The organism is Comamonas sp. MYb69 (genome assembly GCF_037479315.1).
GTDB lineage: Bacteria > Pseudomonadota > Gammaproteobacteria > Burkholderiales > Burkholderiaceae_C > Comamonas.
Genome location: NZ_JBBGZG010000003.1, coordinates 370,541 through 425,482, shown reverse-complemented (window position 1 = coordinate 425,482; position 54,942 = coordinate 370,541). Strand labels below are relative to the sequence as shown.

Genomic DNA, 54,942 nt, shown 5'->3' with positions numbered 1-54,942 from the left:
AGAGCATGATTTGACCGCCGCCCGACTCCAGGAAGCCGCCCTGGCCCGCTTTGCCCAACAAGGCTTCGATGGCAGCTCGCTGGCCGAGATCGCTGGCGATGTCGGCATCAAAAAGCCCTCTATCTATGCGCACTTTCGCAACAAGGACGAGCTCTACCTGAGCCTGATCCCGTTGATGGTCGAGGCCGAGCTGGACTTTGCGCGCAGCGTCTTTGGCAGCAGCAAGCCGGTCAAAAAGCGCATCTACAGCTACCTGCAAAGCATCCATACGCGCTACGAAGCCTCCTTCCGTGTCCAGTTCTGGATGCGCGCGCTCTACACGCCGCCGGGCCACTTGCACGACCAGGTCATGGCGCAGATGCATGTCTTCATGGACGAGCTCGAAGCCATCATCCATTCAGCGATTGCGCCCTCCGATCTCCTGCCCAATGCGCAAGGCTTGAGCAGCGCCGTGCTGGTCAAGACCTGCATGGCACTGATCGACAGCCTGCAGGTCGAGCTGACCTATGGCGGTGCCAAGAAGTTCAAGCAGCGGCTGCAAGCCCTGTGGGCGGTGTTTGAAGCGGCCACTGGCAAGCGCTAGCCCCGCGCCGCGGCAGTACGGCCGGCATTGAAAGGCCGCACTGCCCAGCCGCAGCACAGCAGCCCCAGCACCCCGCAGAGCACCAAGGTCAGCGGCAAGGGCAGCAGGCCCGGGGTCACCAGGCTCAGCGCCAGACCCACACAGGCGCTCAGCAAGTACTGCAGGCTTCCCATCAAGGCAGAGGCCACGCCCGCCTGACCGCCCGCCTGCGCCATGGTCAGCGCCGTGAGGTTGCCAAATACCAGCCCCAGCGACCAGATGGCCAGCGCCAACAACGCGGCATACAGCCACAGCGGCGCGGCCCCCGACAGGCTGCATGCCACCAGTACCAGGCCCATGGCGGTATGCCAGGCCAAGCCCAGCACCAAAATCCGCTGCTCGGACCAGCGCCGCTGCAGCCACATGCCCAGCTGCCCGGCCAGCATGAGGCCCACCGCATTCGATGCAAAGAAGTAGCTGAAGTAGGTGGGCGTCCAGCCAAAGTGCTCTATCAGCACAAAGGGCGATGCGCTGATATAGACAAACAAGGAGCCCAGCACAAACCCACCGGCCAGCGCATAGGCCAGAAAAGGCCGGTTGCAGCACTGGCGCCAGTAAGCCCGAAAGATGGCGCTCAGCTGCAGCGGCGCGCGCCGCTCCGGCGCCAGTGTTTCAGCGATTGCACGCCAGCCCCATGCGGTGCCCAGCGCCGCAATCAGCGCCAGCACCCAGAAGATCGAGCGCCAGCCAGCATGGGCCAGCAAAAAGCTGCCGATCACCGGCGCCAGAATTGGCGCAACCATCATCACCTGCATCAGCACCGAAAACACCCGGGCCGACTCCTGCACCGTATAGACATCGGAGACGATGGCGCGCGGCGCCACCAGGCCGGCTGCCGCCCCCAGAGCCTGCAAAAACCGCGCAAACAACAGCCACTCCAGGCTGCCCGCCATCGCGGCCATGGCCGAGCCCGCCACAAACACCAGCAAGCCGATGAGCAGCGGCATGCGCCTGCCAAAGCGATCGAGCAAAGGGCCATAGAGTGCCTGGCCCAAGGCCAGCCCGACCAGAAACACCGACAGCGTCTGCTGCACCTGCCCGGGCGATACCGCCAACTGCTGGGCGACCACCGGGAACGCGGGCAGATACATGTCGATGGCCATCGCATCCAGGGCGGTGATCATCGCCAGCAGAAAAATAAATGACCCGCCAAAGGACCGTTTGTCCGCAGCAACCCCCATACACACCTCTTCAACAACCTAACGATAGGTAGGCAATTTTAGTGGTGCTGAAAGGCCGTACAGAATATGCTGACAAATGCCCCTGCTGCGGCCCTTGCTGCGCCCATTTCCTCAACCCATTCCTCCCCAGGCGATGCAAGGGCTCCGGCGCGTACTGCAGCAGCCTGCCAGGCCGCTTGGTAGGATGGGCCGAGAACCCCTGTGGCATCCAGCCGCAGTGCAACCCCACCCGAGAGGAGATTCCCCCCAATGGCAACAGCAGCAGTAGAACGTGGCGATATCGGCCAGTACCGTGGTGTGCGCCTCGAACTGGTCACCGTCGATGCCACCGGCGCGCAGGTCGATCTCTCCTGCGCCTGCATGTTTACGCATGAAGTGGACCACCAGCCCTTGGCCGGTGGCCTGGCCAACCTCGATGCCGCCCTGGGCGGCCAGCTGGCCCAGGCCCGGCGTGATGGCGCCTTCCGCGCCCAGCCGCTCGAGACGCTGCTCATCACCCCGCCTGCGGGCGCCGCGCAAGCCGCTGCCATCCTGGTCATCGGCATGGGCCACCCCGAGGACTGGAGCCCGGCCACCAGCGCGGCCGCCGTGGCCTGCGCACTGCGCGTTGGCCAGTTGCGCGGCGCGCGCAGCGTCGCGATCGCGCCCAGCATTCTGGACACCGGCATCCACTCCGATGAAGACGTCAACGGCCCCATGCTGCATGGCTTCAAGACCCAGCTCGATGCCCTGCACCAGCTGCACAGCCTGGGGCTGGCGCCCGCGCCTGCGATAGGGCACTGGGTGTTTGACACCGGTGCAGCCCACTACCCGCACAAGCTGCAGCAGTACCAGCAAGCGTTTGCATCCATGATGGGCTGAGGGTCTGCCGGCCGCAGCCTTGACCGCTGCGGCATGCGGCCTACAATGGGCCGCTTCTTTACCTGTGCGAGGTCTTCTACCCATGCGCCATTGATGCTGCCGTCTTGCTGACGGCCCCACGTCCCGCCCCTTGATCGCAGCGGCTGCCCCGTCTAAGGGGTGCCCAGGCTGCAGGCTCACCAGCCATGGCGCGGGGATGTTCGGCATCAATGACATCGCACAGGTATGACAGACACACATTTGGCGCTGCATGGCGTCTCCTATTCGCTGCCGCAAGGCCGGCCACTTTTCTCCGATCTCCACGCCCGCTTTGACCGCCAGCACACCGCGCTGGTCGGCCGCAATGGCGTGGGCAAAACGGTGCTCGCACGGCTGCTGGCAGGCGAGCTCGAGCCGACGCGCGGCCGTATCAGCCGCGCTGGCCGCATCCACTACCTGGCGCAGAACCTGCTGGTGCAGCACCCAGAGCAAAGCATTGCCGCGCTGGCCGGCCTGGCGCCTGCGCTGGCGGCCTTGCAGCGCATCGAGCAAGGCAGCAGCGACCCGCAGGACTTTGCCCTGCTGGCCGAGCGCTGGGATCTGCGCCAGCAGTTCCAAACGCTGCTGCAAGACAGCGGCTTGCCCGCGCTGCCTGCAGAGACCCCGGCCAGCGCATTGAGCGGCGGCCAGGCGATGCGCGTGGCGCTCTTGGGCGCGCAACGGGCCCAGCCCGATTTTCTGATTCTGGACGAGCCCAGCAACCACCTCGATGCCGCTGGCCGCGCCGCACTGGCGCAGCGCCTGCAGCACTGGCCCGGCGGCCTGCTGCTCATCAGCCATGACCGGCGCCTGCTTGCGCAGATGGAGACGATCGCCGAGCTGAGCAACCAGGGGCTGCAGCTGTACAGCGGCTCCTTTGGCGGCTACCAGCAGGCCCAGCAGCAGCGCACGCAACTGGCGGCGGATGCACTGGCCCGCAGCAAACAGGAGCGCAAACGCAGCGAGCAAGCGCTGCGCGCACAGCAAGAGCGGCAGGAGCGCAGGCAGGCCAGAGGCGCAAAAGAGGGCAAGCAAGCCAACCAGGCCAAGATCTTGCTGGGCGGCGCCAAGCAGCGCGCAGAGGCCACGTCAGGCAAACTGCTGACCCAGCATGCCGCTGCGCGTGAGGCTTTGCATGCCCGCGTCAGCGAAGCGGCCCAGGCCATAGCCTGGCAGGCCGGCCCCCTCCACTGGCAGCTGCCGCCCGAGGCCTTTGGCCGGTGCCGCAACAGCGATGCCATCGTTGCCGAGCTGCAGGCGCTGCAGTCACCACGCCTGCCTGGCGCGCAGCCACTGAACCTGCAGCTGCGCGCGGGCCAGCGCCTGGCCATTACAGGGCCCAATGGCAGCGGCAAAAGCAGCCTGCTGCAGATCCTGGCCGGCCAGTTGGCCCCCAGCGCCGGACAGCGGCAAGTGCATGTGCCCTGGGCCATGCTGGACCAGCAGCAAAGCGGGCTGGACCCGGCGCGCAGCCTGCTGGCCCAGCTGCAGCAAAGCAACTGCCAGACACCGGAGGGCGTGCTGCGCATGCGCCTGGCGCAGCTGGGGCTCGATGCGCGCTGCATTCTGCAGCCCAGCGGCCAGCTGAGTGGTGGCGAACGGCTCAAAGCGGCGATGGCCTGCGCGCTGTACCGCGATGCCCCCGCGCAGCTCTTGCTGCTGGACGAGCCCGACAACCACCTGGACCTGCCCGCGCTGCAAGCGCTGGAGGACATGCTGCGCAGCTACCCGGGCTGCCTGGTAGTTGTCTCGCACGATGAGGCGCTGCTTGATGCGCTGGCGCTGACGCACCGGCTGGCGCTCGATGGCGACCGCTGGCAGATGGCGCCATGGAGAAGCGATGCGCCCATTTAGCCACCGCCTGGCGGCACCCGGAAGTTCTCGCTGATGTGGCGCTCGGCGCGCTGGCACAGGTCCAGCCAGCCATGCCAGCGCTGGGCCAGCCAGCTGCGCGGCAGCTTGGCCACCGGTGGTGGCGGATGGGGCAAGGAGTCAGGGAGTGGTCGAGGGTTTTGCATGGACACCGATGCTCGGCGCCGGCCAGACTTCTGTAAAGTTGAATTTCCTATGCATTCACTTCAGAAAAACTGATGCGAAACCTGAACCTCGACCAGGTGCAAACCTTGGTCGCCATTGCCGATCTGGGCACCTTTGCCGCGGCGGCACAGGCGCTGCACCTGTCGCCACCCGCCATCAGCCTGCATATCAAGGAGCTGGAGGCGCGCATGGACACGGCCCTGCTGCTGCGCGGCCGGCGCCAGGCGGTGCTCACGGCAGCGGGCGAAGTGCTGGTGGCCCACGGCCGCAAGCTGCTCGATGCCAGCGATGAGCTGATCGACCTGGTGCAGCGCCGCGCCAGTGGCCGCGAAGGTCTGGTCAAGGTGGGGGTGTCGGCAGGGGTCAGCACACGCCTCTTGCCGATGATGCTCGAGCAACTCAGCCAGCGCAGCCCGGGCGTGGAGGTCAAGCTCGAAGCGGTGGGCTCGGCCGATGCGATGCAGCGCCTGCGCGCGGGCTCGCTGGATGTGGCGATTGTGGCCAGCCCCCAGCCCAGCAGCGCCGAGATTGTGCTCACGCCCTGGCGCAATGACCCGATGGTGGTGCTGCTGCCCGCCGCCTGGAAGGCGCCCAAGCGGGTGACGCCGGACTGGTTGGCGGACAAGCGCTGGGCCTCGTTCGCGCCGGCCACGCAAATGCATGGGCTGATTGCCGGCTGGTTCGGTCAGGCAGGCCACCATCCCCGGCCATTTCTCACGCTCAGCTACCCCGGCGCCCTCAAAAGCCTGGCGGCGGCCAGCCAAAGCGCCGTGATCCTGCCGCTCGAAGAGGTCGAAGACCAATTGCATCTGCCTGGCGTGCAGGTGCGCCAGCTCTGGCCCCGGCTGATGCGCCCCATGGCCGTGGCCCACCGCCGCGATGGCAGCCACAACCCGGCAGCCGCTGCAGTGCTGGAGGTGCTGGCCGCCTTTGCGCTGCCCCGCTGATGTCCTGTGGTTGACAGGGGCCAGCACCCCACGCCTGCCATCATGGCTGCATACCAACAAGGAGACATGCATGGCAGACAAGATCGGTTTTATCGGCCTGGGCCGCATGGGCAAGCCCATGGCCGCCAACCTCGTCAAAAAGGGTTTTGCACTGGTTGTGCATGACCTGAACCCGACAGCGGTCAAGGACCTGGTCGCGATGGGCGCGCACAGCGCCGGGGTGGCCGAGCTGGCCCGCGACTGCAGCATCATCGTCACCATGCTGCCCTCGTCGGTCGAGGTGGAGCAGACGGCGCTGGGCGAGGGCGGCATCTTTGCGCATGCGCAGCCCGGCAGCATTCTGATGGACATGAGCACCATCGACCCGCTGGCCACCGACCGGCTGGCCCAGCAGGCCGCTGCCAAGGGCCTGACGATGGTGGATGCGCCCGTGGGCCGCCTGGCCGAGCATGCCGACCGGGGCGAATCGCTCTTCATGGTGGGCGCGAGCGATGCCGATCTGGCCCGCGTGCAACCCTTGCTCGACGCGATGGGCACCACCACGCACCACTGCGGCCCGGTGGGCACGGGCGGGCGCACCAAGCTGGTCAACAACTACCTGGCTGTCACCCTGACCCAGGTGAATGCCGAGGCGCTGGCGCTGTCGCAGCGCTTTGGCCTCGATATCACCAAGACCTTGCAGGTGCTGCTGGGCACCTCGGCCACCAATGGCCAGCTGCGCATGAACTTTGCCAACAAGGTGCTGCAGGGTGACACCACGCCGGGCTTCACGATCGACCTTGCCCACAAGGACATGTCGCTGGTCGTCGCTGCCGCCCATGCCAGCAAGGTGCCCATGCCGGTGGCCGCTGCCGTGCATGAGTCCTACAGCCTGGCCCGCGCCAGCCAGCACGGCGGTCTGGATTTCTCCGGCATGGCCGATGTGCTCTGCGGCCTGGCCGGCATTGACAAGCCGCGCGTACCCAAGGGATGGACACCCGGCTAAGGCGCTGATCCGGGAGGCTGTAATGTCAGCCTCCGTCCTATAAGCACAGCCGCGCAAACGGGGTACAAAGGCTGCTGCTCCACCATCCGCAGCCTTGCCCATGTCCGCTCCCATTCCCGCCCATATCGCGTCGCTTTGGCGCAATAACGACAAGATTGCCGCCATCAAGCGCCTGCGCGAAGAAACCGGCATGGGCCTGGCAGAAGCCAAGCATGCGCTGGAATCACAGCTGGATGGCGGCGACGGCCATGAGCCACCCCGCGAGGGTGCCGCGCTGCGCGCGGCCATCGAAGCAGCCTTGGCCCGGGGCGACAAGATCGTCGCCATCAAGCTACTCCGGGATGCAACCGGCATCGGCTTGAAGGACGCCAAGGACCGGATTGAATCGGGCGACCCGCAGCAATGGCTGGTCGAGGCCCATTTGCCCAACACCCCCAGCCACCCAGCGCCCGCAGATACCGCAGCCTGGATGGCCCCCGGCCATGAACCGGGCCGGGTGCAAAGTTCGGGCGCCTGGACGGCGGTGTTCGTGGTGGTGCTGGTCCTGGTGCTGGCGGGCTGGTACTTCTGGCGCGCCTGATCCTAGCAGCGCACGCCAGCTTCTGAATCAGCGCAGAAAGTCCGCTGCGCTGTGCCGCTCAGGCATCGGCGAGCTACCGCGTACCTTGTTGACCCGCTGGCCGCGTTGCACCGCAGGGCGCTGCGCGATCTCATCGGTCCAGCGGCGCACATGCTGGTAGGACTCGACATCGAGGAACTCGGCCGCGTTGTAGACCTCATTGTTCAGCAGCGCGCCATACCAGGGCCAGGCGGCCATGTCGGCAATGCTGTAATCCTGCCCAGCAATAAAGCGCTGCTCGGCCAGTTGGCGGTTGAGCACATCGAGCTGGCGCTTGACCTCCATCGCATAGCGGTTGATCGGGTAGGCTATCTTCTCTGGCGCATAGGCATAGAAGTGGCCAAAGCCGCCGCCCAGAAAGGCCGCACTGCCCACCTGCCAGAACAGCCAGTTCAGCACCTCGGTGCGGGCAGCGCCCTCCTTGGGCAGGAACTGGCCAAACTTCTCGGCCAGGTGCAGCAGGATGGAGCCCGACTCGAACACGCGCACAGGCGTGCTGCCACTGCGGTCAAGCAGCGCGGGGATCTTGGAGTTGGGGTTGACCTCGACAAAGCCGCTGCCAAATTGGTCGCCTTCGCCGATATTGATCAGCCAGGCGTCGTACTCTGCCTCGGCAATGCCCAGCTCCAGCAGCTCTTCGAGCATGATCGTCACTTTGACGCCATTGGGCGTGCCCAGCGAATACAGCTGCAAGGGGTGCTCGCCCACGGGCAGCTGCTTGTCATGCGTGGCGCCCGCTTCGGGGCGGTTGATATGGGCAAAAGCGCCCCCATTGCCTTTGTCCCAGGTCCAGACCTTGGGCGGTTGGTAGGCTTGATCCGACATGCTTTACCTCAGCTTTCTGTGTAGGGCTGGGGCCCACCGCTGCGGCCCGGCGGGGTGCGGGCGCAACTGCGGTAAGGCCACCTGCTGCCGATCATAGAGAGGAGCCCGGCGCGCTGCAGCGGTGCCTAAAAAGACCACAACGCAGGTTGCCGCCCCTTGACGCCATCTTGATGCCAGCCCGCGCAGTCTAGATATGCGCTCAATGCCGGGCTTTCTACAGTGGAGGCCTCATCACCCAAGGCTTGACCTGCAAGCCAGCCTCCATGAAACCTGTCGCCATCCTCCAGCATGAAACCTCGCAGGGCCCGGGCGTGCTGCTTGCGCATTTGCAGCAGCAGGGCATCCCCTGTGCATTGATCAGGCCCTGCAACGAGGGCATCGCAGCGATGCGCGCGCGTGACTACCGGGGCATCGTTGTGCTCGGCAGCAACCATTGCGCCAATGAGCAGCTGCGCTGGATCGAGCAGGAGCGCTGCCTGCTGCAAAGCGCCCTGGCGGTGGACGTGCCCGTGCTCGGCCACTGCTTTGGCGCGCAGATGCTGGCCCGTGCGATGGGCGCGCGCGTCTGGCGCAACCCCTGCGCCAACATCGGCTGGAGCCGCGTCTGGGTCACGCCCCAAGCCCAAGAACAGATGGACTTGCCCGCCGAGGCCACCCTCTTCAACTGGCACTACGACAGCTTTGAGATTCCACCAGGCGCCACCCGCAGCATGTACGGCCGCCGCTGCCTGAACAAGGGCTTTGTGCATGGGCGGCACTGGGCCTTCCAAGGCCATCTGGAGGTCACCGCCCAGAGCGTGCGCGACTGGTGCGATGAAGGCGCGGCCGAGCTGCGCAGCGCCGCTGGCCCCGCCGTGCAAAGCCGGGCACAGATCCTGGCGCAATTGCCCCAGCACATCCGCCAGCTGCACCAGATCGCCGCGCGCAGCTACAGCGCCTGGATGGCACAGCTGCCGCGCCCGCGCCTGTTTTACATGCCGGTGTGGGGAGAGGCGCGCCTGGCGCTGGCATAAGTCAGCGCCCACAAAAAAGCCGGTGCATCGCTGCACCGGCTTTGGACGAGGGAGAGCCTAAAAAACTTAGACCTTCAGCACGGCCACGCCGCCCAGGTAGGGCTGCAGCGCTTCGGGCACGGTCACCGAGCCGTCGGCATTCTGGTAGTTCTCCAGCACGGCCACCAGGGTGCGGCCCACGGCCAGGCCCGAGCCGTTCAAGGTGTGGACCAGCTCGTTCTTGCCTTGCGCGTTCTTGAAGCGGGCCTGCATGCGGCGGGCCTGGAAGGCTTCGCAGTTGCTCACCGAGCTGATTTCGCGGTAGGTGTTCTGCGCGGGCAGCCAGACTTCCAGGTCATAGGTCTTGGCAGCGCCAAAGCCCATGTCACCGGTGGACAGCGCCAGCACGCGGTACGGCAGGCCCAGGCGCTGCAGCACGTCTTCGGCGTGGCGCGTCATCTCTTCGAGCGCCTCGTAGCTCTTGTCCGGGTGCACCACCTGCACCATCTCGACCTTGTCGAACTGGTGCTGGCGGATCAGACCACGCGTGTCGCGGCCGGCCGAGCCCGCTTCCGAGCGGAAACAGGGGCTGTGCGCCGTCAGCTTGATCGGCAGCTGGTCTTCGCTCAGCACTTCGTCGCGCACCAGGTTGGTCAGCGGCACTTCCGAGGTCGGGATCAGGTAGAGCGCGGCGGTATCGGGCACCGGCTCGGCGTCTTGGCCGCCCTTGTTGGCAGCAAACAGGTCCTGCTCGAACTTGGGCAGCTGGCCCGTGCCCTTGAGCGAGTCGCTGTTGACGATGTAGGGCACATAGCACTCGGTGTAGCCGTGCTGCTCGGTCTGCAGGTCAATCATGAACTGCGCCAGCGCGCGGTGCAGGCGGGCGATCGGGCCCTTCATCACCGTAAAGCGCGAGCCGGTCAGCTTGACGCCGGCCTCAAAGTCCAGGCCCAGCGGCGTGCCGACATCGACATGGTCCTTGATCTCGAAATCAAAGCTGCGCGGCGTGCCCCAGCGGCGCACTTCGACGTTGGCCGATTCGTCCTCGCCCACCGGCACGCTTTCGTGCGGCAGGTTGGGCACGGCCACCAGCATGGCCTGCAGCTCGGCCTGCAGTTCATCGAGGCGCGTGGCCGACTGCTCCAGCTCGGTCTTCATCGCGGCCACATCGGCCTTGGCCGCTTCGGCCGCGTCCTTTTCGCCCTTGCCCATCAGCATGCCAATTTGCTTGGACAGCTGGTTGCGCTTGGCCTGCAGCTCTTCGGTGCGGGTCTGGATGGTCTTGCGCTCTGCCTCCAGCGCCTTGAAGGCCTCGACATTCAAAAACGCCTGGGGGCTCTTGCGGGTCTGCAAACGGGCGATGACCGAGTCCAGGTCTTTGCGAAGCAACAAAATATCAAGCATGAATTACCTCTTGGGGTGGGGCAGCGCCTAGGCCTGCCCAATGAAAGGGGGTGGAGGTGGGCGCTGCCCACCGCGATCAAGGGGGAGTGGACGAGCCGCCAGGCCACAAGGCCTCGTTCAGCGACCCGTCTCCGGAGATCGTGCAGAAATCTCCAGCCCGCCGACATCGATTTTCAGGCCCTTGGGCAGCGGGAATTTCACCGTTTCCTCGATGCCATCCATCTTGCGCACCGAGGTCGCGCCCAGCACCTTGATGCGCTCGATCACCTGCTTGACCAGCACCTCGGGGGCCGAGGCGCCCGCCGTCAGGCCCACGCGGGCGATGCCGTCAAACCATTCGGGCTGGAGCTCGTCAGCGTTGTCCACCATATAGCCCGGCGTGCCCAGCTTGACGGCCAGCTCGCGCAGGCGGTTGCTGTTGGAGCTGGTGGGGCTGCCCACGACGATCACCAGGTCCACCTGGCTGCTCATCACCTTGACGGCATCCTGGCGGTTCTGCGTCGCGTAGCAAATATCTTGCTGCTTGGGCTCGCGGATCTGCGGAAAGCGCAGCTTGACGGCAGCGGTGATCTCGGCGGCATCGTCCACGCTCAACGTGGTCTGGGTCACCACCGCCAGTTTGTCGGTCTGGCTGGGGTGGACATGGGCCACATCGCCCACCTCTTCGACCAGGTGGATGCCTTCGGACAGCTGGCCCATCGTACCCTCGACCTCGGGGTGGCCCTTGTGGCCGATCATGATGAACTCATAGCCCTCTTTGGCCAGCTTGGCTACTTCGACATGGACCTTGGTCACCAGCGGGCAGGTGGCATCGAAAATGCTAAAGCCTCGGCGCTCGGCCTCCAGTTGCACAGCCTTGCTCACGCCATGGGCCGAGAAGATCAAGGTCGCGCCTGGCGGCACATCGTCCAACTCTTCAATGAAGATCGCACCCTTGGCCTTGAGGTCGTTGACCACATAGGTGTTATGCACGATCTCGTGGCGCACATAGATGGGCGCGCCAAACTTCTCGATCGCGCGCTCGACGATCTCGATCGCCCGGTCCACACCGGCGCAAAAGCCACGCGGCTCGGCCAATACGATTTCCTGGGGCCGCAGCATGCTCAGAGCACCCCGATCAGCTGGACTTCAAAGGTCACCGGCTGGCTGGCCAGCGGGTGGTTGAAGTCGAATTGCACCGCGCCATCGTCGCGCACCTGCATCGCCACACCGGCGTAGGTGCTGGCACCATCGGGGGTGGGGAACTGCACCACATCGCCCAGCGTGTACTGCTCCATCGGGTCGCCCAGCTCGTTGAGCAGGCGGCGCGCCACCCACTGCACCATCTCGGGGTTGCGCTCGCCAAAGGCTTCGCCAGCGGGCACGTGGAAGGTGGCATGCGTACCCTCGGGCAGACCCAGCAGCAGGTTCTCGACCGCAGGCGAGAGCTCACCCATGCCCAGCGACAGGGTCGCGGGCTTGCCTTCAAAGGTGTTGATCACATCGCCCGCCGGGCCAGCCAGGCGGTAGTGCAAGGTCAGAAACGATCCGGGTTGTACCACTGGCGCATCAACAGGCAGCGGCGTCACGGGGGCCATCGGAGTAGTCATGCAAATCCCTATAAACTGGGGTGTATTGTAGGTTGTAGGGTGAAACCCCTGCATGCAACCTATATCAAAAGATGCCCGGCAGAACCCGACCCCACGGGGAGTTTTGCCCGGACACAAGGCCACCGGCCGACAGCGAACCTCCAGGAGTGCCGATGAACACCCATCTTTGCTGCCTTGCCCCTGCCTGCGCATGGCATGCACCGCCCCTGCCCCGCCCGACTGGCGCCCACCCTGTGACCGGCCAGCCGGACTGAAAGGACTGCATGCCCCTCAAAGACCTCCCCAGTGACTGCCAGCCGCGCGAGAAACTGCTCGCCAAGGGCGCGGGCGCTCTGACCGATGCCGAGCTGCTGGCCATTGTGCTGCGCACCGGCATGGCCGGCAAAAGCGTGCTGCAATGGGCCGCTGAACTGCTGGCCCCGCGCCAGCCCGATACCACCGGCAGCTTTGGCGGCATCAACGGCCTGCTGCAGGCCAGCAGCGCCGAACTCTCCCAGGTCAAGGGCCTGGGCCCGGCCAAGCGCGCCGAGCTGATCGCGGTGCTGGAGCTGGCTCGCCGCGCGATGGCCCAGCAATTGCAGCAGCGCAGCCTGCTTGGCAGTGCCTCCACCGTCAAAGCCTATGTGCAGCTGCACCTGGCGCACAAACAGCATGAGGTGTTTGCCGTGCTGTTTCTCGACAGCCAGCACCAGCTGATTGCGCTGGAGGAATTGTTTCGTGGCACCCTGGGCCAGGCCAGCGTCTATCCGCGCGAAGTGGTGGTGCGGGCGCTGCACCACCACGCTGCAGCGGTCATCTTGGCGCACAATCACCCCAGCGGCCAGGTCACGCCCAGCCAGGCGGACCAGCAACTCACACAGAGCTTGCAGGCCGCCTTGTCCCTGGTCGATGTGCGTGTGCTGGACCATATTATTGTTGGGCCCGGAGCAGCACTGTCGATGGCCGAGGAAGGTGAGATGTGAGTAAGCAGGACAAAACCGGCAGCATGGCATCCCTGCGGGAGCTCAAGCAGCTGCGCAAGGCGCTGACGGCCTTGCAGGCCGAGCAGGCGGCCCAGCGCCAGCTGCAGGAAGCCGCCCGCCAGCAGGCGCTGCGCCAGAGCGAGCGCGACCGCCAGCTGTTTCGCCAGACCGTGGGCGCCGTGCGCCCGCTGCCCAGCAGCGGCCAGATCAGCACTGAAACGCCTCCGCCCGATCCGCTACCGCTGCAGCACTGGGCCGACGAGCAGCGCGTGCTGCTCGAAGCGATGAGTGACGAGTTCGACGCCAGCACCTTGCTCGACACCGACGACCAGCTGAGCTTTCGGCGCAAGGGCATTGGCCGCGATGTGGTCCACAAGCTGCGCGCCGGGCACTGGACCATCCAGCGCCAGATCGACCTGCATGGCCTGCGCACTGACGAGGCGCGCCAGGCGCTGGGCAGCTTTATCCGCCAATCACAGCGCCAGGGGCTGCGCTGCGTGCGCGTGGTGCATGGCAAGGGCCTGGGCTCGCCCGGGCGCATGCCGGTGCTCAAAGGCCGGGTGCACAGCTGGCTGGTGCAGAAAAACGAGGTGCTGGCCTTTGTGCAGGCGCGCCCGGCCGATGGCGGCGCCGGCGCCCTGGTGGTGCTGCTGCGTGCCGCATCGATGGCGGCCAGCGCCGTCAATGTAGCCGATGCGCTGCTGCAGATGCAGGCACTGGCCCAGCAGGCTGCAGCCGTGCCTGCACCCGACCCGGTGGCCCAGCAGGTCGCATCCTGGGCGGCGCAGTACCGCAGCGCCAAGCCCAAGCGTTGACAGCTAGCTTTTAAGAAGCCCCGGGCTTGCCCTGCGGCAAGGGGGCGCTGAAAGGATTTACCCAGCGCTTGTCCGGGTCCTGCAGCGGTAGCGCCTCGCGCGCTTCGTCGTCGCCATAGATGCGGGCGATCCGCTCTTCCAGGCTGGGGTGGCTGGCCAGCCAGCGCGCGCCGCCCAGGTGCCAGAAGTCATGCATCTCTTCGATGCTGTGCACCTCCAGCAGCAGCATGTGCTCCATCAGCGGTGAATAGGCCCCGGCTGCGCCGCCACGGGGCTGCAGGGCATCGGCCTGCAACGGGTAGTCCTGCTGCCACAGCGCCTTGCGCAGCACGCGGCCCAGGCCATCGGGGTTGCGGGTCCACTGCACGGCGCGGGCATCGGCCAGGTATTCGCGCTGGCGCGATACGGCCGCCTTGAGCGCCTGCGCCGCCAACCAGCCCAGCCAGCCCACGGCCATCAGCGGCCGGCCAAACAGCGACACACCGCGCTCGACCCAGTCGCGCCCGTAGTTGAACAGCATCTCCAGCCCGAACACATAGCCGGCCAGCTCCATGTTGAGACGCGTATCGCCCTCGTGCAGATGGGACAGCTCATGCGCGACCACGCCCTTGAGTTCGTCGCGGCTGAGGTATTCCAGCGCGCCCATGGACACCACGATCACCGCATCCTCAGCTTCCCAGGCGGCGGCAAAGGCATTGAGCGAGCGGTCACGCGGCAGCACCATGGCCTGGGGCCGCTGGGCGCCGGCGGCAATGCACAGCTCCTCGACAATGTTCTGGTACTGCTGCTCGGCATGCGATACCGATGGGCGCAGCTCGCGCGCGCCCAGCTGCCTGGCCAGGTACAGGCCGCCCTGGCGCAGATTGCTGCGCTTGATCCAGGCGCCGCCCAGCACCATCAGGCTGACGATGCCGATATTGGTGGCCAGAAAACCGGCCGGGTAATGCACGGCGACCTGCTCCAGCCGCAGTTGGCTGAAGGCTACTGCCACCAGCGCGGGCGTCCAGAACACCAGCGCCAGCACCAGGTGCACGCCCAGCGCAATGCCCAGCACCAGCAGCGCAAAAGCGGCCACCAGGCCCCAGGTGCGGCGCCTTGCGCTGGCTTGAAAATCCCAGAAGTTCATGTCTGCGCCGCTGCGGCCTCACAGCGCAGCGCGCCGCCGTGGTCTTGGGCCGCGGCCTTCATCGGCTTAGAACTGCACGCGAACGGCTTCGCGCTCCTGGGCATTTTGCGTCGATTGCAGCATCGGCATCGCATGAAAGCCCAGCATCGAGGCCACCACAATCGCCGGGAAGGCGCGCGAAGCGTTGTTGAATGCCAGCACCTGGTCGTTATACGCCTGGCGCGCATAGCCAATGCGGTTTTCGGTGCTACCCAGCTCTTCGCTGAGCGAGCGCATCGTGTCATCGGCCTTGAGGTCCGGGTAGCTTTCGGTCAGCACCATCAGGCGGCCCAGGGCGCCGCCCAGCGCGCTCTCGGCGGCCACCATGGCATCGGCCACCTCTGGTTTGCTGGGGGCTGCGCGCAGCGCACTGGCCGCTGCCTGGGCCTGGCCACGCGCGCGGATCACCGCTTCCAGGGTCTGGGACTCGTGCTCCAGGTATTTCTTGGCCACCGCCACCAGGTTGGGCACCAGGTCGTAGCGGCGCTTGAGCTGCACATCGATTTGCGCCAAGGCATTGCTGGTGCGGTTGCGCAAGGCCATCAAGCGGTTGTAGACCAGCACGCCCCAGACCAGCAAGGCGGCCACCAGCGCCGAAACCACTATCAAATTGGTATTCATAACCCTCATCCACCCTCTTCGTTTTTAGTGGCTCGATTATGGGCCAAAGCGCTGCGGCGCCCCAATAGGGAATGCAAACCAGCGTGGACGTTGCATTTTGCGAACCCGGTGCATGACAGAAGTCAAGAAATCAGGTAATGGGCGGCGGGCCGCCCGCGGCAGACGGGGCGCTGCACAGAATGCCTGCGCAACCCAGCAGCGGCTCGGGTCTGGGTCAGCGGTTGCGCATCCAGTCCGCAGTCTGGAAAAAGCTCTGGCCCAGGCGGCTGCGCAGTTTCTCATCGACGCAGACATCGCCCATCGCCTGGTCCATGCAGGCCAGCCACTGGTCGCGCTCCAGAATGCCGATCGAAAACGGCATATGGCGCATGCGCAGGCGCGGGTGGCCAAAGCGCTGCTGGTAATGGTCGGGGCCGCCCAGCCAGCCGCAGAGAAACCAGAACAGCTTGTCGCGCGCATCCTGCAAGCTGCTGCCATGGGCGTCCCGCAATTCCTTGTAGCCGGGCTCCAGGTCCATCAGGTCATAGAAGCGGTCCACCAGCGCCCGCACCTGGCCCTCGCCGCCGATCCATTCAAAAGGGGTGTCAAACGGGGGCTTTTCTTCGATGTGCATAGAGGGCTCTCAGGGTACGCAGGGGCAGAGGATCAGGCAGCGGGCGCTGCGCCTGCACAGCGCCCACAGTCCTGTCACCCGCGATATTACCGCTCTATGGCGCAGCATTCACACCGCTTCGCGCAAAGTCACGACGACCGGGCGGCGCAGCACCTCGCGCAGGCCCCACCAGCCTGCCACCAGCGCCAGCAAGGCGCCACAGGCGCCGCCGGCCAGCGGCACCCACCAGCGCGGCACCCAGGCAAAGTCAAACACAAACTGGGCCAATGCCCAACCAATGGCCATGGCCACCACGCTGGCCAGCACGCCGGCGAGCAGGCCCACACCGGCCAGCTCGGCGCGCTGCACCTGCTGGAGCAGCTGGCTGCGCGCGCCCACGGCACGCATGATCGCATACTCGCGGGCGCGCTCTTCGCGCGTCGCGGTGATCGCGGCAAACAGCACCACCAGGCCGGCGGCCAAGGTAAAGCCAAACAGGAACTCCACCGCGCGGATCACCTGGTTGAGCACCTGCTGGAGCTGGGCCACGGTGGCGCGCAGGTCCACATTGGTGATGTTGGGAAACTCGCGCACCAGGCCATTGTCAAAGCCCGCCGTATCGGGCGCGCGGTAGGCGGCCAGGTAGGTGACGGCCACCTCATTCATCTGCGCGACCGGGTACATGACAAAGAAATTCGCGCGCATCGAGCCCCAGTCCACCTTGCGCAGGCTGGTGATCGTGCTCTCGTGCTGCACGCCGCCCATGTCAAACAGCAGGCGGTCGCCCATCTTCAGGCCCAGGGTTTCGGCAATGCCCTCTTCGACGCTGACGCCACCGGCCTCGCCCGGCGTCCACCGGCCCTGCACGATCTGGTTGTGCTTCTGCAGCACATCGCTGTGGGAGATATTGAACTCGCGGTCGACCAGGCGCTTGGCGCGGTCTTCGCTGTAGTCGCCCGGGCCCACATCCTTGCCATTGATCTGGATGAGGCGGCCGCGAATCATCGGGTACCAGTCCCATTTGTCGATGCCGGCCTGGCGCAGGCGCTGCTGGAAGGCATCGGCCTGGTCCGGCATGATGTTGATGACAAAGCGGTTCATCGCATCGGGCGGCGTGGTCTGGCGCCAAGTCTGGATCAGGTCGGTGCGCAGCAGCACCAGCAGCACCAGCGCCATGAGGCCGACGGCCAGGCTGCTGACCTGCACCACGGCAAACCAGGGCCGGGCGGCGACCTGGCGCGTGGCCAGCAGCAGCCAGCGCGGCGCCGTGCGCTCATTCACCATGCGGCGCAGCAAGCTGATGGCCGCAGCGCTCAGCAGGCCAAACACCACGATCGCCATTGCAAAACCGCCCACCGCAATGCCGCCCAGCTTGGCATCACCGCTGACCAGCAGCAGCATCGCCGCAAAGCCCAGCACCCCCAGCAGCAGCACCGAGGCCGAGGCCGGGCGCAGGGCCCCCAGGTCACGGCGCAGCACGCGCAGCGGCGGCACCTGGGCCAGCTGCAGCACGGGCGGCAGGCCAAAGGCCAGCAGCAAGGTCATGCCCATGCCCACCCCCATCACCAGCGGCCAGCCACTGGCAGCGGGCAAGGTGACGGCCAGCAGGCCCGCCATCAGCCAGACAAACAGGTAGTGCATCGCGTAGCCCAGCGCCACGCCCAGCAGGCTGGCGGCCAGGCCCACGATGACAAACTCGACCACATAGGCGCCGGCAATGGCGCGCTGGGCCAGGCCCAGCACGCGCAGCAATGCCGCGCCATTGAGGTGGGCGCTGGCAAAGGTGCGCGCGGCCAAGGCCACGGCCACGGCCGACAGCAGCGCGGCCAGCAAGGCCACCAGGTTCAGGAACTTCTGCGCGCGCTCGAGCGTTTGCTCCATCTCGGGCCGGCCGCTTTGCAGCGACTCGATGCGCACGCCATGGCTGTGGGGCTGGGCCACTTCGGTCTCGGACCATTGCAGAAACTGCGCTGCTGCTGCGGGCTCACCGGCGACGGCAAAGCGGTACAGCAAGCGGCTGGCCGGCTGCACCAGGCCGGTGGCGGCCAGGTCGCTCCAGTCCAGCATCACGCGCGGAGAAAAGCCCAGAAAACCGGCGCCCCGGTCCGGCTCGATCGTCAGCACCCGGCCAATCGTGAAGCGCTTGTCGCCCAGCCACAGCACCGAGCCGGTCTTGAGGCCCAGGGCCTCGATCAGGCTCGGGTCCACCCAGACTTCGCCGGGCGCAGGAATATCGCGCGTCGGCGCATCGGGCTGGCCGGCAGCCGGAGCCGTGCGCAGGCTGCCGCGCAGCGGGTAGCCGGCCTGCACGGCCTTGAGACCCACCAGGCGCGTTTCACCGCCATCGGCATCGTCCGAGCGCGCCATCGTCGGGAAGGTGACCGTCGTCACACCCTGCAAACCCAGCGCCTGGGCCTTGTCGGCAAAGGCCGCTGGCGTGCTGTTGTCGCTCACCACCACGACGTCGCCGCCCAGCAGCTGGCTGGCATCGCGCTGCAGCCCCGCTTGCAGGCGGTCCGAGAAAAAGCTCACCGAGGTCAGCGCGGCCACCGCCAGCGCCACCGCAACCAACAAAAGCCGCAGCTCACCGGCACGCCAGTCGCGCAGCAATTGGCGCCAGCCCAACGCAAAAAAGTTGTGTTTCATGCAGCAAACATAACTGATGCGCGTTTACCCCCAGCCCTTGCCGGATTTCCCTGCGAGCCAGAGGCCGCGCACGCCCAGCAAAAGGCCTGCTGCAAGCAAGGTCATGACAGCACGAACCAGGCGCCGCCACAGCCTGTTGAGGGGAGAAACACCACGGCACGCCCTCAGGCACAACGCGGCCATCCACGCTTGCCCCCCTGGCCGGCAGATTTTGTAGACGCGCTCTGGTGCCGCCATTGAAAGAGATCATCCCCAAGCGGCCGATTGCGAGTTACGATATGAAACAGTAATCTCTCAACGAGCCATTCCTATGCAAGCCTTGATTTCACAATTGGGCCAGACGTTTGCCAAAGCTCGCAGTCTGGAGGAGCTGACGCGCCCCCTGCTGGAGATGCTGCAAAAAGTCACCAGTCTGGAATCCACCTACCTCACGCGCATTGACCTGGGCCAGCGTGTCCAGCAGGTGCTGTTCGCGCGCAATACCCAAAGCCTGCAGATTCCCGAGAACCTGAGCGTGCCTTGGGAAGACACCCTGTGCAAACGCGCCATCGATGAGAACTGCCTCTACACCGACGATGTCGGCCAGATCTGGGGCGACTCGCAGGCCGCGCAGGCGCTGGGCATCCAGACCTATGCCAGCACACCGGTCCACCTGTCGGACGGTGCGCTCTACGGCACGCTGTGCGGCGCCAGCGCATCACGCAAACCGCTGCAACGCGATACCCAGGATGTCATGCGCCTGTTTGCCCAGTTCCTGGGCCAGCAGGTCGAGCGCGAGCAGCTGCTCATCCAGATCCAGGTGCAAAACGAAGAGCTGCAGCGCCTGGCGCGCACCGATGCGCTGACCGGCCTACCCAACCGCCGCGCACTGATCGAGCAGCTCGACCAGCTGCAGGCCATTGCCCGCCGCCAGGAGCGCTATGTGCTCGTGGGCATGATCGACATGGATGGCTTCAAGGCCATCAACGACGGCTATGGCCATGAAGCGGGCGACCGTTTCTTGCAGCTGCTGTCCGACCAGATGCGCGAGGCCATGCGCGGCTCGGACCTGATCGCCCGCCAGGGCGGCGATGAGTTCGTTTTTGCCGGCCTGGGCCCCCACCTGCACGAGCCGATTGCGCCGGCGCTGAACGAAACACAGGCGCGCCTGTTTGCCAGCACGCGGGCCGAGTCGCTGTGCCTGGGCCAGGGCGTGAGCCTGAACTACACCGGCGCCAGCGTGGGCCTGGTGGCCGTCACGCCGGGCACCCATGCCGATACTGCATTGCAGCAGGCCGATCTGGCCATGTACCAGACCAAGCAGGCGCGCAAAGCCCGCCACCAGGTTGCGGCCTGACCTGGGCAACCACCAGAGGGCCTGAGGCGGCCCTCAAGCCTCGCTGGTCTGCGCCGCAGCCGCTGCGCCGGCCGCCGTCAGCGCCAGCATCCAGCGCCCCTCCACCGCCTGGGCCTGCACCCACGTAGGCTGCTGGGCCTGCTCCAGCAGCAGGTTGAGCATGGTCAGCTCGCGCAGCAGGCTGCTGGCAGCGGCATCCAGGTGCTTGGCGATGCGCACCAGCGGTACCTCCTGCCCGGTGCGGGCCTGCTCCTGTGCCAAAGCTTTGAGCATGCGCTGCGCCAGCGGCGATAGGGCCGGTGCGGCGTTCTGCCCGCCCATCACTGCTGCGCCTGGCCGGGCTCCAGCACCACGGGGATCGATTTGGAGGTGGGCGTGCCGGCATGCGCGGCCACGGCCGACAGCGGCACCAGCGGATTGGTCTCCGGGTAGTAGGCGGCGAGGTTGCCACGCGGAATGTCATAGGCCACCAGCTTGAAGCCCTCGACACAGCGCTGCTGGCCATCGTCCCAGACGGTGTGGATATTGACCCAGTCGCCATCGGCCAGGCCCAGCGCGCGGATGTCATCGGCATGGATGAACACCACCCGGCGCTGGCCAAACACGCCCCGGTAGCGGTCGTCCATGCCATAGATGGTGGTGTTGTACTGGTCGTGCGAGCGGGTGGTCAGCAAGGTGAACACCTGCTGGCCACGCAGCCGCACACGCGCCCGGTGCGTGGGGGTATCGACCGGCACCGCATGGGCGTGGAAGCTGGCCTTGCCGCTGGCCGTGGTCCAGATGCGCTCGCTGGCGGTGTTGCGCAGCCGAAAGCCACCGGGCACGGCTACGCGCTGGTTGAAGTCGGCAAAATCGGGGAAGACCTTGGCGATCTCGTCGCGGATCAGCGCGTAGTCGGCGGCCAGCGCCAGCCAGTCCACCCGGCTGCGCGCGCCCAGGGTGGCATGGGCCAGGCGCGCCACAATCGCCGGCTCGGACAGCAGATGGGCCGAGGCCGGCGGGTTCATACCCATCGACAGGTGCACCATGCTCATCGAATCCTCCACCGTCACGCCCTGGGGCTGGCCGTTTTGCAGGTCGATCTCGGTGCGGCCCAGGCAGGGCAGCAGCAAGGCCTCGCGACCATGGACCACATGGCTGCGGTTGAGCTTGGTGGTGACCTGCACGGTCAGCGCGCAGCGCTGCAGGCCTTTCCAGGTTTCATAGGTATCGGGCGTGGCCGCAGCAAAATTGCCCCCCAGTGCAAAAAACACCTGGGCCTGGCCATCGCGCATGCTGGCAATGGCGTCGACCGTGTCCATGCCGTGGGCGCGGGGCGGCGCAAAGCCATAGACCTCCTGCAGCCGGTCGAGCAAGGCCGCCGGCGGCTTTTCCCAAATGCCCATGCTGCGGTCGCCCTGCACATTGCTGTGGCCGCGCACCGGGCACGGCCCCGCTCCTGGCCGGCCGATATGGCCGCGCAGCAGCAGCAGGTTCAAAATCATCTGGATGGTGGCCACCGAATGCGCATGCTGGGTAATGCCCATGCCCCAGCAGGCAATCACCTTGTCCGCGCCCAGGTAGACCTCGGCGGCCGCCCGCATCTGCGCTTCACTCAGGCCCGATTCCTGCGCCAGCAGCGCCCAGTCCTCCTCGCGCAGGCTCTGCGCCAGCGCCTCAAAGCCAGTGGTGTGCGCAGCGATAAAGGCGTGGTCGAGCACACCGCCCCGCGCCGCCTCCTGCTCCAGCACATGCTTGAGCATGCCCCGCAGCGCTGCCAGGTCGCCGCCCACACGCAGCTGAAAGTAGTGCGTACTGATGGGGCTGGAGCCCAGGGTCGCCATCTCCAGCTTGTCCTGCGGATCGGCAAAGCGCTCCAGCCCGCGCTCGCGCAAGGGGTTGAAGCTGACAATGCGCGCGCCGCGTTTGTGCGCCTCGCGCAATTCGCCCAGCATGCGCGGGTGGTTGGTGCCCGGGTTCTGGCCAAAGATGAAGATCGCATCGGCCTGTTCAAAATCGGCCAGTGTCACCGTGCCCTTGCCCACGCCGATCTGCTCGCGCATCGCCGAGCCGCTGGGCTCGTGGCACATGTTGGAGCAATCGGGGAAGTTGTTGGTGCCGTACTCGCGCACAAACAGCTGGTAGAGAAAGGCCGCCTCGTTGCTCGCCCGGCCTGAGGTGTAGAACACCGCCTGGTCCGGGCTGGGCAGCGCGTTCAGGTGCTGGGCGATCAGCGCAAAGGCATCGTCCCAGGCAATCGGCAGGTAGTGGTCGCTGGCCGGGTCATAGACCATGGGCTGCGTCAGCCGGCCCTGGTCCTCCAGCCAGAAATCGCTGTGCTGGGCCAGCTCGCGCACGCTGTAGCGGGCAAACAGCTCGGGGCCCGCGCGCCGGGCCGTGGCCTCGGCGGCGACGGCCTTGACGCCGTTCTCGCAGAACTCGAAGGTCGAGGCATGGTTGCGGTCCGGCCAGGCGCAGCCCGGGCAGTCAAAGCCGTCGGGCTGGTTGGCCGACAGCAGCGTCTTGGCACCCTTGAGCGCGATGTCGTGGTGCAGCAATGTGTTCTTGACACTGTTCAAAGCGCCCCAGCCACCGGCTGGGCCTTTGTAGAAGGCGATTTTTTGTTCTTGCATGGCAGGGGCTCGGTGTAGCCCTGCATTTCAACGCGCTGGCCGCCAGGCGTCAAATTCAATGCCGCAATGCCAGCATTCGACAAACTATGGCTGGGGTGGCGGCGCAGCTGCGGCCAAAGCCCCGGCATGCTGCAGGCACTGCTGCTGCCATTCGTCCTGCGCCATCAGCGCGCGCGCCGCCTCCATCGCGGGCATGGCCTGCTGGGATTGCTGGTAGAGAAAGGCGACTTCGCTCTCGACCACCGGCTCGGCCAGTGGCCAAGCGCGCAGACCGGGCGTATGCCGCACGGTGGCCAGCACGGCGCCGGGCACAATGCTGGCCATCTGGCCCTCGCCCACCGCCTGCAGCAAGGCCTGGACCGAGTTGGTCTCCATGGCCGGCTGCACCAGCACCCCGACGGCCAGAAAGCTGCGCTCCACGATCTGGCGGTTGTGCATATCGGGCGTCAGCAGGCACAGCGGCTGCTGCGCGGCCTGGGCCCAGCCCAGGGGCTCGGCCGCATGCAGGGTATCGGCCACGCAGGCCGGTGCTGGCGCGGACTGCAGCAGGTAGTAGTGCTCCTGGTACTGGGGGGCGCAATGGGTGCGCGGGCGGCGGATGCGGTCGCTGTAGCCCAGCGCCAGGTCCAGGCTCAGCTCTTCGAGGCCGCGTTCAATATCGGGCGAACTCATCGCATGCAGCGCTGGCACCAGGCCCGGGTGCTGGCAGCGCAGCAGGCTGGCAAAGCGCAGCAGCATCGGCATGGCCGTGGGCACGGCCGCCATGCGCAGCTGCCCTTGCAGCTGGCCCGCCTGGGCGGAGAGGCGTTGGCGCAGGCGCGCCTCGCTTTGCAGCATCTCCAGTCCGGTTTGCAGTACCTGCTCGCCCTCGGGCGTGAAGCCGGCAAACACCCGGCCCCGGCGCACGATGGCCACGCCAAACTCGGCCTCCAGCGCGCGCAGCGCATTGGACAGGGCCGGCTGGGTGATGTGGCAGGCCTGGGCTGCCCGCGCGAAATGGCCATGCGCATGGAGCGCGGCCAGGTAGCGCATGGCAGCGAGCAGGTTCATCAGGTATTGCTGCTCACGGAGATGGTCGGGAACTTCGACGAGAAGTCCTTGGCCTGCTGCGCGATCTTGACGGCGATGCTGCGCGCCACCTGGCGGTAGATGGCGGCCACTTCGCTGTCGGGCGCCGCCACCACGGTGGGGGTGCCGCTGTCGGCCTGCTCGCGGATCTGCATCGACAGCGGCAGCGCACCCAGGTAGTCGAGCTTGTAGTCGGCTGCCATGTGCTTGCCGCCATCGGCGCCAAAGATATGTTCCACATGGCCGCAGTTGGTGCAGACATGCATGGCCATGTTCTCGATCACACCCAGGAGCGGCACGCCCACCTTCTCGAACATCTTGATGCCCTTGCGCGCATCGAGCAAGGCGATGTCCTGCGGCGTGGTGACGATCACCGCACCGGTCAGCGGCACGCGCTGGCTCAGTGTGAGCTGGATGTCGCCGGTGCCCGGTGGCATGTCGATCAGCAGGTAGTCCAGCCCCGCCCAGTTGGTCTGGCGCAGCATTTGCTCGAGCGCCTGCACGGCCATAGGCCCGCGCCAGATCATCGCCTGGTCCTGGTCGACCAAGAGGCCGATCGACATCACCTGCACGCCATGGTTGAGCTTGGGCTCCATGGTCTTGCCATCGCTGCTCTCGGGCTTGCCGTCCACGCCCATCATCATGGTCTGGCTGGGGCCGTAGATATCGGCATCCAGCACGCCGACGCTGGCGCCCTCGGCCGCCAGGGCCAGCGCCAAGTTGGCGGTGGTGGTGCTCTTGCCCACGCCGCCCTTGCCCGATGCCACCGCAATGATGTTCTTCACACCGGGAATCAGCGGCACACCGCGCTGCACCGCATGCGTGATCACCTTGTTGCTGATGCTCACCGAGACGTTGTCCACGCCCGGCACCGTCTTGGCCGCGGCCACGAACTGGCTGCGCAGCTGCGGCACCAGGCTTTTGGCGGGGTAACCCATCTCCACCTCAAAGGCGACATCGCCGCCATGGATCTGGAGGTTGCGCACGGCACGCGTGCTGACAAAATCTTTGCCCGTATGCGGGTCTTGGACGCTGGCCAGCGCGGCCAGTATCGTTGGTTCGGTCACTGTCATCGTGTTTTCTATTCCTGAGACAGCAATAAGTCTAGCGAACCGCGCTTGCCCTTGCGAACCAGCGACAATCTGGGCTTTTCCCCTGCACCTCTTGAAAGACCTGCACCCGTGAAACTGAAAATGGCCGAGAACTCCGTGTTTGCGATCTTGCTGCGCTCGTCGTGGTGGATCAGTGTGGTGGTCGGAGCCATCATCGTGGTGCTGTGCCTGGCGCTGCTGCCCAAGGACATCCGCTTTGTCGGCGCCGCCGGCAGCCTGCCTTTCCTCGTGATCGGCGCCATGGCCGCCAAGCGCCAGTGGAGCCAGCCCAGCGCGGCGGCCACCGAGGCGCTGCTGGCGCAGGCTGGCGCCATGTCCAGCCGCGATCTGCAGGCCTGGCTGAGCCGCGCCTGGCAGGCCGAGGGCTACGCCGTCACCACCCTGCAGCAAGGCGCGGCCGATCTGCAGCTGGCGCGCAACGGCCAGACCACCCTGGTGCAGACCAAGCGCAGCAAGGCCGGCGTGCATGGCATCGAGCCGCTGCGCGCGCTGCATGAGGCCGCCAGCCAAGCGGGCGCCGCCAGCGTCTATGTGCTGCTGCAAGGCGAGCTGAGCGACAACGCCCGCCTGTTTGCCCGTGACCAGAAAATCGTGCTGCTGCAGAACCTGGAGCTCGCGACCTTGCTGAAAAAGGGCGCGGCGCGCTGATGCGGCACTGCCCGCGCCGGCAGTAGCGGCTGGGCGACAGAGCCGCTTGGCGAAGGCCTGCAGTTTCGGCTATGGTGCAGGCCATGTCGCCCGCTCTGCACTACAGCCCCCATTCCGCGTCCACCGCCATCGTGCTCTCAGGCGGCGGCGCGCGTGCCGCCTACCAGGTGGGGGTGCTGCAGGCGCTCTCGCGCCTGCGCCAGAACGCCGGGGCCGACCATGAACCCACGCCCTTCCCCATTGCCGTGGGCACCTCGGCCGGCGCGATCAATGCCGCAGGTCTTGCCTGCGGCGCCGACCATTTCGACCTGGCCGTGCAGCGCCTGTCGCGGGTGTGGCGCAATTTCTCCACCAGCCAGGTCTACCGCGCCGATGCCTTTGGGGTGATGCGCAGCGGCGCGCGCTGGCTGAGCCTGTTGACCCTGGGCTGGGCGCTGACGCGCTGGCACCACAGCAAACCGCGCTCGCTGCTGGACAATGCGCCGCTTTTGGAGCTGCTCCAGGCCGAGCTGCCGCTGGAGAAAATCCCGCACCTGCTGCACAGCGGCAAGCTGTCGGCGCTGGCGATCACCGCATCGAGCTACACCACCGGCGAGCACATCACCTTCTATGAAGCCGGCCCGCATGTGCCTGCCTGGTCGCGCACGCAGCGCCGCGCCATCCAGGACCGCATCAGCCACCAGCACCTGATGGCCTCCTCGTCGATCCCCTTCATCTTTGCGCCCGCCGAGCTGATGCTGCGCGGCCAGTACAACTACCTGGGCGATGGTGCGATGCGCCAGACCGCGCCGCTGGCCCCGGCCGTGCACTTGGGCGCCCAGCGCATCGTCGTCGTCGGCGTGGGCCGCTCGCACGAGGTGCTGAACCTGCCCCAGGGCGAGCACCCGCCGTTCCCCTCGCTCGCCCAGGTGGCCGGCCATGCGCTGTCCACCATCTTTCTCGATGCGCTGTCGGTCGATGTGGAGCGGGCCCAGCGCATCAACCACACCTTGAGCCTGATCCCCGAGGCCGAGCGCGCCCGCAGCGCGCTGCGCCCGCTCGATCTGCTGGTGATCACGCCATCGCAGTCGCTCGATGCGTTGGCGCTGGAGCACCTGCAAGAACTCCCCACGCCGGTGCGGGCACTGCTGGGCGCGATGGGCGTGTCCGTGCACAGCCAGAACGTGGGCAGCGCGGCGCTGGCGAGCTATCTGCTGTTCGAGCCGGGCTACACCCGGGCGCTGATGGCGCTGGGCCGGGCCGACACCATGGCCCGGCGTGACGAGGTCTGCGCCTTTTTTGGCTGGGGCAGCCACGCAGCCGGCCCCGCCAATCCCCTGGTCGCGCGATCCGGCCCCGTAAGCGCCTAGAATTGCTCGGTTCTGGAGCGCCTTCGCGCGCGAGGGCTGGCAGCACGCCGCCCTCCCTGTGACCAGAATCCGCAACGGCCACCGGCCTGCGTCCTCTCTGTGATTAGAAAGTTCCGCAACCCTATGTCTCAACGAAAGATTTTCGTCACCACCGCCCTGCCGTATGCCAACGGCAACTTCCACATCGGCCACATCATGGAATACATCCAGGCCGATACCTGGGTGCGTGCGCAGCGAATGCAGGGCAATGCGGTCAACTTTGTCGGTGCTGATGACGCCCATGGCGCGCCCATCATGATTGCGGCCGAAAAAGCGGGCAAGACGCCCCAGCAGTTTGTTGCCGACATCGCCGCCGGCCGCAAGCAGTACCTCGACGGCTTCCACATCGGTTTTGACAACTGGAGCAATACCGACAGCCCCGAGAACCACGCGCTGTCCAAGCAGATCTACCTGGACCTGAAGGCCGCCGGCTTCATCGAGACGCGCACCATCGAGCAGTTCTTCGACCCCGAGAAGAACATGTTCCTGCCTGACCGTTTCATCAAGGGCGAGTGCCCACGCTGCCACGCCAAGGACCAGTACGGCGACAACTGCGAAGTCTGCAGCTCCGTCTATGCGCCCACCGACCTGATCAATCCCTACTCGGCGCTGTCCGGCGCCAAGCCGGTGATGAAGAGCTCGGAGCACTTCTTCTTCAAGCTGTCCGACCCGCGCGCAGTCGAGTTCCTGACCACCTGGACCCAGGACGGCCAGCATGTGCAGCCCGAGGTGGCCGCCAAGATCAAGGAATGGTTTGGCGTGCGCACCAACCCCGATGGCTCGACCAGCGAAGGCCTGGACGACTGGGACATCTCGCGCGATGCACCCTACTTCGGCATCGAGATCCCCGATGCACCGGGCAAGTACTTCTACGTCTGGCTCGATGCGCCGGTGGGCTACCTCGCCTCCCTCAAGGAGTTGCTGGGCAAGCGCGGCGAAGACTACGAGGCCTACATGGCTGACCCGGCGCTCGAGCAGTACCACTTCATCGGCAAGGACATCATCACCTTCCACACCTTGTTCTGGCCTGCGATGCTGAAGTTCAGCGGCCGCAAGACCCCGACCAAGATCTGCGTGCATGGCTTCCTCACCGTGAACAACGGCGAGAAGATGAGCAAGAGCCGGGGCACCGGCCTGGACCCACTCAAGTACCTGGCCCTCAAGATGAACCCCGAGTGGCTGCGCTACTACCTGGGCGCCAAGCTCAATGGCAAGAACGAGGACATCGACTTCACGGCCGAAGACTTCATGCTGCGCGTCAACTCCGACCTGATCGGCAAGTACGTGAACATCGCCTCGCGCGCTGCCGGCTTTATCAGCAAGCGCTTTGAAGGCCGGCTGGGCGCGGTGAGCGCCGATGGCCAGGAGCTGCTGGCGGTGCTGCGCGCGCAAAAGGAGGCGATTGTCGCCGCCTACGAGGTGCGCGACACCGCCCGTGCGGCCCGCGAGATCATGCTGCTGTGCGACAAGGTCAACAGCTATGTCGATGCCAACAAGCCCTGGGAGCTGGCCAAGAAGGAAGGCATGGAGCAGCGCCTGCACGATGTCTGCACGGTCTGCATCGAGGCCTTCCGCATACTGACGATCTACCTCAAGCCGATCCTGCCGGGCATCGCCGCCGAAGTGGCGAACTTCCTGATCGTGCCGCCCGAGCAATTTGGCGACGTGGCCAAGCCGCTGGGCGCTGGCCACCAGATTGGCGTCTACCAGCACCTGATGCAACGCGTGGACCCGCTGCAGCTCGAAGCGCTGTTCGAGACCCCTGCCAGCCAGGAAAAAGCTGCTGCCGCTGCAGCGCCTGCCAAGGCCAAGAAGGCCGAGAAAAAAGCCGAAGCCGTGGTGGACCCGAACGCCCCCGGCGGCGAGCCGCTGGCCGAGACCATCGGCATCGACGACTTTGCCCGCATTGACCTGCGCATTGCCAAGATTGTCGAATGCAAGGCCGTCGAAGGCTCGACCAAGCTGCTGCAGCTGACCCTGGATGTCGGTGAAAAGGGCGAGGACGGCCAGCCGAAGATGCGCAATGTGTTCAGCGGCATCAGCAGCATGTACACGCCCGAGCAGCTGCAAGGCAAGCTCACCGTGCTGGTCGCCAACCTGGCGCCGCGCAAGATGAAGTTCGGCATCTCCGAAGGCATGGTGCTGGCCGCCAGCCACGCAGACGAGAAGGCCCACCCCGGCATCTATGTGCTCGAGCCCTTCCCCGGCGCGCTGCCCGGCATGCGCATCCACTGATCTGCATGGCCGCTGACCGCCGCCTCTTGAAGCCCCTGCGCTCCGTAGCCGCAGGGGCTTTTTACTGTACCTGCGCATCGCTGCTGGGCGGCTGCAGTGTGGTGACCGTGGGCGCCGCCGCCGTCAGCGTGACCGCGACTGCCGTGGGGCTGGTGGCCGATGCAGCGGTGGGCACGGCCAAGGTGGTGGGCAAAGGCGTGGGCAAGGCCTATGACATGGCCACCGGCGAGGAGCAGGACAACAGCGGTATTACCGTGCGCTACCGCGAGCCCCGGCCGGGCGAGACCTTCCCGCCGCAGCAGCCCAGCGAGCCAATGCAAGCGGCAACGCCAAGCCAGCCAGTGCCGCCAGCCAGGCCTGCAGCGGCGCCGGAAAACGCCATCCCCAGCGGTCCCTGAAGCGCAGCGGCATTTCAGCGATCAGTTGCCGGCGTAGCGCCCAGGACGGTGGCTGATCCACAAAAACACGCTCATGACGACGGCAGCCAGTACCGAGTAGGCCACACGCTCGAATGGTACGACCCACAGCGCCAGCAGCACCACCGTGCAGTCGATGACCATCTGCACCTTGCCGGCGCGGATGCCATAGCGGTCCTGCAGGTAGAGCGACACAATGGTGGCGCCGCCCAGGCTGGAGCGGTGGCGCGCCAGAAAGAGGCAGCCGGTGCCCATCAACAGGCCTCCGGCAATCGCGGCATACAGCGGGTTCAGGTAATCGATATGGATAAAGCGCGGCCCGATATCGACCAGCAGCGCCAGCATGGCCACCGAGACAAAGGTCTTGATCGTGAACTCCGGCCCCATGCGCGTCCAGGCGAACCAGTAAAACGGCAGATTGATCGCATAGAAAATCGCGCCAAACGGCAGGCCAGTGGCGTAGTGCAGCAAGAACGCCAAACCTGCGGTACTGCCCGTCAGCAGCCCGGCCTGCGCAAACAGCCCCAGGGTGATCGACACAAACAGCGAGCCGGTGAACAGCGCCTGTGCATCTTCAAAGCGGCCATGCCGCAGCGCAGGGCCGAGCGACGCAGGTGCAGCAGCGACGGGGCCAGGCAGGGCCGTGGGGCCGTCAGGGCGGGATAGCGGTGAGGACATGTCGGGTTGACAGCAAGTTTCATGCCCGCGCAAGGGTGGTGCGCGGGGCTGCCTGGCATGGGTGATGCTAGGTATAAACCCGAATTTTAAAGAGTTTCAGCCGGTTACTGTTAGGCATATCCGCAACAGTTTAGGGCCGATACCGCCCCTCCCAGTCTGCGCTCAGCGGCTATTCACCACCTGGGTGCTGTTGCTGCGCAGCACCTTGCCCTGGGCGTCGAACACCACGGTGAACAGCATCTTGGTGCTGGGCGGATCGATCCAGCCCCAGTCCCATTCGGCCTCGTTCTTCAGCGGATAGCTGGTGCGCTTGGCCGGCTGGCCCAGCAGGCGGCGGATCTGCTGCTGGTCCATGCCCGGCTGCACCTTGGCAAAGTAGGCGGGCGCCAGCACCTGGCGCAGCGCGCTCATCTTGCCGTCGGTGCCAATGGTGATCATGTAGTTCTGCGCACCGGCGGGCTGGCGGGTGTACTCCAGCGTGTGCGAACCATCGGCCTCGTCCCAGATCTGGTTGGGCTCGCCAAAGCGGTCGCGCACGTCCTGCTCGGTGGAGACATGTTCTTCCAGTTCCTTGATGCGCTGCTGGTCGCAGCCCGCCAAAAACACGGAAACGGCCAGCGCAGAGGCGGCGATTGCAAGCTTGGTGACGAAGGACATGGTCAGGTTCGGTAGAATCCAGGCACAAGAGGTAAATATACGCTATGTCTTTCTTCCGCCGCCCCGACTACCAATCCGACACCACCCAGTTCCTGCTCAAGCTCAAGGCCGACAAGCCCGAGCTCGAACAAGGCCAGCGCGAAGGCCGCGCCCTGCTCTGGGACAAGGATCTGGACCGACAGCAGCAAGCCGAGTACCAAACCGCACGTGTGGCGCAAAAGCCCTACGTGTACCAAACCAACCACGATTGATCGCCCTGCCCGCTGCCGGCCGCCTGGCCTCGTAGCGGCTTTCGATCCCGCATAGCCCCCGCGCATGGCAACACCCGGCAACCTGACCCAGGCTGAGGACGGCGCGCGCCCCGCCGCTGGGGCTGCCGCCATGCCCGAGGTGGTGGACCAGGTCGCGCTCGCGCGGCTCTACGGCGAGCCGCTGTTTGCGATGCCGACGGATCTGTACATCCCGCCCGATGCGCTCGAGGTGTTTCTGGAGGCTTTTGAAGGCCCGCTGGACTTGCTGCTCTACCTGATCCGCAAGCAGAACTTCAATATCCTCGACATCCCGATGCTGAGCGTCACGCGCCAGTACCTGAGCTATGTCGACGAGATCCGCAGCCGCAACCTGGAGCTGGCCGCTGAATACCTGCTGATGGCCGCGATGCTGATCGAGATCAAGTCGCGCATGCTGCTGCCGCCCAAAAAGCAGGCCGAGGGCGAAGAGGCCGAAGACCCGCGTGCCGAGCTGGTGCGCCGCCTGCTGGAGTACGAGCAGATGAAGCTGGCCGCCCAGGGCCTGGGTGCCGTGCCGCAGTACGGGCGCGACTTCATCAAGGCCCAGGTCTTTATCGAGCAGGCGCTGCAGCCGCGCTTTCCCGATGTGGAGATGTCCGAGCTGCAGGAGGCCTGGCGCGACATCCTCAAACGCGCCAAGCTGGTGCAGACCCACAAGATCACCCGCGAAGAGCTCTCGGTGCGCGAGTACATGAGCGCCATCCTCAAGCGCCTGCAAGGCCGGCGCTTTGTCGAGTTCGAGGACATCTTCGAGCCGGAAAAAGGCAGCACCGTGCTGGTCGTCACCTTTATCGCGCTGCTGGAGCTGGCCAAGGAAACGCTGATCGAGATCACCCAGGCCGAAGCCTTTGCGCCCATCTATGTGCGGCTGTCCTATACGCCCGTCTAGCTTGGCAGGATCGGACCGAGCCGCTGCCCAAGCCCCTTTTCACTGCCCTTTATTCCATCGGAGACACACCATGCCGCATCTCGTCATCGAATACACCAGCAACCTGGAGAACTTCCCCGAGGCCCATCTGCTCGATGCCCTCAACGCCGCCGTCATCGCCAGCGGCCAGGTGCAAAACGAGCAGGACCTCAAGAGCCGCACCGTGCGCACCGAGCAGTTCGTCATTGGCGCCGACCCCACCGCCCTGCGCGGCTTTGTGCATGCCGAGCTGCGCCTGCTGGCCGGCCGTACGCCCGAGGCCAAGCGTGACCTGTCCGACCGCATCGGCGCGGTGCTGCGCGAGTTCACGCCCCACCCCGAAGGCATGCTGGTGCAGCTGAGCGTGGACATTGTCGACATGGACCGGGGCGCGTACTACAAGGGTTCGCTGTAAAGCACAACGCTTGGCCGCGATGCGTTCGCGGCACCGTCAGGACAAAGGCCTGCCGTCTCTTGCGAGAGGGCAGGCCTTTTTCATGCAGCGGGCGGCACCAGAGGCCGCCGCCCACCCAGGGGTCAGTGCTCCAAAGTCGCCTGGCCCCTGCCGTCCTTCTCGATACGGATCTTGCGCATCACGCCATCGGTGGCCTCGGTGACGGCGAACTGCCAGCCATCAATCACCACCACATCGCCTTGCTGGGGCAGCGCACCGTTGAACTCGGTGAGCAGGCCGCCCAAGGTCGTGAAGGCATCGGCCGATGACACCAGCTCATTGGAGCCCAGCAGCTGCTGCACCATGTGCACATCGGCCGCGCCGCTGGCGATCCAGGTGTCGGCCTCGCCCTCCACCGCCTGGATCGTGAAGCTCTCGTCCTCGTCGGGGAACTCACCGGCAATCGCCTCGAGCACATCGACGGGCGTCACCACGCCGCTCATCACATGGTACTCATTGATCACGATGACCATATGGCCCTTGGACTGGCGCAGGTCGTTGATCAGCGCGATCACGCCAGCGCCCTCGGGCACCATCAGCGGCTTGCGGATGGTGGCGGGCTGAATGGCGCCATGCTGCATCAGGTCCATCAGCATGTCCTTGGCGCGCGCCACACCCTGGAGCTGGTCCACATGGCCCATGCATACCGGCAAGTGGCTGTGCGGGTTGTCGTTGAGCGAGCGCTGGATGGCCTCGGCATCGTCGCTCAGGTCCACCCAGTCCACATCCGAGACGGGCGTCATGATCGAGCGCACCTTGCGGTCGCCCAGCGACAGCACGCCGCTCACCATGATGCGCTCTTCCGGCGCAAAGGTCAGTTCGGCCTCGGCGGCGCTCGGATCATCTTGCGCATGCTCGGCCTGAGCGTTGCCGCTGCGGCCCGCCATCAAGGACAGCACCTTCATCGCCGTGCGCTCGCGCATCGGCACGCGCTGCTCATGGCGGATCGCGTTGCGCGAGGACACCTGGTTGAAGGTCTCGATCAGGATCGAGAAACCAATGGCGGCGTACAGATAGCCCTTGGGCACATGGAAGCCCAGGCCTTCGGCCACCAGGCTGAAGCCGATCATCAGCAGGAAGCTCAGGCAGAGGATGACGATGGTCGGGTGCGCATTGACAAAGCGGGTCAGCGGCTTGGAGGCAAACAGCATCACACCGATCGAGATGATGACGGCCGCCATCATCACGCCCAGGTTGTTGACCATGCCGACGGCCGTGATCACCGCATCGAGCGAGAAGACCGCATCGAGCACCACGATCTGCGCGACCACGGCCGAGAAGCTGGCGTAGACCGTGCTGTTCGACTTGCTCATGCTCACGCCTTCCATGCGCTCATGCAGCTCGGTCGTGGCCTTGAACAGCAGGAACAGTCCGCCCAGCAGCAAAATGAGGTCGCGCCCCGAAAAACTGAGCGGCCCGACGGAAAACAGCGGTTGTGTGAGCGTCACCAGCCAGGAGATGGCGGTCAGCAGCCCCAGGCGCATCACCAGGGCCAGCGACAGGCCGATGACACGTGCCCGGTCCCGCTGGTGTGGAGGCAACTTGTCGGCCAGGATCGCGATAAAGATGAGATTGTCGATGCCCAGAACGATTTCGAGCACCACCAAGGTGACGAGACCAATCCATATCTGCGGGTCGGAGAGCAGCTCGATCATGCGGCGCTCCCTTCAAGGGGCAGAGACACCGTCAGCGGTGTACTGGGGCTAGAACGAAAGGACAGCGACAGCGTGGTCGCGCAAGGGAGAGGCTCAGGGTCCGGGTTGTCGGGCATAAAATCCGAAGGGTTGCTAAACAGCCTCCATCCTAACGTGCAGCACAAAAACCCCTGGACTCTGGCCCATTCGTCACGGTAGCGGCATGCTGCACAAGCCCTCTATCTTGAACGCACAGCCCTTATGCCCTCTTCTTTGACCGATGAAGATTTGCTCGCGATGGAACATCGCTTGGCAGCCACGCAAGCAGCGCCATGGACTTCTTATGTTGAAGGTCGCGACCATACATGCGGTTCCGACTTTATCCAAACCGGTGAAGGTGCCGCCCGAGGCGAAGACATCGAACTGAGCGGCGCGACCGTTGCGGACCAGGATTTCATCGCCGCTGCGCGGCAAGACATGCCGCGCCTCTTGGCCGAGGTTCGAGCGCTGAGAAAACGGCTGGCGTCTTCCCGCCTGCAATAAGCCTATGGGCCGGCGTCAGGCTGCGGCCAGACCGGCACCGCACCCTTTACCTGTGCCGGAATCCAGCCGCGCAGGCTGTTGAGAAAAGCCCAGGCCTGCACACGCGGCACATCGCTCAACGTCACAACGCCTTCCACCACCTGACCCGCCTGCAGCGCCAGGCGGCGCCCCACACCGGGCAGCAGGCCGCAATGCAGCGCGGGGGTGATCCAGCGGCCATCGATCTGCATGGCGATATTGCCCCGGGTGGTCTCGGTGATCTCGCCGGCCTCGTTCCACAGCAGGGTGTCGAACACGCTGCTGTCCTGCGGCGCCCAGCGCTCGTAGTGCGCGCGGCGGCTGGTTTTGAAGCGAACAAACTCGCCATGGGCCTCGGCCAGCGGCGCGGGCGCCCATTGCAGCGCCACCTGCGCGGGCGATGGCGGGCAGGCAAAGGCCTCGGCCTGGAACCTGCCCTCCGCATCGAGCAGCAAGCGCAGCCGCCACAGGCCTTGCGGGTGGGATGCAGCCAGGCCGTCCAAAGCCGCTTGCGCGGCCGCCCCATCCCAGCGGTAGCCAAAATGCGCGGCCGCAGCGGCCATGCGCTCCAGGTGCAGCGCGGCATGGCGCAGCTGGCCACCGTCCAGCGCCAAGGTCTCGATCAGCCCAAAGGGCATGCTGGCCCGCTCCAGAAAGGCACGTTTGTGCATCCATTCGCGCCACTCACCGTCAGCCGTGGCATCGGCGGTGATGCCGCTGCCAATGCCGCATTGCAGCTGCCGGCCACGCAAGGCCACGGTGCGGATGGGGACGTTGAAGGTGGCGCGTATGCCCCCTGCGCCATCGGAGCGCACCACGCCCAGCGCGCCGCAGTACCAGCCGCGCGGCCCAAGTTCCAACTCGGCAATCGCCTGCATGGCCGCCCGCTTGGGCGCGCCGGTGACCGAGCCGCAGGGAAACAAGGCCTGCAGCACATCGGCCAGGCCCGTGCCCTGGGGCAGGCGGGCGCGCACGTCCGAGGTCATCTGCCAGACGGTGGGAAGGGCCTGCAGCGCAAACAGCTGGGGCACCTGCACACTGCCCAGCTCGGCGATGCGCGCCAGGTCATTGCGCAGCAGGTCGACCACCATCACGTTCTCGGCCCGCTCCTTGGCCGACGCGCGCAAGGCCTGGGCCTGGGCCTCGTCCTGCGCAGGGCTGCTGCCCCTTGCGGCCGTGCCCTTCATCGGACGGGTGAGGATGTCGCCGGCGCCAGCCACTGGCTGCTGCCAGTCAAAAAACAGCTCGGGCGATACCGACAGCAGCTGCTCCTCGCCCCGGTCGATATGCAGCGCATAGCCGCCGGGCTGGGCCTGCTGCAGCGCGGCAAACAGCGCGGCGCCATCTACGTTGCCGCCGCCAGGCAAGGCGCTGTGGCCTTGCAGCTGCTGGGTGTAGTTGATCTGGTAGTAAGCACCGCTGCGGATATCGGTATGGATGCGCGCCATCTGCGTATCGAACTGCGGGCGGGCGAGCGTGCTGCGCCACTGCACTTGCACGGCAGGCGTCTCTGCCTCAGGCAGCTGCGCGATGTCAGCAGCTGGCGCGTCCCATACCGCAAACCAGGCCAGGGGCTCGCCGCTGGGTGCTGCCTGTGTCGGCAAATAGGGGTTCAGCGCCGTGGCGGCCTCATAGCGCAGGCCTCCGACGCAGCAGGCGCCCGCGCGGGCGGCCTGCTCCACGGCATCCAGCAACGCCCGCAACGATGGCGCATCCTGCGCCTCCAGCACCCGGTCGGGACCCGTCAGGTTCAGGCGCAGGCGCTCCCGTTCGCCAGACAAAGGCTGGCCCATGTCGATGCGGGCAGAAAAGGGCTTGTGCGCTGTCATAGGGGCGCCAGCATAGCGGCCTGGCCTTGTCCTTGCAGCACAATAGCCATCTTGTCCGCTTCTCACGCCACACCCGTGCTCTCCGCCCCGCGCCGCGCCCAATGCCCCAACTGCCTGCGTCCGCAAAGCGCCTGCATCTGCGCGCTGGCGCAGCCGCTGCAGGCTGCCACCCAGGTGCTGATCCTGCAGCACCCGCTGGAGCTGCAAGAGGCCAAGGGCACCGCGCGCCTGCTGCAGCTGTGCCTGCCAGGCAGCCAGCTGGTGGTGGGCGAGGCCTTTGACCCTGGGCAGCTGCAGCAATGGCTGCATGGCCCCTGGCCGGGTGCCGAGGCAGCGCAGCAAACGCTGCTGCTCTACCCCCAGACGCCCGACCAGCCCGCCGCCTTGACGGCGCTGGCGGGCAGCGATACGCCAGTGGGCGTTCGGCGCCTGGTACTGATCGATGGCACCTGGCGCAAAAGCCGCAAGATGCTTTACGCCAACCCGCTGCTGGCCCAGCTGCCCCGCCTGGCGCTGACGGACACCGGCCCGGCCGGCTACCGCATCCGCAAGGCACCACGCGCGGGCCAATTGTCGACCCTGGAGGCCGCTGCGCTGGCGCTGCAGCAGCTGGAGGCCTGGCCCGATGGCGCACCACCGCTGCAGGCGCTGCAGCAGTCGTTTGACGGCCTGATCGCGCAGTACGAACGCCTGCGTGCGGCACACTGAGCAATTGGCGCCCTGGCGACAATGCGCCCGCCTGCGCGCCCGTGGGTGAGCGCGCACTCGGACATACTCCAGGCCAAGCATTTTTTCTATCCCTGACGGAGCCCTTGCATGAAGTTCTCGACCCTCACCCTGCTCAGCGCCGCGCTGTGCGCCGCCGGCCTGGCCCAGGCCGCTGCCCCCTCCGATGCCGCCGTGCAAAAAGCCAGCAGCGCCAGCCTGCGCGAATGGATCGAGGTGCTGGCGCTGCCCAATGACTCGAATGTGGCGGCCGATATCGAGAAGAATGCGCAGTGGTTCAAGGCGGCGCTGGACAAGCGCGGCTTCCAGACCCAGCTGCTGCCCAACCAGGGCAAGCCCATGGTGCTGGCCACCCTGCCGCCCGTGCCCGGCGCCACCAAGACCGTGCTGTTCTACGCCCATATGGATGGCCAGGCGGTGACGCCTGCCGAATGGCAGCAGGAGAGCCCCTGGAAGCCGGTGCTCAAGGAACGCCAGGCCGATGGCACCTGGAAAGAGATTGCGCTCGACCAGCTCTACGGCGCCCAGCCCAACCCCGAGTGGCGCGTGTTTGGCCGTTCCTCGTCCGATGACAAGGCCCCCATCATCATGCTGATGGCCGCCCTCGACGCGCTGCAGCAGCAGGGCCTGGCGCCCAGCACGAATATCAAGATCCTGCTCGACTCGGAAGAGGAAAAAGGCTCGCCATCGCTGGGCGGCGTCATCAACGCCAACCTGGATGCCTTGAAGGCCGATGCACTGCTGGTGCTCGATGGCCCCATGCATGCCAGCAACCGCCCCACCCTGGTGTTTGGCAACCGGGGCGTGGCCCAGGCCACCTTGACCATCTATGGCCCGAGCCAGGATCTGCACAGCGGCCACTACGGCAACTATGCCGCCAACCCCGCCTTCACGATGGCGCAGCTGCTCGCCTCGATGAAGGCGCCCGATGGCCGCGTGCTCGTCAAGGGCTACTACGACGGCATCAGTTTTGATGCCCCAACGCAGGCCGTGATGCAGGCCGTGCCCGATGACGAAGTCGCACTGCGCAAGCGCCTGGGCATTGCCCAGGCCGAGAAGGTGGGCAACAACTACCAGGAGTCGATGCAGTACCCCTCGCTCAATGTGCGCGGCCTGCAAAGCGCCGATGTAGGCGCCAAGGCCCGCACCGTGGTGCCCGCCCAGGCCATTGCCGAGCTGGACCTGCGCACGGTGCCCGAAACCCCACCCGAGCGCCTGCTGCAGCTGCTCAAGACCCATATTGAAGGCCAGGGCTTCACCCTGATTGACGGCGAGCCCAGCGCCGAGCAGCGCGCCCAGTACCCCAAGCTGGCGAGCCTGAAGATGGGCGGCGTATCGGCCTCGTCCAGCGCCGTGCGCACCGACCTGAACGCCCCCATTGGCGACTGGCTGCGCCAGGGCATGCAGCAGGCCTGGGGCCAGGCCCCTGTGCAGATTCGCATGATGGGCGGCACGGTGCCCACCGGTGCTGCGGTGCAGGCGCTCAAAGTCCCCTTTGTGATCGTGCCCATGGTGAACGCCGACAACAACCAGCACAGCAAGAACGAGAACATGCGCCTGGGCAACTACTTCGATGGCGTCAAGAGCCTGGCATCCATCCTGAGCCAGCCCTGGAAATAAGCCCCAAAAAGGCCCCCCAAACGCATGGGGGCCTGCCGTGCCGGGGCCTATCAGGCCCAACGCTGCTCAGCGCCGCGCTGGCACGCCGTCTTTCCACTGCGGCCAGTCCTTCACCACCGTGTCGACAAAGACACCGCCCACGGCCGCCACATTGGCCACCGTCTCGGCAAAGCCGCCTGCGGTCTCGCCGGGCTTGGGGTCCAGGTGGGCCTGGGTGGTTTCCTGCGGGTTGCCCTGGTCAAAATTGACCGAGCCGCGCAGGCTCAGAATCCGGTCCGTGCCATGGCTGCGCTTGAGCACCAGTGCAATGGCGGCGGCCTCCATCTCGGTGGCGACATAGTCGTCCGCACCGTAGAGCTTGGCGATGTACTGCGCCTCCTTGGACAGACCCGGGCCGTGGAAGAAGGTGTCGCCCGTCATATGCGTGCCCACATGCACGCTGGGCGCCTTGCGCGCGGCCGCATCGGGGTAGCGCATGCGGTAGCGCTGGGCTGCGTCGCTGTCTTGCAGCGGCACGGCGCGGCTCATCGCATAGGCGGCCTGGGTCAGGGCCGGGTTCAGCGCAAAGCGGCGGTAGTCCTCATAGCCCTTGCGCGGCATAAAGACGGGCGCACCCGCCTGGCCCTCTTCCGGCGCCCAGCGGTGGCCCAGGTCGTAGTCGACCAGCCAGCTGCCCCAGGTCACATCGCCAATGGTGCCGCGCGATGGCGGGGTGCCGGCCACGCCGCTGATCACATAGTAGGCCTGGTCAAAATTGAACTGCGGGTTCAGCACGATGGCCTGCATCGAGGCCGAGGCATTGACCTTGCCCATGCCCAGCACGCTGCCGCAAACGCCATCGGCATTGCAGAACACCGGCCCCAGCGCGCCGGGCACCTGGATCGGCCGGGCATCGCGGAAGTAGCGCTCATACCAGTGCTGGAACTCACCAGCCCGGTCGCCGGTGTTGGCACCGATCTCGAACATGGCCGCGACAAACACCTTGACCTGGACCGGTGGCGCGGCCTGGGCCACTCGGGGCGACTGGGGCGGCTGGTTGCCGGTGCTGGCGCAACCGGACAGCAGCGCCAGCAACAGGGCGCTGGCGCACAGCGGCCGGGCGAGAGAGCGAAGCGGGGCACGGGGCATGGGGTATTTCTCCTGGTCAGACCACCGGGATATCAGCGGCATATCAACGCGATCCGGCGTGCTGCGCATTGTAGGTCGGCAGCCCAGCTGCGGCCTGGCCCAGCGCTGTTACCAAGGCATCGACCTCGGGGACCGCTGCCCGGTGCAGCGGCAGCAGCACCTGGGTGCGGAACGGAATCGAAAAGGCCAGCGGCCGCTGCACCAGGCCCTGGCCCAGGCAGGCCTGCGCGGTGAAGGGGTTCACGATCGCCAGGCCCAGGCCGTTTTGCACCATCGCGCAGACCGCCACGGCGCTGTGCGTCTCCAGCAGCATCTGCCGGCCCACACCGGCATCGGCAAACACCTGGTCGATCTGGATGCGGTAGGGATCGCCCTCGGCCAGGCTGATAAAGGCCTGGCCGGCAAAGTCGGCGGGCTGCAGCTTCTTCTTGCGCGCCAGCGGGTGGCCCGCGGGCAGCACGGCCACCTCATCGACCGCCGGCAGCGCCACCGCGCGCGTGCCCGCCGGCGCCTCGCCCTGCTCGGTCAGCCCCAGGTCATAGCGCTGGGCCGCCATCCACTGCTGCAACAGCGGCGCCTCCTGGGTGGCGACGCTGACCGCCACCGGCCCCTGCGCCTGCTGCATGCGCGCCAGCGCCGCCGGCAGCAGCGCATGGCTGAGCGCGGGCATGCTCAGCACACTGATGCGCGCTGCCTGTGGGCGCGACAGTGCAACGGCCCGGTCAATCACCCGGTCCAAGCCCTGCCAGCTGCGCTGCACCTCTTCCCACAGCGCCAAAGCGCGCGCATTGGGTCGCAACCTGCCTTGCACCCGCTCAAACAGCGGGTAGCCCAGCAGCTGCTCCATGCGGGCCAGATCGCGGCTCACCGTCGGCTGGGAGCTGAACAGCAGTCCCGCCGCGCCGGTCACGCCCCCGGCCAGCATGACGGCGCGGAACACCTCGATATGGCGGTGCTGCAGCCGGGGCGCTGAGGGGTTGGGCTCCCGGGAGGGATCGGAAGCAGATGAGACGGGGGCTGGTGAACGGGGCATAGCTGGTAAGCGATACGAGATAGACATATCCATTATGAATGACATGCTGATAAATAAGCATTAGACCAAATACCCCAGCCCAGGCACACTGGCAGCCTGTTTCCTTTGATTCCCTGCCCCTGGCACACCGACTATGAGCAACCCCTTTTCCCCCGATCTGCTGTGGCAGCTGGCCGATGACTTCAACACGCCGCTGTGGGTCTATGACGCCGCCACCATCGGCCGGCGCATTGCCGAGCTGCAGGCATTTGATACGGTGCGCTTTGCCCAGAAGGCCTGCTCCAACATCCATGTGCTGCAGCTGATGCGGGCGCAAGGCGTCAAGGTCGATGCGGTCTCGCGCGGCGAAGTGCTGCGCGCGCTGGCAGCCGGCTACCAGGGCGGCTTTGGCGAGCCCTCCGACATCGTGTTCACCGCCGATGTGATGGACGAGGCCACCTTGGCCACCGTGGTCGAGCACCAGATCCCCGTCAATGCCGGCTCCATCGACATGCTGCACCAGCTGGGCCAGGCCTCGCCCGGCCATGCGGTCTGGCTGCGCATCAACCCCGGCTTTGGCCATGGCCACAGCAACAAGACCAATACCGGCGGCGAGCACAGCAAGCACGGCATCTGGCACAGCGACCTGACGATGGCACTGGCGGTGATCGCCGAGCGCGGCCTGCAGCTGGTGGGCCTGCATATGCACATCGGCTCGGGCGTGGACTACGGCCACCTGCAGGAAGTCTGCGGCGCCATGGTGCAGCTGGTCGAGCGCACCCACGCGGCCGGCCACCGCCTGCAGGCCATCTCGGCCGGCGGCGGCCTGTCCATCCCCTACAAGGACGGCGACGCGACCATCGACACCCAGCACTACTTTGGCCTCTGGGATGCCGCGCGCAAGCAGGCCGAGGCACTGGTGGGCCACCACCTGGGGCTGGAGTTGGAACCCGGCCGTTACCTGGTCGCCGAATCGGGCGTGCTGCTGGGGACGGTGCGCGCCACCAAGGATGCTGGCAGCAACCACTTTGTGCTGGTCGATACCGGCTTCAACGAGCTGATGCGTCCGTCGATGTACGGCAGCTACCACGGCATGCATGTGCAGCGCCGTGGCGCCGGCGTGCTGCCTGCGCAGGGCGAAGCTGTCGTCGCCGGTCCGCTCTGCGAATCGGGGGATGTCTTCACCCAGGGCGAGGCTGGCGTGGTGCTGCCCCGTCCGCTGGGCGATGCGCAGGTGGGCGATCTGCTGGTGATCCACGACACCGGTGCCTACGGTGCATCGATGTCCAGCAACTACAACAGCCGCCCGCTGGCGGCCGAGGTGCTGGTCGACAACGGCCAGGCCCGCCTTATCCGCCGCCGCCAGACGGTCGAAGAGCTGCTGGCGCTGGAGATCGGCCTCTGATCAGCGCAGGGCCGCGCGCCATGGCGCCATTGCCGCGTCCAGGCGCGGCGACTGCATGGCCCCGACATTGCAGCGTGACCAGCGCGAGGTCGCGCTGCTGTCCAGGCTGAACACCCGGCCCGGCGCCATCGTCACCTGCCGGGCCCGCAGTTGCTCGGCCAGTTGCGCGGAATCCTCGCAGCCGGGAAAGGCCGCCCACAGATACAGCGACTGCTCGCTGCGCGCAAACACCTCGCAGCCCTGGCGGTCCATCCATGCCAGCGCCTGCGCCGTTGCCTGGCCCAGACGCCCACGCAGGCGCACCAGGTGCCGCTCGTACTGGCCCTCGCGCAGCATCACATCGACCATGCGCTCGCAGTACTCCGAACCGCTCACATGGATAAGGCTGCGCAGATCGGCCAGGTCGCTGGCCAGATCGGGATGGCAGGCGATAAAGCCCACCCGCAGCGCCGCCGAGAACGACTTGGAAAAGCTGCCGATGTAGATCGTGCGCGCCAGCTGGTCCAGCACCGACAGCCGCGTGGCCGAGGTCGGTTTGAAATCGGCCAGCGGGTCGTTTTCGACGACCAGCATCTGCTGCTGGCCCGCCAGCTGCAAGATGCGCCAGGCCTTGGCGGCGCTCAGGTCCGAGCCCGTGGGGTTGTGCGCCAGGGATTGGGTAAAAAAGAGGCGCGGGCGCTCGGTCTGCAGCAAGTGCTCCAGCGCCTGCACATCCGGGCCATCGGCCTGGCGCGGCACGCCCAACACGCGCGCGCCAGCCAGCTGGAGCTTGCCAAACAGCAGGTAGTAGCCCGGGTCGTCCACCAGCACCGTCGTGCCCGGCGTCACCCAGTGGCGGATAACCAGGTCAAGTGCGTCATTGGCTCCCTGGGTCAGCAGCAGCTGCTGGGGCGTCACCTCCAGGCCAAACATGCCCAGCTTGCGCACCAGGCTGTCCCGCAACGGCGCATAGCCCATGCGGCTGCCGTAGCGGAACAGCGCGCCCAGCCCCGTGCGCACCACTTGGTGGTGGTAGCGGTCCAGCCGCATATCGGCCAGCCAATCCACCGGCGGAAAACCATCGCCCAGCGCCAGCGCATCGGGCTGGGTCTTGAGCTGCTCGCGCATCAGCCAGACCACATCCATCGCGCGCTGCAGCGGCGCGCTGTCCTCGGCCGCAGGCAGCGCTGCCACCGGGCGCTGGGCCAGCACATAAAAGCCTGAACCACGCCGCGCCTCGACCAGGCCGCGCGAGACCAGCAGCTCAAAGGCCGCCACCACGGTGTTCTTGGCATAGCCATGCAGCTGCGCCAAGGCGCGCAGCGACGGCAGCTTGTCACCCGCGCGCAGCACGCCATCGGCCATCTGCCGGCCCAGCATCGCGGCCAGGTTTTCTGCAATCGAGGCCTTGCGGCCAGAGGCGGGTGGCATGGATGTTCCTTGGGGAAAGCCAGGCCCCGATGCTGCAATGCAGCAGCACTGTCCCGGCAAACTGTACCTGTCTAGAAGGGTACAGTTTAGGTAGATTGGTGGCCTTCGTTTCGCATTCCTCAAAAAATCACCAGGAGACACCAATGGCCACCGATTCCCGTCTGCCACAGTTCCGCGCCCTCAGCCCCGCCCAGCGCTGGGATGTCATCGCCAAGGCCTGCCAGCTGAGCGACGAAGACCGCGCGCTGCTGACCCAGCCAGGGGCCCTGCCCACGCATGTGGCTGACGGCATGATCGAAAACGTGATCGGCACCTTTGAGCTGCCGATGGGCGTGGCCGGCAACTTCCAGGTCAATGGCCGCGATGTGCTGGTGCCGTTGGCGGTCGAGGAGCCCTCGATCATCGCGGCGGCCTCGTACATGGCCAAGCTGGCACGCGAGGACGGGGGTTTTCAGACCTCCAGCACCCAGCCGCTGATGCGCGCCCAGGTGCAGATTGTCGGCATCCAGGACCCCTATGGCGTGCGGTTGGCGCTGTACCAGGCGCGCGAACAGATCCTGGCGCTGGCCAACAGCCGCGACAAGGTGCTGATTGGCCTGGGCGGCGGCTGCAAGGACATCGAAGTGCATGTCTTCCCCGACTCGCCCCGAGGCCCCATGGTGGTCATGCACCTGATCGTCGATGTGCGCGATGCGATGGGCGCCAACACCGTCAACACCATGGCCGAATCGGTCTCGCCGCTGGTCGAGCAGATCACTGGCGGCGCGGTGCGGCTGCGCATTCTGTCCAACCTGGCCGATCTGCGCCTGGCCCGCGCCCGCGTGCGCCTGACGCCCCAGACGCTGAAGACCGCAGAGCGCAGTGGCGAGGAAATCATCGAGGGCGTGCTCGACGCCTACACCTTTGCCGCCATCGACCCCTACCGCGCAGCCACCCACAACAAGGGCATCATGAACGGCATCGACCCGGTCATCGTCGCCACCGGCAACGACTGGCGTGCGGTGGAGGCCGGCGCCCATGCCTATGCCAGCCGCAACGGGCGCTACACCTCGCTCACCACCTGGGAGAAAGATGGCAGCGGCGCGCTGGTCGGCACCATCGAGCTGCCGATGCCCGTGGGCCTGGTGGGCGGCGCGACCAAGACGCATCCGCTGGCGCGCCTGGCGCTGAAGATCATGGACGTGAAATCGGCCCAGGAGCTGGGCGAGATTGCCGCGGCCGTCGGCCTGGCGCAAAACCTGGGCGCGCTGCGGGCGCTGGCCACCGAAGGCATCCAGCGCGGCCACATGGCCTTGCATGCCCGCAATATCGCGTTGGTGGCCGGGGCCGTGGGTGCGGAGGTCGACCAGGTCGCCAAGCGCCTGGCCGCCGAGCACGATGTGCGCACCGACCGCGCGCTGGAAGTACTGGCCGAGCTGCGCGCGCGCTGAACCTGATCCAGCGGGGGCCCGCCGGTCACCAAGTTGACTGTGGCCGCCCCGCTGGCATGCCTGGCGCAAAGGGCTTGCGGTACGCTGGGAACCCTTGCTTATTTGTGCATATCGCCAGGAGATTTCCATGTCATCGCAAACAGCCCAGCCGGTCGTCGGCCTGATCGGGGTCGGCCTGATGGGCCACGGCATCGCCCGCAATGTCGCCGCCAAAGGCTTTCAACTCTATGTGCTGGAGCACCCCGGCAACCAGCCACTGACCGAGCTGCTGAGCCTGGGCACGCGCACCTGCCAAAGCCCGGCCGAGCTGGCCAGCCACTGCGATGTGGTCATCCTCTGCGTGACGGGCTCGCCCCAGGTCGAAGCGGTGCTGACCGGCGAGCAAGGCCTGCTGTCGGCGCTGCGCCCCGGCACCGTGGTGATCGATTGCTCGACGGCCGTGCCCGCATCGACCGTGCGCATGGCCCAGGCCGTGCAGGCTGCGAGCGGCAAGTTCATCGATGCGCCTATGACCAAGACCTCCAAGCAGGCGCATGACGGCCAGCTCAATTTGCTGGTCGGTGGTGATGCGGCCGTGCTGGCCCAGGTGCAACCAGTGCTGGCCACCTTCACCAGCCAGGTCACCCATGTGGGCGCACTGGGCGACGGCCACCGCATGAAGCTGCTGCACAACTTTGTCTCCGTGGGCCAGATGAGCCTGCTGGCCGAGGCCACGGCCTGCGCGCGCAAGCAGGGCATGGACATGCAGGCCTTCCACAGCGTGCTGGCAGCTGGCGGCGGCGCAGGTGTGGCGCTGGACCGTCTGCAGTCCTATATCCTGGCCGATGACCCCTCGGGCATCGCGTTCTCGATCTCCAACGCCGCCAAGGATTTGAGCTACTACGCCACGATGGCCCATGATGCGCAGGCGCCCAGCCTGATTGCCGATGCGGCTGCGACCACCTTGCAGGACCAGGTCCAGGCCCGGCATGGCGATGCCATGCTGCCGGCCTTGATCGGCTTGCTGGCCAAGTCCTGATTATTCAGCGCGGGGCTCGCGTCCCATCAGCGCCTGCACCACATCGGGGGCGGACAGGCTGCCGTCGAGCAAGGCCACGACGGCGGCCGTGATCGGCATCTCCACGCCCAGCTTCTGGGCGCGCTGCAGCACCGTGCGGGCGCTGTAGACGCCTTCGGCCACATGGCCGAGTGACTGCACCGCCTGCTCCAGGCTCTGGCCCTGCGCCAGCAAGAGGCCGATCTTGCGGTTGCGCGACAGGTCGCCGGTCGCCGTCAGCACCAGATCGCCCAGGCCCGACAAGCCCATAAAGGTATCGGTCTGCGCGCCCAGCGCCACGCCCAGGCGCGTCATCTCGGCCAGGCCGCGTGTTACCAGCGCCGCGCGGGCATTCAGCCCCAGGTGCAGGCCATCGCAGAGGCCCGTGGCAATGGCCAGCACGTTCTTGACGGCGCCACCCACCTCCACCCCGCTGATGTCCTCATTGGCATAAACGCGCAGGTTGTCGCCATGGAAGGCCGCCACCAGCGCATCGCGCACATCGCCATGGCGGCTGGCGGCCACCAAGGCGGTGGGCTGGTGCTGGGCCACTTCCTGCGCAAAGCTCGGGCCGCTCAGCACGCCGGCATGCAGCGCCGGCGCCACCTGGGCGCAGACCTCGTTGCCCAGCAGCCCATGGCTGCCGGCAGCGGCATCGGCCGGCACGGCTTCAAAACCCTTGCTGAGCCAGGCCACCGGCACCTGGCAGTCGCGCAGCATGGTGAGGCCACTGCGCAGCGCCGCCATCGGCGTGCCCAGCACGATCAACTCAGCCTGGGCCACCAGGGGCTGCAGATCGCCGCTCGTCACCTCCAAGGCATCGGGCAAGCGGATGCCTGGCAAATAGCGCTGGTTCTCACGGCTGGTTTGCAGCTGGCCCGCCTGCTGCGCATCGCGCGCCCACAGCTGCACGTGGTGGCGTGCGGCAGCATGCATGGCCAAAGCCGTTCCCCAGGCACCGGCGCCAATCACCAAGATCTTCATAGCCACAACCCCTTCTCACATCAACTCAAACGGTGGCGCTGCCTGCAGCTGCTTGCCCAGCAGATACAACAAAGGCCTTGCAACCGAGACTGCAAGGCCCTTGCGTTGGCAGCAAGCGATTACTGGGCCAGTGCGGCACCTGCGCCAGCGCCATTGGCCTGGGCTTGTTGCTGTTCGTACATGGCCTGGAAGTTGATTTCCGCCAGGTGCACGGGCGGGAAGCCGGCGCGGGTCACGATGTCTGCCACGTTGCCGCGCAGGTAAGGGTAGACGATCTGTGGGCAAGCCACGCCGATCACGGCACCCATCTGGTCGTCAGGGATGCCACGGATCTCGAAAATACCGGCTTGCTTGGCTTCCACCAGGAACACGGTCTTGTCTTCGATCTTGGTCTGCACGGTGGCGGTCACCGCCACTTCGAAAATGCCATCGGCCACCGGGGTGGCTTCCACGCCCAGCTGGATGTCCACGCTAGGCTGGGTTTGCTCCAGCAAGATGGCTGGCGAGTTGGGCTGCTCCAGCGATGCGTCCTTCAGGTACACGCGTTGAATTTGGAACACGGGATTTTCTTGATCCGCCATGGTTGTCTGTCTTTCGCTAGAAAAAGGAATGGAGTGCAGCTGCGATGCCGCCCGGTGTGCGCGCCCCTCGCATGCAGCCTGCCATTATGCAATGGCAAAGTGTCAGCAAGGAAAAGCCCGGGCGCCCGCTGGCCTTCAGGGGAAAGCGCGCGGCTCAGGCTTGGAGCAAGGGGGTCAGCTCACCGCGCTGGTCCAGCGCAATCAGGTCATCGCAGCCGCCGACATGGGTTGCACCAATGAAGATCTGCGGCACGGTGCGGCGGCCGGTGGTCTCCATCATCACCGCGCGCTGGGCCGGATCGGTGTCGATGCGGATTTCTTCAATCTGCTCCACGCCTTTGGCTTTGAGCACTTGCTTGGCGCGAATGCAGTAGGGGCAGACGGCGGTGGTATACATCTTTACAGCTTGCATCGGAGTGTCCTGCGGCGGCGGCCTGCACGAGGCCGCCGCTCTGTAGTGGGTGTCTAAAGCCAGTATCTGGGGCCGTAAACCCCAAAAATCAAGCCTTCTTGAGCGGCATGCTGGCGGCGCGCCAGCCCTTCATGCCACCGGCCAGGGCCTGCACATTGGTGTAGCCCAGCTTCTTGGCCACGGCCACGGCACGCTGCGAGCGCTGGCCCTGTGCGCACACAAGGATCAGCGGCAAGGCCTTGTTCTTGACGACGGAGGGCAGCTGTGCTTCGAGCTGGTCCAGCGGCACATTCTTGGCATTGGCGATATGGCCGGCGCTGAATTCCTGCGCGTCCGACACATCCACCACCACGGCTTTTTCGCGGTTGATCAGTGCCACGGCGTTGGCGGGGCTGAGCGTGCCGCCGCCCATGTTCTTCATGGCGGGCATCATCAGCATCGCGCCCGAGCCCAGTACCAGCACGATCAGATACCAGTTGTCGATCAGAAAGTTCACACAAGTCCCTTGTCAAAAAATGCTCAAACAGCCGCACATTCTAAAAGGGCCACCATGCCGCTGCGCGGCAAAAGCCTTTAGCAGCATCCCCAACGCGCACCAGGCGCCGCCTGGCAAGCTCTGCAAGCGCCCTGGGATTTAAGCCTGCCTCTACAATCGGCGCCATTGTGAATGCGGCGGGCTGCCCCGGGCCCCAAGCGCCTCCCGCCAGCGACACGCACCGATTTTTGACTATCGCACGAGGATTGCATGTACAAGCTTGTCCTGATTCGCCATGGTGAATCGACCTGGAACCTGGAAAATCGCTTCACCGGCTGGACCGATGTGGACCTGACCGACACCGGCGTGGCGCAAGCCAAGCAGGCGGGCCAGTTGCTCAAAGCCGAGGGCTATGACTTCGATGTGGCCTATACCAGCGTGCTCAAGCGCGCCATCCGCACCCTGTGGCACACCTTGGACGAGATGGACCGCACCTGGTTGCCGGTGCAAAAGTGCTGGCAGCTCAACGAGCGCCACTATGGCGCGCTGCAAGGCCTGAACAAGGCCGAAACCGCCAAGAAGTTTGGCGATGAGCAGGTGCTGGTCTGGCGCCGCAGCTATGACACGCCGCCACCGGCGCTGGAATCCGGCGACCCACGCTGCGAGAAGACCGACCGCCGCTATGCCGGCGCTGCCGACCAGGTGCCGCTGACCGAATGCCTCAAGGACACGGTCGAGCGCGTCGTGCCCTTCTGGAACGAAGCGATCGCCCCAGCCATCCAGCGCGGCGAGCGTGTGGTGATTGCCGCCCACGGCAACTCGATCCGCGCGCTGATCAAGTACCTCGATGGCGTCTCCGACAGCGACATCGTGAACCTGAACATCCCCAACGGCATCCCGCTGGTCTATGAGCTGGACGCCAACCTGAAGCCACTGCGCCACTACTACCTGGGTGACGCCGAAGCCGCTGCCAAGGCTGCTGCGGCCGTTGCCTCGCAAGGCAAGGCCTAAAACCACGGGCTGCCCGCCACCCACGGGCGGCCATGCAAGCCCTAACGGGAACTACTGCCTGCGCCCGGAGTCCGAGCCAGGCAGCCCCGGGCTATAGACAAGGCAGGGGGCGCCTCGCCAGCCTGGCAAAAGCCAGCGCCATTCGGCCAGAGCTGGCGCCCGCCCGGACCGGAAGGCGGAGCGAAACGATCGCTGTCAGCCGCCGCCGCATGCCAGCGCCAGTGGGCGGCTACCGAAAGTAAATACTTGTCTTATCACCCGAAAACGGCTGCTGCGCTGCACCAGTGCAGGCGCTTGGGTGTATATTGGCACGCTATAGAAAGTTGTGAGCATATGGGCCAAAAATTGAAGATTGCCGGTTGGGTTTCACTGGGCGTGGTCGCCGGCGCGCTCACCACTGTGTCTTTGCAGACGGTCGCAAGGGGCGTGATGTCCCCCATGCCGCTGGAAGAAATCCAACAGCTGTCGGCCGTATTCGGCCTGATCAAGACCGACTATGTCGAGCCGGCCGATGACAAAAAGCTGATCACCGACGCCATCTCCGGCATGGTCTCCGGGCTCGATCCCCACTCGCAGTACTTCGACAAGAAGTCCTTCCGCGAGTTTCAGGAAGGCACCAGCGGCAAGTTCGTCGGTGTCGGCATCGAGATCACCCAGGAAGACGGCCTGATCCGCATCGTCTCGCCCATCGAAGGCTCACCCGCTGACCTGGCCGGCCTCAAGACCAATGACCTGATCACCAAGATCGATGACACGGCGGTCAAGGGCCTGTCGCTCAACGATGCCGTCAAGCGCATGCGCGGCGAGCCCAACACCAAGGTGGTGCTGACGATTCTGCGCAAGGACGAGAGCCGCAGCTTCCCCGTCACGATCACCCGTACCGAGATCAAGACCCAGTCCGTCAAGGCCAAGATGGTCGAGCCGGGCTACGGCTGGGTGCGCGTCTCGCAGTTCCAGGAACGCACCGTCGACGACTTTGTGCGCAAGGTCGATGACCTGTACAAGCAGGACCCGAACCTGAAGGGCCTGGTGCTGGATCTGCGCAATGACCCCGGTGGCCTCCTGGATGCGGCCGTCGCCATCTCGGCCGCGTTCCTGCAGCCGAATGTGACCGTGGTGACCACCGACGGCCAACTGGCCGAGAGCAAGGCGATCTTCCGCGCCTCGCCCGAGTTCTACGCGCGCCGCGGCAGCGATCCGATCAAGTCGCTGCCCGCTGCCATCAAGAACATTCCGCTGGTGGTGCTGGTCAACGAAGGCTCGGCATCGGCCTCCGAGATCGTCTCGGGCGCACTGCAGGACCACAAGCGCGCCACCATCATGGGCGCCCAGACCTTTGGCAAGGGCTCAGTGCAGACCGTGCGCCCCCTGGGTCCGGACACCGGCATCAAGCTGACCACGGCGCGCTACTACACGCCAAGCGGCAAGTCGATCCAGGCCAAGGGCATCGTGCCCGACATCATGGTCGACGAATCGGCCGAAGGCGATCTGTTCGCTGCGCTGCGCACCCGCGAAGCGGATCTGGAAAAGCACCTCTCCAGCGGCCAAGGCCCCGAAGTCAAGGACGAAGCCCGCGAGAAAGCCCGTGAAGCGGCGCTCAAGCGCCTGGACGAAGAGAGCAAGAAGCCCGCCTCCGAGCGCCGTCCGCCCGAGTTCGGCTCGGACAAGGACTTCCAGCTGCAGCAGGCCTTGCACCAGCTCAAGGGCGAGCCCGTACAGGTCAGCCAGACCAAGACCGAGCGCCCTGCCGAGAAAAAGGACGAGGAAAAGACCAGCACGAGCGACAAGCCCGCAGAGTCGACCACGGACGACACCAAGCTGCCGCCCGCGACAGAGCCCAAGAAGTAAAGCCCCAGCATCCAGCCTTTTCGAGGCTGCGTCACAAGGCCGCAAGCAGAGTTCCTGCTGCGGCCTTTGTTTTTTTCCGACAATAGGCCCATGAACGACGAGCAACTATTGCGCTACTCCCGCCATATCTTTCTGGACGAGATCGGCATCGAAGGCCAGGAGGCCATCCTCGCCGCCCATGCGGTGGTGATTGGCGCAGGCGGCCTGGGCAGCCCGGCTGCGATGTACCTGGCCTCGGCCGGCGTGGGCCACATCACCCTGGTCGATGACGATACGGTGGACCTGACCAATCTGCAGCGCCAGATTGCCCATACGACCGAGCGCGTGGGCCAGGCCAAGGTCAGCTCCTGTGCGGCCAGCCTGCAGGCGATCAATCCGCATGTACAGGTTCATACCGTGCAGGAACGCGTCGATGCCAAGCGGCTGCAGGCGCTGGTGGCCGATGCCACGGTGGTGCTGGACTGCACCGACAACTACCGCACGCGCCAGGCCATCAATGCCGCCTGCGTGGCGCTGGCCAAGCCCTTGGTGAGCGGCGCGGCCATCCGCTTTGATGGCCAGATCAGCGTGTTTGACCGGCGCCGTGAAGGCGCTGCCTGCTATGCCTGCCTGTTCTCACCCGAGGAACAGTTCGAGGAAGCGAGCTGCTCGACCATGGGGGTATTTGCCCCCTTGGTGGGCATCATCGGTACGATGCAGGCTGCAGAGGCGCTCAAACTCATTGCCGGCATTGGCCGCAGCCTCGACGGCCGGCTGATGATGCTCGAGCTCAAGGACATGGAATGGAGCACGATGCGGATCAGCCGCAACCCCCAGTGCCCCGTCTGCGGCCAGCAACACGCTTGATACAGAGGCGCTCAAGCTCATTGCCGGCATTGGCCGCAGCCTCGACGGCTGGCTGATGATGCTCAAGCTCAAGGACATGGAATGGAGCACGATGCGGATCAGCCGCAACCCCCGGTGCCCCGTCTGCGGCCAGCAACACGCTTGATACAGAGGCGCTCAAGCTCATTGCCGGCATTGGCCGCAGCCTCGTCGGCTGGCTGATGATGCTCAAGCTCACGGACATGGAATGGAGCACGACCGGCCAGCAACACTCTTGATTTAGCGCATTGTTATTTGTTTTTTATATAGAATAATAGATAAAAAATACGCCTACGAGGTCTTGTCCTACTTACGCCATCCTTTCAGACCGATGGCGTGCGCATGGCTTGTTGCTATCATTGTTACGGTAAGACACACCCGTGTAGCCGTATATGCATCGCCGTTTGAAAACTTATCTGGTTGAAGACAACAAGACCATCCGCGACAACCTGATAGCCACGTTGGAAGACCTGGCCCAGGTGGAAACCGTGGGGCATGCCAGCACCGAATCTGACGCTACCAGCTGGCTCAGCAATCCTTCGACGGACTGGGATCTGGCGGTGGTCGACATCTTCCTGCTCGAAGGCAGCGGCCTGGGCGTGCTGGAAAAGCTCCAGGAGCGTGCGCCGCACCAGCATCTGGTCATTCTCAGCAACTATGCCACGCCCAGCATGCGCGAGCGCTGCGCCCAACTGGGCGCCAACCGGGTGTTCGACAAGTCCGAAGACATCGACGCGCTGATCGACTACTGCGTGGAGCGCACATCACAGCTGCAGTGAGCGCCCCCATGTTGCCCCGCAGGCAACTACAAAAAAGCGGCCCGGGTAGGCCGCTGGTTTTGCAGAGGTTCGCGCGCTCAGTCAATCAAGCCATTTTTCAGCGCGTAGTAGGTCAGGTCGCTGTTCGATGCCAGGCCCATCTTCTCCATCAAACGCGTGCGGTAGGTGCTCACGGTCTTGACGCTGAGCGACAGCTGGTCAGCGATATTGCCGGCCGTCTCGCCCTTGGCCAGCTTCAGGAACACCTGAAATTCGCGCTCCGAGAGCTGCTCGTGCGGCGGTGCGTCTTCCTTGCGGTGCAGCTGCTGGGCCAGCAGATCGGCAACGGCCGGCGTCAGGTAGCGCTTGCCCAGCGAGATGGTGCGCAGCGCCTCGACAATCTCGGACGGGTCGCATTCCTTGTTCAGGTAGCCGCTGGCGCCCTGGCGGATCAGGTTGATCGCGTAATGGGCCTCGGGGTAGCCGCTCAGGATCAGAATGCCCATATCGGGCGCCTTGGCGCGCAGCATGGCCAGCGCATCGATGCCGCTCTGGCCGGGCATGGACAGGTCCATGATCAGCACGTCGATCTCTTCCTTGCGCACCAGGTCAATGGCTTCACGGCCGTTGGCCGCCTCCCCCACGACGCGCAGGTCGACATGCTCGGCCAGAAATTGCTTGAGGCCCGAGCGCACAATCGCGTGGTCATCGACGATACCAACTTTAATCATATATCCCCTCATGCAGCGCAAACTGCAGCACCGGCCCAATGCAGGCGCTGCCCGAAGTTTGCTCTATTATCACTCGCATAAACCAAATACCATCAAAAAAGGAAGCTCCATGCGTTGGTCTCGCTTGCGCAAATGGGCCATCAGTTTGCCAGCCGCCTTTTTGGCCGCTGCCGTGCTGATCGGCATCAACGAAGCTGGTTACTACCGCTCGCACGATTCGCTGCAGAACCTCACGGTCACCTACCAGACCCGCACCACCTTGGACAAGCTGATGCAGCAGGTCGTGGATGCGGAAACCCATGCGCGCGGCTATCTGCTGAGCGGCGAGGACAGCAATCTGTCGGCCTACCAGCAGGCCTGCACCAACGTCAACAACGCCGTCGATGAGCTGCGTGCCATCTACAGCGTCTTCCCCGAAGACCTGCAGACCTCGTCGATGCTCGGCCGTGAAGTGGCCAAGCGCCTGAGCCAGATGGACACCAGCATTGCACTGCGCCGCCAGGGCCTCGATGAGGCCTGGCGTTTCCTCGTCAAAAGCCCGGAAGCCAAGGCCACGATGGAGAACATGCGCAGGCTCAGCAACGAGCTGGTGATCCACAGCAACGAGCGGCGCATGCACAACGAGGCCGAGATTCTCAAGTCCCTGACCCTCGCGCGCCTGGGCATTGCCATCGTCAGCATCGTGGGCCTGCTCGCGTTCTATCTCTACCTGCGCCAGTCCAACCGCCTCACTGGCCTGATGCTGCGCGAGCAGCGCATGCTGGAGGACGAGCGCGACCAACTCGAAAAGCAGGTGCGCCAGCGC

Annotated in this window: 53 protein-coding genes and 1 pseudogene (1 of these 54 running past the window's edge); 28 read left to right on the top strand and 26 right to left on the bottom strand. The window is 65.8% G+C overall.

Going from position 1 to position 54,942, the window contains the following annotated elements; all coding sequences use genetic code 11:
* Nucleotides 1-10: 10 nt before the first annotated feature.
* On the top strand, nucleotides 11-583 hold the full coding sequence (locus WH303_RS06185; RefSeq protein ID WP_339517426.1) for a TetR/AcrR family transcriptional regulator: 573 nt from the start codon (nucleotides 11-13) through the stop codon (nucleotides 581-583).
* On the opposite strand, the gene WH303_RS06180 is transcribed toward WH303_RS06185, so the two are convergent.
* Entirely contained in the window at nucleotides 580-1,803 is a 1,224-nt protein-coding gene (locus WH303_RS06180) for a multidrug effflux MFS transporter (RefSeq protein ID WP_339517425.1), read from the bottom strand. The genes WH303_RS06185 and WH303_RS06180 overlap by 4 nt on opposite strands.
* A 249-nt stretch (nucleotides 1,804-2,052) precedes the next feature.
* Between WH303_RS06180 and WH303_RS06175 the strand changes: the two genes are divergently transcribed.
* Together WH303_RS06175 and WH303_RS06170 are read left to right on the top strand one after the other, a co-directional pair.
* Nucleotides 2,053-2,664 (top strand): M17 family peptidase N-terminal domain-containing protein, encoded by a 612-nt coding sequence (locus tag WH303_RS06175; protein ID WP_339517424.1) that lies wholly within the window; start codon nucleotides 2,053-2,055, stop codon nucleotides 2,662-2,664.
* Between the two features lie 225 nt (nucleotides 2,665-2,889).
* Entirely contained in the window at nucleotides 2,890-4,536 is a 1,647-nt protein-coding gene (locus WH303_RS06170; protein ID WP_339517423.1) for an ABC-F family ATP-binding cassette domain-containing protein, read from the top strand.
* Here the strand turns inward: WH303_RS06170 and WH303_RS06165 are convergent.
* A complete protein-coding gene (locus WH303_RS06165) occupies nucleotides 4,533-4,700 on the bottom strand; it encodes a hypothetical protein (protein ID WP_339517422.1) in 168 nt (55 codons plus the stop codon). The genes WH303_RS06170 and WH303_RS06165 overlap by 4 nt on opposite strands.
* Before the next feature lie 72 nt (nucleotides 4,701-4,772).
* Between WH303_RS06165 and WH303_RS06160 the strand changes: the two genes are divergently transcribed.
* From WH303_RS06160 to WH303_RS06150, 3 genes are all read left to right on the top strand, one after another.
* Nucleotides 4,773-5,666 (top strand): LysR family transcriptional regulator, encoded by an 894-nt coding sequence (locus WH303_RS06160; protein ID WP_339517421.1) that lies wholly within the window; start codon nucleotides 4,773-4,775, stop codon nucleotides 5,664-5,666.
* A gap of 70 nt (nucleotides 5,667-5,736) precedes the next feature.
* On the top strand, nucleotides 5,737-6,651 hold the full coding sequence (locus tag WH303_RS06155; protein ID WP_339517419.1) for an NAD(P)-dependent oxidoreductase: 915 nt from the start codon (nucleotides 5,737-5,739) through the stop codon (nucleotides 6,649-6,651).
* 100 nt (nucleotides 6,652-6,751) lie between these two features.
* Nucleotides 6,752-7,231 carry a ribosomal protein L7/L12 gene (locus WH303_RS06150; RefSeq protein WP_021026413.1) on the top strand — a complete coding sequence of 160 codons (480 nt, stop codon included), beginning with the start codon at nucleotides 6,752-6,754 and terminating at the stop codon, nucleotides 7,229-7,231.
* A 27-nt stretch (nucleotides 7,232-7,258) separates the two neighbouring features.
* Here WH303_RS06150 and yghU read toward each other — a convergent pair whose 3' ends face one another.
* Nucleotides 7,259-8,095, bottom strand: a complete 837-nt coding sequence (gene yghU, locus WH303_RS06145) for a glutathione-dependent disulfide-bond oxidoreductase (RefSeq protein WP_339517416.1) — start codon at nucleotides 8,093-8,095, stop codon at nucleotides 7,259-7,261.
* Nucleotides 8,096-8,358: 263 nt separating this feature from the next.
* On the opposite strand from yghU, the gene WH303_RS06140 reads away from it, so the two are divergent.
* Nucleotides 8,359-9,108, top strand: a complete 750-nt coding sequence (locus WH303_RS06140; protein ID WP_339517415.1) for a type 1 glutamine amidotransferase — start codon at nucleotides 8,359-8,361, stop codon at nucleotides 9,106-9,108.
* Between the two features lie 66 nt (nucleotides 9,109-9,174).
* On the opposite strand, the gene serS is transcribed toward WH303_RS06140, so the two are convergent.
* The 3 genes from serS to WH303_RS06125 all read right to left on the bottom strand — a co-directional run bounded on the left by serS (nucleotide 9,175) and on the right by WH303_RS06125 (nucleotide 12,080).
* Nucleotides 9,175-10,491, bottom strand: coding sequence for a serine--tRNA ligase (gene serS / locus WH303_RS06135; RefSeq protein WP_021026410.1), 1,317 nt, complete (start codon nucleotides 10,489-10,491; stop codon nucleotides 9,175-9,177).
* 117 nt (nucleotides 10,492-10,608) lie between these two features.
* Nucleotides 10,609-11,592: a 4-hydroxy-3-methylbut-2-enyl diphosphate reductase gene (ispH, locus tag WH303_RS06130; RefSeq protein WP_021026409.1), complete on the bottom strand. Its 984-nt coding sequence runs from the start codon at nucleotides 11,590-11,592 to the stop codon at nucleotides 10,609-10,611.
* Nucleotides 11,593-11,594: 2 nt separating this feature from the next.
* The gene (locus tag WH303_RS06125) at nucleotides 11,595-12,080 is read right to left on the bottom strand and encodes an FKBP-type peptidyl-prolyl cis-trans isomerase (RefSeq protein ID WP_230775199.1); all 486 of its coding nucleotides are present in this window, start codon (nucleotides 12,078-12,080) and stop codon (nucleotides 11,595-11,597) included.
* Nucleotides 12,081-12,343: 263 nt separating this feature from the next.
* Here WH303_RS06125 and radC point away from each other — a divergent pair, with 263 nt between their 5' ends.
* Both radC and WH303_RS06115 read left to right on the top strand, forming a co-directional pair.
* Complete coding sequence (gene radC / locus WH303_RS06120; RefSeq protein WP_021026407.1) at nucleotides 12,344-13,042, top strand: RadC family protein; 699 nt, start codon at nucleotides 12,344-12,346, stop codon at nucleotides 13,040-13,042.
* A 23-nt stretch (nucleotides 13,043-13,065) separates the two neighbouring features.
* A pseudogene (locus tag WH303_RS06115) lies at nucleotides 13,066-13,698 on the top strand (Smr/MutS family protein); the annotation flags it as partial.
* A 169-nt stretch (nucleotides 13,699-13,867) separates the two neighbouring features.
* Here WH303_RS06115 and WH303_RS06110 read toward each other — a convergent pair.
* From WH303_RS06110 to WH303_RS06095, 4 genes are all read right to left on the bottom strand, one after another.
* Entirely contained in the window at nucleotides 13,868-14,983 is a 1,116-nt protein-coding gene (locus tag WH303_RS06110) for a M48 family metalloprotease (protein ID WP_339517414.1), read from the bottom strand.
* A gap of 66 nt (nucleotides 14,984-15,049) precedes the next feature.
* Entirely contained in the window at nucleotides 15,050-15,643 is a 594-nt protein-coding gene (locus tag WH303_RS06105) for a LemA family protein (RefSeq protein WP_339517412.1), read from the bottom strand.
* Nucleotides 15,644-15,857: 214 nt separating this feature from the next.
* On the bottom strand, nucleotides 15,858-16,256 hold the full coding sequence (locus tag WH303_RS06100) for a group II truncated hemoglobin (RefSeq protein ID WP_339517411.1): 399 nt from the start codon (nucleotides 16,254-16,256) through the stop codon (nucleotides 15,858-15,860).
* 108 nt (nucleotides 16,257-16,364) lie between these two features.
* On the bottom strand, nucleotides 16,365-18,881 hold the full coding sequence (locus WH303_RS06095) for an ABC transporter permease (RefSeq protein ID WP_339517410.1): 2,517 nt from the start codon (nucleotides 18,879-18,881) through the stop codon (nucleotides 16,365-16,367).
* A gap of 310 nt (nucleotides 18,882-19,191) precedes the next feature.
* On the opposite strand from WH303_RS06095, the gene WH303_RS06090 reads away from it, so the two are divergent.
* Nucleotides 19,192-20,217, top strand: coding sequence for a sensor domain-containing diguanylate cyclase (locus WH303_RS06090; protein WP_339517409.1), 1,026 nt, complete (start codon nucleotides 19,192-19,194; stop codon nucleotides 20,215-20,217).
* A gap of 33 nt (nucleotides 20,218-20,250) precedes the next feature.
* Here the strand turns inward: WH303_RS06090 and WH303_RS06085 are convergent, their stop codons facing one another.
* The 4 genes from WH303_RS06085 to apbC all read right to left on the bottom strand — a co-directional run bounded on the left by WH303_RS06085 (nucleotide 20,251) and on the right by apbC (nucleotide 24,970).
* Nucleotides 20,251-20,490 (bottom strand): hypothetical protein, encoded by a 240-nt coding sequence (locus tag WH303_RS06085; protein ID WP_339517407.1) that lies wholly within the window; start codon nucleotides 20,488-20,490, stop codon nucleotides 20,251-20,253.
* Nucleotides 20,491-20,537: 47 nt separating this feature from the next.
* Nucleotides 20,538-22,829 carry an FdhF/YdeP family oxidoreductase gene (locus tag WH303_RS06080; protein WP_339517405.1) on the bottom strand — a complete coding sequence of 764 codons (2,292 nt, stop codon included), beginning with the start codon at nucleotides 22,827-22,829 and terminating at the stop codon, nucleotides 20,538-20,540.
* An 84-nt stretch (nucleotides 22,830-22,913) separates the two neighbouring features.
* A complete protein-coding gene (locus WH303_RS06075; RefSeq protein WP_339517403.1) occupies nucleotides 22,914-23,879 on the bottom strand; it encodes a LysR family transcriptional regulator in 966 nt (321 codons plus the stop codon).
* A complete protein-coding gene (gene apbC, locus WH303_RS06070) occupies nucleotides 23,879-24,970 on the bottom strand; it encodes an iron-sulfur cluster carrier protein ApbC (protein WP_339517402.1) in 1,092 nt (363 codons plus the stop codon). Before apbC ends, WH303_RS06075 begins: the two co-directional genes overlap by 1 nt.
* A 108-nt stretch (nucleotides 24,971-25,078) precedes the next feature.
* On the opposite strand from apbC, the gene WH303_RS06065 reads away from it, so the two are divergent.
* The 4 genes from WH303_RS06065 (at nucleotide 25,079) to WH303_RS06050 (ending at nucleotide 29,678) form a co-directional block, all read left to right on the top strand.
* Complete coding sequence (locus WH303_RS06065; RefSeq protein ID WP_021026486.1) at nucleotides 25,079-25,657, top strand: restriction endonuclease; 579 nt, start codon at nucleotides 25,079-25,081, stop codon at nucleotides 25,655-25,657.
* Nucleotides 25,658-25,740: 83 nt separating this feature from the next.
* Nucleotides 25,741-27,006 (top strand): patatin-like phospholipase family protein, encoded by a 1,266-nt coding sequence (locus WH303_RS06060; protein ID WP_339517399.1) that lies wholly within the window; start codon nucleotides 25,741-25,743, stop codon nucleotides 27,004-27,006.
* Nucleotides 27,007-27,129: 123 nt separating this feature from the next.
* Nucleotides 27,130-29,280, top strand: coding sequence for a methionine--tRNA ligase (gene metG, locus WH303_RS06055; RefSeq protein ID WP_021026488.1), 2,151 nt, complete (start codon nucleotides 27,130-27,132; stop codon nucleotides 29,278-29,280).
* Nucleotides 29,281-29,285: 5 nt separating this feature from the next.
* The gene (locus WH303_RS06050; protein ID WP_339517398.1) at nucleotides 29,286-29,678 is read left to right on the top strand and encodes a hypothetical protein; all 393 of its coding nucleotides are present in this window, start codon (nucleotides 29,286-29,288) and stop codon (nucleotides 29,676-29,678) included.
* A 21-nt stretch (nucleotides 29,679-29,699) separates the two neighbouring features.
* Here WH303_RS06050 and WH303_RS06045 read toward each other — a convergent pair whose 3' ends face one another.
* A complete protein-coding gene (locus WH303_RS06045) occupies nucleotides 29,700-30,374 on the bottom strand; it encodes a YitT family protein (protein WP_339517397.1) in 675 nt (224 codons plus the stop codon).
* Between the two features lie 162 nt (nucleotides 30,375-30,536).
* Complete coding sequence (locus tag WH303_RS06040; protein ID WP_021026490.1) at nucleotides 30,537-31,031, bottom strand: hypothetical protein; 495 nt, start codon at nucleotides 31,029-31,031, stop codon at nucleotides 30,537-30,539.
* A gap of 44 nt (nucleotides 31,032-31,075) precedes the next feature.
* Between WH303_RS06040 and WH303_RS06035 the strand changes: the two genes are divergently transcribed.
* From WH303_RS06035 to WH303_RS06025, 3 genes are all read left to right on the top strand, one after another.
* Nucleotides 31,076-31,282, top strand: a complete 207-nt coding sequence (locus WH303_RS06035) for a DUF3460 family protein (protein WP_021026491.1) — start codon at nucleotides 31,076-31,078, stop codon at nucleotides 31,280-31,282.
* Nucleotides 31,283-31,346: 64 nt separating this feature from the next.
* Nucleotides 31,347-32,210 carry a segregation and condensation protein A gene (locus tag WH303_RS06030; protein ID WP_445228261.1) on the top strand — a complete coding sequence of 288 codons (864 nt, stop codon included), beginning with the start codon at nucleotides 31,347-31,349 and terminating at the stop codon, nucleotides 32,208-32,210.
* Between the two features lie 70 nt (nucleotides 32,211-32,280).
* On the top strand, nucleotides 32,281-32,643 hold the full coding sequence (locus tag WH303_RS06025; RefSeq protein WP_021026493.1) for a 5-carboxymethyl-2-hydroxymuconate Delta-isomerase: 363 nt from the start codon (nucleotides 32,281-32,283) through the stop codon (nucleotides 32,641-32,643).
* A gap of 122 nt (nucleotides 32,644-32,765) precedes the next feature.
* Here the strand turns inward: WH303_RS06025 and WH303_RS06020 are convergent, their stop codons facing one another.
* Nucleotides 32,766-34,334 (bottom strand): TerC family protein, encoded by a 1,569-nt coding sequence (locus tag WH303_RS06020; RefSeq protein ID WP_339517460.1) that lies wholly within the window; start codon nucleotides 34,332-34,334, stop codon nucleotides 32,766-32,768.
* Between the two features lie 243 nt (nucleotides 34,335-34,577).
* Between WH303_RS06020 and WH303_RS06015 the strand changes: the two genes are divergently transcribed.
* On the top strand, nucleotides 34,578-34,859 hold the full coding sequence (locus tag WH303_RS06015; protein WP_339517393.1) for a hypothetical protein: 282 nt from the start codon (nucleotides 34,578-34,580) through the stop codon (nucleotides 34,857-34,859).
* A 2-nt stretch (nucleotides 34,860-34,861) separates the two neighbouring features.
* On the opposite strand, the gene WH303_RS06010 is transcribed toward WH303_RS06015, so the two are convergent.
* On the bottom strand, nucleotides 34,862-36,706 hold the full coding sequence (locus tag WH303_RS06010; RefSeq protein ID WP_339517391.1) for a chorismate-binding protein: 1,845 nt from the start codon (nucleotides 36,704-36,706) through the stop codon (nucleotides 34,862-34,864).
* A gap of 51 nt (nucleotides 36,707-36,757) precedes the next feature.
* Here WH303_RS06010 and WH303_RS06005 point away from each other — a divergent pair, with 51 nt between their 5' ends.
* Nucleotides 36,758-37,414: a tRNA-uridine aminocarboxypropyltransferase gene (locus WH303_RS06005; protein ID WP_339517390.1), complete on the top strand. Its 657-nt coding sequence runs from the start codon at nucleotides 36,758-36,760 to the stop codon at nucleotides 37,412-37,414.
* A gap of 108 nt (nucleotides 37,415-37,522) precedes the next feature.
* Entirely contained in the window at nucleotides 37,523-39,052 is a 1,530-nt protein-coding gene (locus tag WH303_RS06000) for a M20/M25/M40 family metallo-hydrolase (protein ID WP_339517388.1), read from the top strand.
* Between the two features lie 66 nt (nucleotides 39,053-39,118).
* On the opposite strand, the gene WH303_RS05995 is transcribed toward WH303_RS06000, so the two are convergent.
* Nucleotides 39,119-40,180 (bottom strand): purine-nucleoside phosphorylase, encoded by a 1,062-nt coding sequence (locus WH303_RS05995; protein ID WP_339517386.1) that lies wholly within the window; start codon nucleotides 40,178-40,180, stop codon nucleotides 39,119-39,121.
* 43 nt (nucleotides 40,181-40,223) lie between these two features.
* Nucleotides 40,224-41,213 carry a LysR family transcriptional regulator gene (locus WH303_RS05990; RefSeq protein ID WP_339517384.1) on the bottom strand — a complete coding sequence of 330 codons (990 nt, stop codon included), beginning with the start codon at nucleotides 41,211-41,213 and terminating at the stop codon, nucleotides 40,224-40,226.
* Between the two features lie 133 nt (nucleotides 41,214-41,346).
* On the opposite strand from WH303_RS05990, the gene lysA reads away from it, so the two are divergent.
* Nucleotides 41,347-42,597 (top strand): diaminopimelate decarboxylase, encoded by a 1,251-nt coding sequence (gene lysA, locus WH303_RS05985; protein ID WP_339517382.1) that lies wholly within the window; start codon nucleotides 41,347-41,349, stop codon nucleotides 42,595-42,597.
* Here the strand turns inward: lysA and WH303_RS05980 are convergent, their stop codons facing one another.
* Nucleotides 42,598-44,007, bottom strand: coding sequence for an aminotransferase-like domain-containing protein (locus WH303_RS05980; RefSeq protein WP_339517380.1), 1,410 nt, complete (start codon nucleotides 44,005-44,007; stop codon nucleotides 42,598-42,600).
* A gap of 143 nt (nucleotides 44,008-44,150) precedes the next feature.
* Here WH303_RS05980 and WH303_RS05975 point away from each other — a divergent pair, with 143 nt between their 5' ends.
* Entirely contained in the window at nucleotides 44,151-45,437 is a 1,287-nt protein-coding gene (locus tag WH303_RS05975) for a hydroxymethylglutaryl-CoA reductase, degradative (RefSeq protein ID WP_339517379.1), read from the top strand.
* 127 nt (nucleotides 45,438-45,564) lie between these two features.
* Nucleotides 45,565-46,455 carry an NAD(P)-dependent oxidoreductase gene (locus tag WH303_RS05970; RefSeq protein WP_339517376.1) on the top strand — a complete coding sequence of 297 codons (891 nt, stop codon included), beginning with the start codon at nucleotides 45,565-45,567 and terminating at the stop codon, nucleotides 46,453-46,455.
* On the opposite strand, the gene WH303_RS05965 is transcribed toward WH303_RS05970, so the two are convergent.
* From WH303_RS05965 to WH303_RS05950, 4 genes are all read right to left on the bottom strand, one after another.
* Nucleotides 46,456-47,457, bottom strand: a complete 1,002-nt coding sequence (locus WH303_RS05965; protein ID WP_339517375.1) for an NAD(P)H-dependent glycerol-3-phosphate dehydrogenase — start codon at nucleotides 47,455-47,457, stop codon at nucleotides 46,456-46,458.
* Between the two features lie 119 nt (nucleotides 47,458-47,576).
* Nucleotides 47,577-48,038 (bottom strand): protein-export chaperone SecB, encoded by a 462-nt coding sequence (gene secB, locus WH303_RS05960; protein WP_116924716.1) that lies wholly within the window; start codon nucleotides 48,036-48,038, stop codon nucleotides 47,577-47,579.
* A gap of 154 nt (nucleotides 48,039-48,192) precedes the next feature.
* A complete protein-coding gene (grxC, locus tag WH303_RS05955; protein ID WP_021026236.1) occupies nucleotides 48,193-48,450 on the bottom strand; it encodes a glutaredoxin 3 in 258 nt (85 codons plus the stop codon).
* An 88-nt stretch (nucleotides 48,451-48,538) separates the two neighbouring features.
* On the bottom strand, nucleotides 48,539-48,946 hold the full coding sequence (locus WH303_RS05950; protein ID WP_021026237.1) for a rhodanese-like domain-containing protein: 408 nt from the start codon (nucleotides 48,944-48,946) through the stop codon (nucleotides 48,539-48,541).
* A gap of 249 nt (nucleotides 48,947-49,195) precedes the next feature.
* On the opposite strand from WH303_RS05950, the gene gpmA reads away from it, so the two are divergent.
* The 4 genes from gpmA to WH303_RS05930 all read left to right on the top strand — a co-directional run bounded on the left by gpmA (nucleotide 49,196) and on the right by WH303_RS05930 (nucleotide 53,427).
* Nucleotides 49,196-49,936, top strand: coding sequence for a 2,3-diphosphoglycerate-dependent phosphoglycerate mutase (gene gpmA, locus WH303_RS05945; protein ID WP_021026238.1), 741 nt, complete (start codon nucleotides 49,196-49,198; stop codon nucleotides 49,934-49,936).
* A gap of 333 nt (nucleotides 49,937-50,269) precedes the next feature.
* A complete protein-coding gene (locus tag WH303_RS05940) occupies nucleotides 50,270-51,784 on the top strand; it encodes a S41 family peptidase (RefSeq protein WP_339517374.1) in 1,515 nt (504 codons plus the stop codon).
* A gap of 90 nt (nucleotides 51,785-51,874) precedes the next feature.
* Nucleotides 51,875-52,630: a HesA/MoeB/ThiF family protein gene (locus WH303_RS05935; RefSeq protein ID WP_021026240.1), complete on the top strand. Its 756-nt coding sequence runs from the start codon at nucleotides 51,875-51,877 to the stop codon at nucleotides 52,628-52,630.
* 410 nt (nucleotides 52,631-53,040) lie between these two features.
* Nucleotides 53,041-53,427 (top strand): response regulator, encoded by a 387-nt coding sequence (locus tag WH303_RS05930; protein WP_021026241.1) that lies wholly within the window; start codon nucleotides 53,041-53,043, stop codon nucleotides 53,425-53,427.
* Between the two features lie 77 nt (nucleotides 53,428-53,504).
* On the opposite strand, the gene WH303_RS05925 is transcribed toward WH303_RS05930, so the two are convergent.
* Nucleotides 53,505-54,137 carry a response regulator gene (locus WH303_RS05925; RefSeq protein WP_021026242.1) on the bottom strand — a complete coding sequence of 211 codons (633 nt, stop codon included), beginning with the start codon at nucleotides 54,135-54,137 and terminating at the stop codon, nucleotides 53,505-53,507.
* 109 nt (nucleotides 54,138-54,246) lie between these two features.
* Here WH303_RS05925 and WH303_RS05920 point away from each other — a divergent pair, with 109 nt between their 5' ends.
* Nucleotides 54,247-54,942, top strand: the 5' portion of a protein-coding gene (locus tag WH303_RS05920; protein WP_027010752.1) for a sensor histidine kinase. Its footprint extends 642 nt past the window's final position; 696 of the gene's 1,338 nt are visible here — the first part of the coding sequence; it begins with the start codon at nucleotides 54,247-54,249; its stop codon lies beyond the right edge, outside the window.

Excerpts from the sequence above, each read along its gene's own strand:
- WH303_RS06170 (WP_339517423.1), top strand. The coding sequence starts at position 2,890 with ATGACAGACACACATTTGGCGCTGCATGGCGTCTCCTATTCGCTGCCG.
- WH303_RS05995 (WP_339517386.1), bottom strand. The coding sequence starts at position 40,180 with ATGCCCCGTGCCCCGCTTCGCTCTCTCGCCCGGCCGCTGTGCGCCAGC.
- WH303_RS06000 (WP_339517388.1), top strand. The coding sequence starts at position 37,523 with ATGAAGTTCTCGACCCTCACCCTGCTCAGCGCCGCGCTGTGCGCCGCC.
- WH303_RS06040 (WP_021026490.1), bottom strand. The coding sequence starts at position 31,031 with ATGTCCTTCGTCACCAAGCTTGCAATCGCCGCCTCTGCGCTGGCCGTT.
- WH303_RS06050 (WP_339517398.1), top strand. The coding sequence starts at position 29,286 with ATGGCCGCTGACCGCCGCCTCTTGAAGCCCCTGCGCTCCGTAGCCGCA.
- WH303_RS05940 (WP_339517374.1), top strand. The coding sequence starts at position 50,270 with ATGGGCCAAAAATTGAAGATTGCCGGTTGGGTTTCACTGGGCGTGGTC.
- WH303_RS06015 (WP_339517393.1), top strand. The coding sequence starts at position 34,578 with ATGCCCTCTTCTTTGACCGATGAAGATTTGCTCGCGATGGAACATCGC.
- WH303_RS06160 (WP_339517421.1), top strand. The coding sequence starts at position 4,773 with ATGCGAAACCTGAACCTCGACCAGGTGCAAACCTTGGTCGCCATTGCC.
- WH303_RS05980 (WP_339517380.1), bottom strand. The coding sequence starts at position 44,007 with ATGCCACCCGCCTCTGGCCGCAAGGCCTCGATTGCAGAAAACCTGGCC.
- WH303_RS06035 (WP_021026491.1), top strand. The coding sequence starts at position 31,076 with ATGTCTTTCTTCCGCCGCCCCGACTACCAATCCGACACCACCCAGTTC.
- WH303_RS06110 (WP_339517414.1), bottom strand. The coding sequence starts at position 14,983 with ATGAACTTCTGGGATTTTCAAGCCAGCGCAAGGCGCCGCACCTGGGGC.
- WH303_RS05930 (WP_021026241.1), top strand. The coding sequence starts at position 53,041 with ATGCATCGCCGTTTGAAAACTTATCTGGTTGAAGACAACAAGACCATC.
- WH303_RS06180 (WP_339517425.1), bottom strand. The coding sequence starts at position 1,803 with ATGGGGGTTGCTGCGGACAAACGGTCCTTTGGCGGGTCATTTATTTTT.
- WH303_RS06045 (WP_339517397.1), bottom strand. The coding sequence starts at position 30,374 with ATGTCCTCACCGCTATCCCGCCCTGACGGCCCCACGGCCCTGCCTGGC.
- grxC (WP_021026236.1), bottom strand. The coding sequence starts at position 48,450 with ATGCAAGCTGTAAAGATGTATACCACCGCCGTCTGCCCCTACTGCATT.
- WH303_RS06080 (WP_339517405.1), bottom strand. The coding sequence starts at position 22,829 with ATGCAAGAACAAAAAATCGCCTTCTACAAAGGCCCAGCCGGTGGCTGG.
- WH303_RS06025 (WP_021026493.1), top strand. The coding sequence starts at position 32,281 with ATGCCGCATCTCGTCATCGAATACACCAGCAACCTGGAGAACTTCCCC.
- apbC (WP_339517402.1), bottom strand. The coding sequence starts at position 24,970 with ATGACAGTGACCGAACCAACGATACTGGCCGCGCTGGCCAGCGTCCAA.
- gpmA (WP_021026238.1), top strand. The coding sequence starts at position 49,196 with ATGTACAAGCTTGTCCTGATTCGCCATGGTGAATCGACCTGGAACCTG.
- lysA (WP_339517382.1), top strand. The coding sequence starts at position 41,347 with ATGAGCAACCCCTTTTCCCCCGATCTGCTGTGGCAGCTGGCCGATGAC.
- WH303_RS06165 (WP_339517422.1), bottom strand. The coding sequence starts at position 4,700 with ATGCAAAACCCTCGACCACTCCCTGACTCCTTGCCCCATCCGCCACCA.
- yghU (WP_339517416.1), bottom strand. The coding sequence starts at position 8,095 with ATGTCGGATCAAGCCTACCAACCGCCCAAGGTCTGGACCTGGGACAAA.
- ispH (WP_021026409.1), bottom strand. The coding sequence starts at position 11,592 with ATGCTGCGGCCCCAGGAAATCGTATTGGCCGAGCCGCGTGGCTTTTGC.
- serS (WP_021026410.1), bottom strand. The coding sequence starts at position 10,491 with ATGCTTGATATTTTGTTGCTTCGCAAAGACCTGGACTCGGTCATCGCC.
- WH303_RS05990 (WP_339517384.1), bottom strand. The coding sequence starts at position 41,213 with ATGCCCCGTTCACCAGCCCCCGTCTCATCTGCTTCCGATCCCTCCCGG.
- WH303_RS05935 (WP_021026240.1), top strand. The coding sequence starts at position 51,875 with ATGAACGACGAGCAACTATTGCGCTACTCCCGCCATATCTTTCTGGAC.
- secB (WP_116924716.1), bottom strand. The coding sequence starts at position 48,038 with ATGGCGGATCAAGAAAATCCCGTGTTCCAAATTCAACGCGTGTACCTG.
- WH303_RS06140 (WP_339517415.1), top strand. The coding sequence starts at position 8,359 with ATGAAACCTGTCGCCATCCTCCAGCATGAAACCTCGCAGGGCCCGGGC.
- metG (WP_021026488.1), top strand. The coding sequence starts at position 27,130 with ATGTCTCAACGAAAGATTTTCGTCACCACCGCCCTGCCGTATGCCAAC.
- WH303_RS06095 (WP_339517410.1), bottom strand. The coding sequence starts at position 18,881 with ATGAAACACAACTTTTTTGCGTTGGGCTGGCGCCAATTGCTGCGCGAC.
- WH303_RS06060 (WP_339517399.1), top strand. The coding sequence starts at position 25,741 with ATGTCGCCCGCTCTGCACTACAGCCCCCATTCCGCGTCCACCGCCATC.
- WH303_RS05925 (WP_021026242.1), bottom strand. The coding sequence starts at position 54,137 with ATGATTAAAGTTGGTATCGTCGATGACCACGCGATTGTGCGCTCGGGC.
- WH303_RS05975 (WP_339517379.1), top strand. The coding sequence starts at position 44,151 with ATGGCCACCGATTCCCGTCTGCCACAGTTCCGCGCCCTCAGCCCCGCC.
- WH303_RS06030 (WP_445228261.1), top strand. The coding sequence starts at position 31,347 with ATGGCAACACCCGGCAACCTGACCCAGGCTGAGGACGGCGCGCGCCCC.
- WH303_RS05965 (WP_339517375.1), bottom strand. The coding sequence starts at position 47,457 with ATGAAGATCTTGGTGATTGGCGCCGGTGCCTGGGGAACGGCTTTGGCC.
- WH303_RS05970 (WP_339517376.1), top strand. The coding sequence starts at position 45,565 with ATGTCATCGCAAACAGCCCAGCCGGTCGTCGGCCTGATCGGGGTCGGC.
- WH303_RS06075 (WP_339517403.1), bottom strand. The coding sequence starts at position 23,879 with ATGAACCTGCTCGCTGCCATGCGCTACCTGGCCGCGCTCCATGCGCAT.
- WH303_RS06150 (WP_021026413.1), top strand. The coding sequence starts at position 6,752 with ATGTCCGCTCCCATTCCCGCCCATATCGCGTCGCTTTGGCGCAATAAC.
- WH303_RS06125 (WP_230775199.1), bottom strand. The coding sequence starts at position 12,080 with ATGACTACTCCGATGGCCCCCGTGACGCCGCTGCCTGTTGATGCGCCA.
- WH303_RS06100 (WP_339517411.1), bottom strand. The coding sequence starts at position 16,256 with ATGCACATCGAAGAAAAGCCCCCGTTTGACACCCCTTTTGAATGGATC.
- WH303_RS06175 (WP_339517424.1), top strand. The coding sequence starts at position 2,053 with ATGGCAACAGCAGCAGTAGAACGTGGCGATATCGGCCAGTACCGTGGT.
- WH303_RS06105 (WP_339517412.1), bottom strand. The coding sequence starts at position 15,643 with ATGAATACCAATTTGATAGTGGTTTCGGCGCTGGTGGCCGCCTTGCTG.
- WH303_RS06155 (WP_339517419.1), top strand. The coding sequence starts at position 5,737 with ATGGCAGACAAGATCGGTTTTATCGGCCTGGGCCGCATGGGCAAGCCC.
- radC (WP_021026407.1), top strand. The coding sequence starts at position 12,344 with ATGCCCCTCAAAGACCTCCCCAGTGACTGCCAGCCGCGCGAGAAACTG.
- WH303_RS06010 (WP_339517391.1), bottom strand. The coding sequence starts at position 36,706 with ATGACAGCGCACAAGCCCTTTTCTGCCCGCATCGACATGGGCCAGCCT.
- WH303_RS06085 (WP_339517407.1), bottom strand. The coding sequence starts at position 20,490 with ATGCTCAAAGCTTTGGCACAGGAGCAGGCCCGCACCGGGCAGGAGGTA.
- WH303_RS06090 (WP_339517409.1), top strand. The coding sequence starts at position 19,192 with ATGCAAGCCTTGATTTCACAATTGGGCCAGACGTTTGCCAAAGCTCGC.